Source organism: Cloacibacillus sp., assembly GCA_036655895.1.
GTDB lineage: Bacteria > Synergistota > Synergistia > Synergistales > Synergistaceae > JAVVPF01.
Genome location: JAVVPF010000026.1, coordinates 1 through 42,157 on the forward strand (window position 1 = coordinate 1; position 42,157 = coordinate 42,157).

32 protein-coding genes are annotated in these 42,157 nt (G+C 54.3%); 13 read left to right on the top strand and 19 right to left on the bottom strand.

Translation table 11 applies throughout. The annotated features are described in order from the left end of the window. A partial coding sequence (locus RRY12_09010) for a thiamine pyrophosphate-binding protein (GenBank protein ID MEG2184804.1) occupies positions 1-528 on the bottom strand: 528 nt, incomplete at its 3' end. A 234-nt stretch (positions 529-762) separates the two neighbouring features. Between RRY12_09010 and RRY12_09015 the strand changes: the two genes are divergently transcribed. Both RRY12_09015 and RRY12_09020 read left to right on the top strand, forming a co-directional pair. After that, complete coding sequence (locus RRY12_09015; GenBank protein ID MEG2184805.1) at positions 763-2,052, top strand: FAD-dependent oxidoreductase; 1,290 nt, start codon at positions 763-765, stop codon at positions 2,050-2,052. Positions 2,053-2,104: 52 nt separating this feature from the next. Further along, complete coding sequence (locus RRY12_09020; GenBank protein MEG2184806.1) at positions 2,105-3,481, top strand: hypothetical protein; 1,377 nt, start codon at positions 2,105-2,107, stop codon at positions 3,479-3,481. Between the two features lie 66 nt (positions 3,482-3,547). Here the strand turns inward: RRY12_09020 and RRY12_09025 are convergent, their stop codons facing one another. The 4 genes from RRY12_09025 to RRY12_09040 all read right to left on the bottom strand — a co-directional run bounded on the left by RRY12_09025 (position 3,548) and on the right by RRY12_09040 (position 10,260). Beyond that, entirely contained in the window at positions 3,548-6,226 is a 2,679-nt protein-coding gene (locus RRY12_09025) for a calcium-translocating P-type ATPase, PMCA-type (protein ID MEG2184807.1), read from the bottom strand. Between the two features lie 303 nt (positions 6,227-6,529). Next, positions 6,530-7,234: an FCD domain-containing protein gene (locus RRY12_09030; protein ID MEG2184808.1), complete on the bottom strand. Its 705-nt coding sequence runs from the start codon at positions 7,232-7,234 to the stop codon at positions 6,530-6,532. A 239-nt stretch (positions 7,235-7,473) separates the two neighbouring features. Next, positions 7,474-8,463 (bottom strand): RICIN domain-containing protein, encoded by a 990-nt coding sequence (locus RRY12_09035; GenBank protein ID MEG2184809.1) that lies wholly within the window; start codon positions 8,461-8,463, stop codon positions 7,474-7,476. Between the two features lie 81 nt (positions 8,464-8,544). After that, the gene (locus tag RRY12_09040) at positions 8,545-10,260 is read right to left on the bottom strand and encodes a GGDEF domain-containing protein (GenBank protein MEG2184810.1); all 1,716 of its coding nucleotides are present in this window, start codon (positions 10,258-10,260) and stop codon (positions 8,545-8,547) included. Positions 10,261-10,579: 319 nt separating this feature from the next. Here RRY12_09040 and RRY12_09045 point away from each other — a divergent pair, with 319 nt between their 5' ends. Together RRY12_09045 and RRY12_09050 are read left to right on the top strand one after the other, a co-directional pair. Next, positions 10,580-13,567, top strand: a complete 2,988-nt coding sequence (locus RRY12_09045; GenBank protein ID MEG2184811.1) for an EAL domain-containing protein — start codon at positions 10,580-10,582, stop codon at positions 13,565-13,567. A 179-nt stretch (positions 13,568-13,746) separates the two neighbouring features. Further along, entirely contained in the window at positions 13,747-14,385 is a 639-nt protein-coding gene (locus tag RRY12_09050; protein ID MEG2184812.1) for a hypothetical protein, read from the top strand. 22 nt (positions 14,386-14,407) lie between these two features. Here the strand turns inward: RRY12_09050 and RRY12_09055 are convergent, their stop codons facing one another. The 3 genes from RRY12_09055 to RRY12_09065 all read right to left on the bottom strand — a co-directional run bounded on the left by RRY12_09055 (position 14,408) and on the right by RRY12_09065 (position 17,857). Next, positions 14,408-14,953: an XRE family transcriptional regulator gene (locus RRY12_09055; GenBank protein ID MEG2184813.1), complete on the bottom strand. Its 546-nt coding sequence runs from the start codon at positions 14,951-14,953 to the stop codon at positions 14,408-14,410. A gap of 312 nt (positions 14,954-15,265) precedes the next feature. Beyond that, positions 15,266-16,450: a M20 family metallopeptidase gene (locus RRY12_09060; protein ID MEG2184814.1), complete on the bottom strand. Its 1,185-nt coding sequence runs from the start codon at positions 16,448-16,450 to the stop codon at positions 15,266-15,268. 12 nt (positions 16,451-16,462) lie between these two features. Then, positions 16,463-17,857: a YfcC family protein gene (locus tag RRY12_09065; GenBank protein ID MEG2184815.1), complete on the bottom strand. Its 1,395-nt coding sequence runs from the start codon at positions 17,855-17,857 to the stop codon at positions 16,463-16,465. A gap of 501 nt (positions 17,858-18,358) precedes the next feature. On the opposite strand from RRY12_09065, the gene RRY12_09070 reads away from it, so the two are divergent. Then, complete coding sequence (locus RRY12_09070) at positions 18,359-19,207, top strand: transporter substrate-binding domain-containing protein (GenBank protein MEG2184816.1); 849 nt, start codon at positions 18,359-18,361, stop codon at positions 19,205-19,207. Between the two features lie 2 nt (positions 19,208-19,209). Here the strand turns inward: RRY12_09070 and RRY12_09075 are convergent, their stop codons facing one another. After that, positions 19,210-20,232 carry a BMP family ABC transporter substrate-binding protein gene (locus RRY12_09075; protein MEG2184817.1) on the bottom strand — a complete coding sequence of 341 codons (1,023 nt, stop codon included), beginning with the start codon at positions 20,230-20,232 and terminating at the stop codon, positions 19,210-19,212. 222 nt (positions 20,233-20,454) lie between these two features. Between RRY12_09075 and RRY12_09080 the strand changes: the two genes are divergently transcribed. From RRY12_09080 to RRY12_09090, 3 genes are read left to right on the top strand one after another with little or no spacing between them, the layout of a single operon-like run. Further along, positions 20,455-20,685, top strand: a complete 231-nt coding sequence (locus RRY12_09080) for a FeoA family protein (GenBank protein ID MEG2184818.1) — start codon at positions 20,455-20,457, stop codon at positions 20,683-20,685. A gap of 35 nt (positions 20,686-20,720) precedes the next feature. Next, positions 20,721-22,502 carry a ferrous iron transporter B gene (locus tag RRY12_09085; GenBank protein ID MEG2184819.1) on the top strand — a complete coding sequence of 594 codons (1,782 nt, stop codon included), beginning with the start codon at positions 20,721-20,723 and terminating at the stop codon, positions 22,500-22,502. A gap of 17 nt (positions 22,503-22,519) precedes the next feature. Then, complete coding sequence (locus RRY12_09090) at positions 22,520-23,386, top strand: M23 family metallopeptidase (GenBank protein MEG2184820.1); 867 nt, start codon at positions 22,520-22,522, stop codon at positions 23,384-23,386. 148 nt (positions 23,387-23,534) lie between these two features. Here RRY12_09090 and RRY12_09095 read toward each other — a convergent pair whose 3' ends face one another. Continuing rightward, positions 23,535-24,743 (bottom strand): DUF3798 domain-containing protein, encoded by a 1,209-nt coding sequence (locus RRY12_09095; GenBank protein ID MEG2184821.1) that lies wholly within the window; start codon positions 24,741-24,743, stop codon positions 23,535-23,537. Positions 24,744-25,029: 286 nt separating this feature from the next. Between RRY12_09095 and RRY12_09100 the strand changes: the two genes are divergently transcribed. After that, entirely contained in the window at positions 25,030-25,794 is a 765-nt protein-coding gene (locus RRY12_09100; protein MEG2184822.1) for a gamma-glutamyl-gamma-aminobutyrate hydrolase family protein, read from the top strand. Between the two features lie 14 nt (positions 25,795-25,808). Here the strand turns inward: RRY12_09100 and RRY12_09105 are convergent, their stop codons facing one another. From RRY12_09105 to RRY12_09140, 8 genes are all read right to left on the bottom strand, one after another. Next, positions 25,809-27,062: an AMP-binding protein gene (locus tag RRY12_09105; protein ID MEG2184823.1), complete on the bottom strand. Its 1,254-nt coding sequence runs from the start codon at positions 27,060-27,062 to the stop codon at positions 25,809-25,811. A gap of 39 nt (positions 27,063-27,101) precedes the next feature. Continuing rightward, the gene (locus RRY12_09110; GenBank protein MEG2184824.1) at positions 27,102-27,716 is read right to left on the bottom strand and encodes a methyltransferase domain-containing protein; all 615 of its coding nucleotides are present in this window, start codon (positions 27,714-27,716) and stop codon (positions 27,102-27,104) included. A 33-nt stretch (positions 27,717-27,749) separates the two neighbouring features. Continuing rightward, on the bottom strand, positions 27,750-29,063 hold the full coding sequence (locus RRY12_09115; GenBank protein MEG2184825.1) for a radical SAM protein: 1,314 nt from the start codon (positions 29,061-29,063) through the stop codon (positions 27,750-27,752). Positions 29,064-29,069: 6 nt separating this feature from the next. Further along, the gene (locus tag RRY12_09120; protein MEG2184826.1) at positions 29,070-29,264 is read right to left on the bottom strand and encodes an LIM domain-containing protein; all 195 of its coding nucleotides are present in this window, start codon (positions 29,262-29,264) and stop codon (positions 29,070-29,072) included. Further along, complete coding sequence (locus RRY12_09125; GenBank protein MEG2184827.1) at positions 29,236-31,521, bottom strand: FAD-dependent oxidoreductase; 2,286 nt, start codon at positions 31,519-31,521, stop codon at positions 29,236-29,238. Before RRY12_09125 ends, RRY12_09120 begins: the two co-directional genes overlap by 29 nt. 4 nt (positions 31,522-31,525) lie before the next feature. Next, positions 31,526-31,933, bottom strand: coding sequence for a C-GCAxxG-C-C family protein (locus RRY12_09130; protein MEG2184828.1), 408 nt, complete (start codon positions 31,931-31,933; stop codon positions 31,526-31,528). 117 nt (positions 31,934-32,050) lie between these two features. Continuing rightward, the gene (locus RRY12_09135) at positions 32,051-34,972 is read right to left on the bottom strand and encodes a molybdopterin cofactor-binding domain-containing protein (GenBank protein MEG2184829.1); all 2,922 of its coding nucleotides are present in this window, start codon (positions 34,970-34,972) and stop codon (positions 32,051-32,053) included. 333 nt (positions 34,973-35,305) lie between these two features. Further along, positions 35,306-35,728 (bottom strand): hypothetical protein, encoded by a 423-nt coding sequence (locus tag RRY12_09140; protein MEG2184830.1) that lies wholly within the window; start codon positions 35,726-35,728, stop codon positions 35,306-35,308. Here RRY12_09140 and RRY12_09145 point away from each other — a divergent pair. Beyond that, a complete protein-coding gene (locus RRY12_09145) occupies positions 35,706-36,356 on the top strand; it encodes an ATP-binding protein (protein ID MEG2184831.1) in 651 nt (216 codons plus the stop codon). The genes RRY12_09140 and RRY12_09145 overlap by 23 nt on opposite strands. Before the next feature lie 678 nt (positions 36,357-37,034). Here RRY12_09145 and RRY12_09150 read toward each other — a convergent pair. Next, complete coding sequence (locus RRY12_09150) at positions 37,035-38,291, bottom strand: amidohydrolase family protein (GenBank protein MEG2184832.1); 1,257 nt, start codon at positions 38,289-38,291, stop codon at positions 37,035-37,037. Between the two features lie 369 nt (positions 38,292-38,660). Between RRY12_09150 and RRY12_09155 the strand changes: the two genes are divergently transcribed. The 3 genes from RRY12_09155 to RRY12_09165 all read left to right on the top strand — a co-directional run. Further along, positions 38,661-40,064, top strand: coding sequence for a sodium:solute symporter family protein (locus tag RRY12_09155; GenBank protein ID MEG2184833.1), 1,404 nt, complete (start codon positions 38,661-38,663; stop codon positions 40,062-40,064). A 17-nt stretch (positions 40,065-40,081) separates the two neighbouring features. Further along, positions 40,082-41,305, top strand: coding sequence for an amidohydrolase family protein (locus tag RRY12_09160; GenBank protein ID MEG2184834.1), 1,224 nt, complete (start codon positions 40,082-40,084; stop codon positions 41,303-41,305). Between the two features lie 142 nt (positions 41,306-41,447). Then, positions 41,448-42,157: GntR family transcriptional regulator (locus RRY12_09165; GenBank protein MEG2184835.1), on the top strand; the 710-nt coding region annotated here is incomplete at its 3' end.

Genomic DNA, 42,157 nt, shown 5'->3' on the forward strand with positions numbered 1-42,157 from the left:
GCGCGGCTGAGCGAATATCTCAGCGTCGGGCACTTCGCCTTCAAGCGTGTCCATCGGCACGCGGATGTGTACGGGGCCGGGACGTCCGGATGATGCCAGACGAAAGGCGCGGCGGATCAGAAAAGGGATTTCCGAGGCCTTGTTTATTGTAAACGAGTCTTTTGTTATGCTTTTGAAGAGCGCCGTCTGGTCGAAGCCGGTGAGCATGTTTTTCGGGCCTGTAGCAAGGTCTATGTCCGTCGTTATGACCAGCATAGGGACGCAGGACTGAAATGCTTCGACGACGCCGGGCACCATGTGCGTCGCGCCGACGCTCGGACCTTCACAGACGCCGACTTTGCCGGAGGATCTCGCGTAGGCGTCGGCCATGAAGACTGAGTTTCGTTCATCGCGCGTCAGATGGTAGTTTATCTCGGGATAATCCTCCCACGCGTCGTAGAGCGAGAGCGTCGTTTCGCCCGGCAGTCCGAAGACGTCGGTCACTTCGTATAATTTAAGCATTTCCAGCAGAGCCTTGTTCGCTTTCATAATTAATATCCTCCTAAAAAGTACGAGCCTAATATAGTTCATCATAAATGATTGATTAATCTCGCATAAGCATAGCTAATTTTTGCATTTCAGTCAATAGCCGCCGCTTTAAATAAAAAATATTGACATGATACGCGACAGCTTTTATAATGAGCATCACTTACTACTCTTCATTGATGAATGGAACAACGGACGAGCGTCTGAAATTATCAAAATCATAAGGAGGCATCTGTTATGAAAAAGATCAAAATCGTTGTAGCGGGAGGCGGCTGGGGAGGCTGCGCCGCAGCAATAGCTGCGGTAAAGGCGGGAGCTGATGCCGTGCTCCTTGAACGCGCGGATATGCTGCTTGGCACCGGACTGGTGGGAGGCATCTTCCGCAACAACGGCAGATACACCGCGGCTCAAGAGATGGAAGCGATGGGCGGAGGCGACCTTTTTCACGTCATGGACGAAAACTCCGGCCATAAAAACATCGAGTTCCCCGGCCACGCGCACGCAAGCCTTTATAACGTCTATACGATAGAGCCGGCCGTAAAAAAATATTTGCAGGATATGGGCGTGGAGGTGGCGACAAACGCCTCCGTTATGAAGATTGAAAAGAAGGACGGCAAAGTGGCCTCCGTTACGACGCGCGACGGCGCCGTTTATGAGGGCGACGCCTTTGTGGACGCAACGGGCACGTCGGCCAATCCCGCCAACTGCGTGAAATACGGCAACGGCTGCGCAATGTGCATCCTGCGCTGCCACACCTTCGCGCCGCGCGTCTCCATCTGCACGCTTGCGGGCATTGAGGAATGGAACGGGCGCAAGAAGGACGGTTCGCTTGGCGCGATGAGCGGCTCGTGCAAGCTCTTTAAGGAATCGCTTGGAGCAGAGATAGTGAAGGAGCTTAATGAAAAGGGCGTCTGCGTTGTGCCTATCCCGGCTGCTGCGAACATGAGCGAAAAGCTTGGAATGAAGGCCTGCCAGCAGTACGCGACGAAGGCTTTCGCGGAGAACATAATTCTGCTCGACACCGGCCCCGCAAAGCTTATGACGCCTTTCTTCCCTCTGGAAAAACTGCGCATGGTGCCGGGCTTTGAGAACGCGCGCTTTGAGGACCCCATCGGCGGCGGCAAGGGCAATTCGATGCGTTATTTCCAGTTCGCAAATTGCAGCCGCACCTTACAGGCGCAGGGAGAGGTGGACAACATCTTCTGCGCCGGCGAAAAGGGCGGCGCGATGGTGGGACACACTGAGGCGGTAGTGACGGGCACACTTGCCGGCAACAACGCGGTGCGTCTGGCGGCGGGCGAGGCTCTTCTTGAGCTGCCAAGCGCGCTTGCCGTGGGCGATTTCGTCAATCACGTCGTTGACGAGATGAAGGACGACGCAAAGCGCGGCACGAAATACACCTTCTCCGGCTCCGTTTATTTTGAGCGCATGAAGGAGCTCGGCCTCTACGACTGCGATCTCTCCTCAATAGAAGAAAAGGTGGCAAAGGCCGGCATGACCGACATCTTCGCCAAAAAAATAAAATAGCTCGCCCGCGCTCGGCATTTGCACGTTCCCTATTTGAAGGAGGCGTTTTTAGTTGGTTCCAGACCTTACAATAATCCACTATATTTATGTAGCCGTCGTTTTGATCTGCATCACGCTAATGCTCTGCCGCAAGGACATTGTAATCGCCTGCGTCATCGGCACGTTTTTGATAGGCGTCGTTTATAAAGGCTCCGTCATCGCCGCCATTCAGGTGCTTTTTACGGCGCTTATGGTGGCCGGCACCGACCTCTTTGGGATTATGCTGGTGATTTCGCTGATGGTGGCGATGCTCCGCGTGCTGAACAGGATGGGGGCGGACTACCTGATATTCCTGCCCTTTAAAAAGATAATCACAGGGCCGAATCAGGCCTATATATTCCTGGGCATCATCGCGTACATTTCCGCGTCGCTTTTCTGGCCGACGCCGGCTACCGCGCTTGTCGGAACGCTGCTCATCCCGGTCTGCATAAGGGCGGGGCTTACTCCGATGGCGGCCGCCGTCGCTGTGAACATTTTCGGCCACGGCATGGGGCTTTCGGGCGATTTAGTCATTCAGGGGGCGCTTAAGCTCTCATCGACTGCGGCAAACGTGACGGTGGACGACCTGTTTTTTAAGGTTGCCTTGCTTTCCGTGACGACGGGCATCGTTGCCGGCTTCGTCGCGTGGGTGATGCTGCGCAGGGAGCTGAAAACTTTCAAAGGCTCCGCGGAGTGGGAAAAATATGAAGAGACTGCCGAGCACCACGCGGAATATAAACCCTGCGCCATCTATTTCGCGGTGGGCGTGCCGCTGGTTTTCGCCGCGATAATCGGGTGTATGATCCGCTATGACATAAAGGGCGGGGACGCGACCGCTCTCATCGGCGGCACCGCGCTCATGCTGCTTACTATTGGGACTATCGTCAACGACAGGAGAAAGAGTTTTGACGATATGGTCGGCTTTCTTAAAGAGGGCTTTTTGTTTGGGATAAAAATTTTCGCGCCCGTCATCCCCATCGCCGCCTTTTTCTTCCTCGGCGCGAACTCCGTGACGGACATTTTAGGCAGCGGCGCGCCAAAGGCGCTCTTTGACGTAGGCCAATGGCTTGCCTTCCATCTTCCGATGGGCCGCGTTCCCGTCGCCTTCGGTAATCTCATCGTCGGCATGATAGCGGGCATCGAAGGCTCCGGCTTCACAGGGCTGCCGCTTACGGGAAGCCTCGCGCAGGCGATAGGCGGGCCTCTTGGCCTCAACGTCGCCTACATAGCCGCAGTCGGGCAGATGGGCTCTATATGGACGGGCGGCGGGTGCCTCGTGCCGTGGGCCTTCGGGCTTGCCGCGACCGCGGGCATCTCGGGAGTGAATCCAACGGAGCTTGCAAGAAGAAACTTTTTCCCTGTATGCTGCGGGCTTGTCGTCTCTACGGCGCTTGCAATCTTCCTTATGTAGCTGTCACAATTTTTCATAGAAAACGTCCTCCGCGCGGCACGGCTCGGAGGACGTTTTTTATTTGCTTTATATTTTAGAGAAAGCGCGCCGCGCGAGCTTCACGCATTCGGAGAGCAGCACCACGGAAAAGCCAAGCAGCACTATCTTGCCCCATATCGCGAACGAGAGCGGAACTGTGTCGAAGAGGCCTCCGCCGTACTGCGTTATCAGCGCCTGAAGCGCGAAGGTGAGCGAAAAGACGCCTATCATCAATTTGTTGCTCGCGAAGTTGCGAAAGACGCTGACGTTTGCAAGCGCACGGCTGTTGAAGGCGTTGAAGAGCTGGCAGACGACAAAGAGTGTGAAAAGCAGAGTCGGAAGCTGTTCTTTCGCGCCGCCTATGAAGTTCGTCCAGTGCTGGGCCATGAATATCGCCGTGATATAGAGCCCGTTTATGACGATGCTGCACATCATGCCTTTTGAAACTATGCCGTCGCTTCTTTTTATCGGAGGCTGGTCCATCAGGTCGCCGCGTATCGGCTCCAGTCCCAGCGTCAATGCTGGCGGCCCGTCCATTATGATATTTACCCAAAGTATTTGAAGCGCCGTGAAGGGCGCTGAAAACCCGGCCATGATCGAGATGAGTATGACAAGCACCGACGAGAGGTTGACCGTCAGCTGGAACTGTATGAAGCGCTGAAAGTTCCTGTATATGCCGCGCCCCCACTGCACAGCCTGAACGATGGTGGCAAATGAGTCGTCAAGCAGCACGATGTCGCTTGCCTCCTTTGAGACCTCTGTACCGGAGATGCCCATCGCTATACCCACGTCGGCGTTCTTTATGGCGGGCGCGTCGTTTATGCCGTCTCCCGTGACTGCGACGACGCTGCCAAGCGCCTTCAGCGTTTTTACGACGCGCATCTTTATTGCGGGCGTACTGCGCGCTATTACGCGAATGGACGGAAGTCTGAGCGCAAGCTCTTCGTCGGAGAGGCGTTCCAGTTCGCGCGCCTCCACGGCAAGATGTCCGTCGTCAAGAATCCCCAGCTCGTCCGCGATGGCGGAGGCTGTTACGAGGTTGTCCCCCGTGAGCATCTTGATCTCAATGCCGGCGCCGCGGCACCGCTCTACGGCGGAAAAGACCTCGGCGCGCAGCGGGTCCGCGATGGCGGCAAATCCGTCAAAAGTCATGCCGCTTTCGATTGTCGAACGCGCCGCGTCATAGTCCGCGCAGGGAGCTACGGCGCGGTGCGCGAAGGCGATGACGCGGCGCGCACGCGCCTGAAACTCGGCTATCTCACCTTCAGCCCTCCGCCTTTCCTCCGCGCTCATTGCGCAGGCGGAGAGTATTTTTTCTGGGCTGCCCTTGCTGTAGGCGACAAGCGACGCGCCGTCCGCGGCTATGGTCGTCATATTTTTCGTCTCAGACGAGAAGGGAAAAACGTGGACTATCTCGCTCTTTTCGCGGACGGCGCGGTAATCGCGGCCCGCTGCGTGCACGGCCGCAAGCAGAGCGCACTCCGTGGGGTTGCCTATGAAGGAGCCGCCGCAGTCATTGCGCACCTCAGCGGTGCTGTTCAGGCAGAAGTTGCCAATAAGCGCCTCGTCCGCCAAATCTTTTGGCGCAAGCCGCGCGCCGTTTGCTACCAGCTCTTTCACGGTCATGCGGTTTTCCGTAAGAGTGCCCGTCTTATCGGAGCATATAACGTTCACGCCGCCTATCGTCTCACAGGCGGCCATTTTTTTGACGAGCGCGTTGTGCTTCGACATTTTGATGACATTTATCGCAAGCGAGACGGCGACGATGGTGGGCAGCCCTTCCGGGACGGCCGCCACGATGAGCACGATGCTGGTGATGAAGGCTTCGGAGACCGTTTCAAGCGAGGCGGCGCCACGCGCGATGAACGAGGCGAGCTGGATAAAAAAGACGGCGGCCGCGGCGCCCGTTGCGGCAAACGCTATTTTTTTACCCATGCGCGCCATTTTTTCCTGAAGCGGCGTGCTCGATTTCTCAGACGAGGCAAGCTCCCCCGCTATCTTTCCAAACTCCGTGCCGTCGCCTACGCCCGTCACCACAGCCGTACCCGCGCCCGCCGTCGCAAAGCAGCCGGAATAGATCATATTAGCGCGCTCCGCAAGCGGCGTATCGCAGTCGCCGTATACCGCCTCCGCCTCCTTGCGCGCGGGAGAGCTTTCCCCAGTGAGCGCGGATTCGTCCGCCATCAGCGCCGAAGCTGTGAGGAGCCTTGCGTCCGCGGGGAATTTGTTTCCCGTCTCGACGTTCAAAATGTCGCCCACCACTACGTCGCACTGCGGGATAAGCTGCGGCAGCCCGCAGCGCACGACGCGCACCTTCGTCTCGTCTCCCATTCTTGAAAGCGCCTCAAAGGCCTTCGCGCTGCGCCCCTCCATGACGACCGTGATGACGGAAGAAAGCGCTATTGCCGCGATTATCCCGGCGCATTCGATAAAAACGGTCTCACGTCCGGTCATGCCGCGCGCCACGTTGACGCCTATCGTGATAAGCGCCGCCAAAATAAGCATCATGATCATCGGCTCGCGCGCTGAGGCTAGCAGCCGGCTAAACGTCGAGACCGGCTTCTGTTTTGTAAAGCTGTTTTTTCCAAAGCGCTTCCGGCTCGCCTTCACCGCGTCTGCGGAAAGCCCCACCGCCGCCTCCACGCCAAGACGCGCCAGCGTCTGTTCCGCGCTTTCCTGAAATGCCGCGCGCGCCGTTTCCTCATCTTTTCCAAACCGCATCTTCATCACACATCCTTTTTTGTCTTACAATAAAAAAATGACCCTGCATCAAGCTCCGCGAGCCGAAACAGGGTCATAAAAAAAGACTCCATGCAGCTCTACGCAGAGCAATACATGAGTCTCGTTATTTAAGACAAGCCAGACTTTTTACTGCCTAAAGCCAAGATGTTGACTTGCCACGCGTCAAACGCGCCACTACTCCCTCAAGGGTGTTTTAAATTGTCTGACTAAATTAACATCACAAATATTTTTTGTCAATAGGCGGCGCCTCCGCCACTTGCGCAAAAACGCGCGCGGCCTGTTTTCACCCTATTTTGAGAGCGCGTCTATCAGGTTTGAAAGGTGTCTTTTCATCGTCAGCTCGGCAAGCTCCGGGTCGCGCGCCTCTATCGCCTCGTAGATTTTTCTGTGCTCGCTGTTGTACAGGTGGCCCGCGTTGCGGCGTATTTTTTCAAAGGCCTTTGAGTATTCCTCTTTTTTGCGCAGAAGTTCCACTATCGCCTCAAGTATCTGATTGTGGCTCGCCGCGGCGAGCGTCCTGTGAAATTCCGTGTCGAGCGCGGAGACCGGCGCGCCGTTTTTAGCCTGCTTTTCCTGTTCGCGTACTATTTTGCAAAGAGCGTCGACCTCTTTCTGCGTGGCGTGCAGCGCCGCAAGGCGCGCGACGGCCGTCTCTACTGGCAGGCGCGCCGCGAGCAGGTCGAGCAGATAGTTTTTGTTTGTCGCGTCCACAACGTCAAGAAAGCCTTCCGTCCATTTGTCGTGCCAGCGCGCCTGTTCAAGCTCGCTAAATTTTTCCTCGCCCTTAGGCGCGATGGCGCGTCCCTGATTACTGCGCTTTTCCGTATATCCCGCGCAGTCCATGTCGCGCAGTATGCGCCCGACTGTGGCCTCGGCCTTCGCAAAGCCCTTGGTCTCCAGATAGCGCTGGATGGAGCCGGCGCCCGCGGGTTCGTCGGATTCTTTCAGGAACAAAAGTATGTTGTATATCATATCGTCACGAGACTGAAACATGCGGGACCCCTCCGGTCTGTTTTAGATGCGCTTGAATCATCATTAATGATTTAAGGATACCTAAAAGCTCCGTATAATGCAAGCCTTACGTTGCAAACAGACGCATAAATAAAAAACGCAAAGCCAGCGTTGCAGCCAGCTTTGCGTTTACCCATTAAAAACCAGTTACGCCACATAATGGACGGCGCGGCACAGGGCGTAACGCAAGCCTGTGCGCCCGTAAATAACGCGTTAGGGCCCTAGAACCCTTCCAGCGAATTTATCACCTGGGCGGTCTGGTCGTTGTCGTTGGTTACGGAGAGGATCATGAGGCTGCGCGTGCTGCGGTCTTCCGTCACTATTACCAAGGTTTTCACACCGCTTGTCGTCGTTTCGAAGGCCCAACTGTTTTCGTTGATTTTTTTGGGCTTTGTGCCGCCTATCTCGCGCGACATTTCTGATGCGGTCTGCGAGGCGCGTTCGTCGGTGTCGAAGCCCGTCATTATTGTGATGGCCGATTCGTCGCGCGGCGCGTAAAGTTCAAGCGACGCAGCCTCCGTCTTTGTGGCTGGCGTCTCCTGGTATCTCCAGCCGGCGGGCAGAGTCAGGCGCACACGCACGCCGCTGAAGGTCTTTTTTGTGCCGGAAAAGACGACGGGGGCTGACGGCGCCGGCGCGGCGTATGACGGGGCCGCGTAGGGGTCGGGCGCTGGCCGGTAGGATGAGGAGCCGCCAAGGCGCACGAGCGTGAAGCCCTGTGCGCGCGAGTTGTTTGGCTCATATCCCTGGTATCTGTTGCGCAGGGTGCGCCGGTCGCCGTCAAGGTCGAGCGCGAGGCCGGTCTGGACGTTGATGAAGACTGCGCCGTGCGGGCCGTTCTGTATGCGCCAGCGCTGGTTTGCACGGCCGTGCCACGGCCATAGCAGGATTTCGACGCCGTTTGCCCTTCGGCCGCCGGCAAGGTCGAGCGCAAGGTTTGTGTCGCGCCACATGACGCGGTATTCTCCGCCGGCAAGCGGCTCTATGCGCCAGTAGCGCCAGTTTTTGTTGTTTTCGTTCTGAAAGATTATGACAGGGCTGCCCTGGCCGTAGGTTTTGTTCGGCAGCCACGCGCCAGTCATCACAAGGCTGCTTTGGGCCTGCCGTATCATGTACCGGCCGGAAATGGCGGCCTCCGCGCGCGCGTTTCCCGCGCAGACGGCGATGGCCGCGGCAAGAAGCGTCATAAGAAATAGTTTGTTTATCTTCACCGTATCTCCCCCTAAAAATGCTTTTACATTCTTACAGGGGGCATCATAACATAAAGGGAGCGCCGGGGGCAACGCGCCGCGCTAGCTCAGGCAGACTCTGTCTTTTCCTTCGTGCTTTGCGCGATAGAGCGCTTCGTCGGCTCGTTTTAAGACGGCGTCCGGCTCTTCGTCGGCGAAGAAGGAGGTGACGCCTACGCTTGCTGAGATGGAGACGCGGCTTTCGCCGTTTTCAAAGGTGAGGGCGAGCGCCGCGCGGATCTGTTCGGCGAGCGCGCGTATCTCTTCGTCGGAAGAGCCGTGGGCCACTACGACAAATTCGTCTCCGCCAAGGCGCGCAAGCTGCCTTTTTGGGCCGGCCGCGTCACGCAGGGCGGCGGCCGCGGTGCGCAGCGCGTCGTCGCCTTCGAGGTGGCCGAGCGCGTCGTTTACATTTTTGAAGTTGTCCAGGTCGATGAAGAAGAGCCATTTCACTCCGTCTATACATTTGAAACGCTCTATGGCGTGAAGGATGCCTTCGCGGTTGTAGAGGCCGGTGAGCGGGTCGGTGCGCGAGGCGTGGCGGAGCCTGCGGTTTTCTTCAAACTGTCTGTATGAGTCGGTGATGTCGATGCGGCTGATGAGCACGATTTTATCGGCGCGGTCCAGGTAGGCGAAGGAGATGCGTTTGGTGCGCGGCGCGCCGTCCTCCATGACTGTGGCTATCAGGCTGTAGCGGCCGCTTTCTTCAAGGCGCGGGATGACGTTTTCCATGCTCATCATCTGCATGACGCGCTGATAATCTTCCGGCGCTACAGCCTCTTGGTTGTAGGCCGCGAGGGTGGAGCTGTAGCTTTCGCCGTGCGCGGGCGGCGCGAACGGTTCGTTTTCTTCTGAGCAGAATATTTTGTAGGTGTCGTTTTTAGCGTCCACGTAGGCCAGGTAGTCATACTCGTGGGCGACGACGGAGAGCATCTGCGACGATATTTTGCTGTCGTCTATGTTGTGGGTGACGGAAAAGCCCATGAGGTCACCTGTGATCGGGTCGGGCAGCAGTTTCACGCGCGTGTTTACCCAGATGAGCCCCTTCGTCTCATGCCTGTGACGGTACTGCTGCTCAAACTCGGAGATGCCGAAGCGGTGCGCGTTTACGAGCGTGCCTCGCGAGAAGCCGTCAAGCAGGCGTTCGCGCTCCCATTCGTCGGGCACATGGGTTGCGAAGTGAGCGAGGTATTCGTCGTAGCCGGTGCGGACGGGCAACGCGGCGAGCGTTCCTTTGAGCGATTCGCGGAGCACGACGCCCTTTGTGATGTTGAATTCAAGGCAGAAGGCGTCCGACGCTCCAAAAAGTTCTTCAAAGTAGGCGAGCTGGCTTTTGTGGCGTTCTTCGAGCGCGCGCCGCTCCGTTATGTCCGTCAGGACGAAGTAGACCGTCCCCGCGGCTTTGCCCTTTGCGACGCATTTGACCGAATGCCACGCCATCTTTCCATTTGCTTTTTTTATGAGCAGCTCGCCCTCCGCGGAATAATCGCCGCGGCGCGCGCAGTCGGTGATGCGGCGCGCCTCGTCCGCCGATTCCTGCGCTATTATGCCGCAGCGGATGAAGCTTTCAGGGACGTCATCTGCTGGAAAGACGGTGTAGGCGCCGTCCGCGCGCAGGATGATGCTTTCTTTTATGTTGAACTCGATGATGGTTATATCTGTGTTTTTAAGGGCGACAGAAAGGAGCGCCTTGTAGTTGCGGCGCATTGCGGCGGGCCGCTTTGATGCTGTTGTTTCTGCGGCGCCGCGTGCTATGGAATTATTTTCTTTTGCGCTCATGAATATCACCCGTTTGTTTTTAATGAGTTCATTATAGTCTATATCACAATAAAGTAAAGTTTTATGGGTACTTTTAGATTTTTATTAGTAATTATGGATTATTTTACGCAATTTGTTGCATAAAAGGTGCTTCGTGACGCGCAAGCCTCCATGCGTTTTTTGGATTTATACACCCTTTTGTCAAGTATTAAACCGGTAGTTTTATCTTCTTTTTTTACATATAATAGGTATAATAAGGGTGGTTTTTTATAGTTTGGAAGTTGCTAAGTTTGCTCTGCATACGAAAGCGAATCGTTGAAGGAGCTAAGATTTGACAGCGATGGATGATTTAAGGCAGGCCGACTGTGAGCCGGCAAAGAAAAAAATACTGATAGCCGACGATTCCGTCGTTGATCGTAAGATTTTGGCGGATCTTTTGTGCCGCGACTATACGGTGAACGAGGCGGACGACGGCGCGCAGGCGATAGAAAAGCTCGCGCGCGAGCCTGATACGGCGCTTGTGATTTTGGATCTCGTCATGCCGAAGCTTGACGGATGCGCCGTGCTTGAACGCTTGCAGGCGGACGAAAAGTTGCGGGACATCCCCGTGGTGGTGATAACGGGCAGCGACAGCGAGGAGAGCCAGATAAAGGTGCTTGATTTGGGCGCGGCCGACCTTGTGGCAAAACCTTTCAAACTGCGCCTCATAGAGCGGCGTATCCGCAATATAATGGATCGGCGCGAGGCGGCGGCGCTGCGCGAAAAAAACAGGCTTTACGAGCAGCACATCAACCAGCAGCGCACCTTCATGAAACGCTCCGAGACGGACGAACTGACCGGGCTTTACACGCGCGCGGCCTTCCTGCGCCACACTGAGGAGCTGCTGAGTTTCGACCCTTCCCACGACTACGTCATAGCTCGCTGGGACGTAGATCATTTTAAAGTTTTCAACGACATTTACGGAACAAAGATGGGAGACCGCTTCCTTGCGGATTTCGGCGCGATGCTTTCGGCCAACCATCTGAAAGGCTCCATAATCGGGCACTGGGACGCAGACCACTTCGTCGCCTGCGTCAGGGCCGAGGATTTCGACCCTGATGCGATGTCCTTGTGGCTTCGTTCTAACGTCGCAAAAGAACACATAGATTTTGAATTTATCTTCCGCATCGGCATCTACGCAATAAAAGACAAGAGCGTGGACGTCAGCATCATGTGCGACAGGGCGCACCTTGCGCTGCGTACGACTAAAAAGAGCTTCAATTGCCGCTACGCCTATTATGAGGAATCAATGCGCTCAATGCTCCTCGAGGAGCAGGAGATGATAAACGAGCTTACCATCGCCTTCGAGCAGAGGCAGTTCGTCATCTATCTCCAGCCGCAGTACGACTACGACAGAGACAGGCTCATAGGAGCTGAAGCTCTCGTGCGCTGGAACCACCCGCGCAAGGGGCTTATCCCTCCGATGAAGTTCATTCCGGTGCTCGAACGCAACGGCCTCATCATACAGCTTGACGAATATGTCTGGGAGGAGGCCTGCCGCCTGCTTCGCAAATGGCTTGACGCCGGCATCGACCCGCCCTCCCTTTCGGTCAACATCTCGCGCGTGGACGTCTATAATCCAAGGCTCTGCGACATAATAACGTCGCTTGCGGAAAAATATTCCATCGAGCCCCGCTATCTGCACCTTGAAATAACTGAGTCGGCCTACATGGAAAACCCCGACCAACTTATAAACGTCGTCGAAAAACTTCGCGCCCACAGCTTCACCGTCGAAATGGACGATTTCGGCAGCGGCTATTCGTCGCTGAACACCTTAAAGGACGTCCCCGTGGACATCCTGAAGCTCGACATGAAATTCTTAAGCCGCGGCAACTCGGCGCGCGGCGGGAGCATCTTGAGTTCCGTGGTGCGCATGGCGCACTGGCTGCGCCTTCCCATCATAGCGGAGGGTATAGAGACGCACGAGCAGGCGGACTATCTAAAAAGCATCGGCTGCACCTGTATGCAGGGCTATTATTTCGCGCGTCCGATGCCGGTGGCCGAGTTTGAGCCGCAGATATACAACCCGAAACAGTCGCCGCTCTCCGAACGCTACAAGGACGCGAAGGTACAGCGCGCGGAGGAGTTTCTGGACATCTCGGCGCAGACGGCGCTTCTTTTCAACAGCTTCGTAGGCGGTGCGGCCATCATTGAATATTCTCACGGGCGCGTTGAAGCGATGCGCATAAACGACAAATTCCTGGAGACGATCGGAGCCACCCGCACCGAATACCTCGCACAGCAGGCCAACATCATCGACCGTTTCTACCCAGAAAGCCGCATACACTTCGTGCACATGCTGAAGGCGGCGGCGGAAAGCGGCGAAGAGGCCTCATGCGAGGTGCACAGCACCCCGATAGAGGGCGGCGCGGACATCTGGACCTTCGTTCGCGCGAGGCAGCTTGCGCAGAGCGACCAAAACTACATCTATTACATCTCAATAGAAAACATTACGAAGCGCAAGAAGCTTGAGACCGAAAACACAAACCTCTCAGCGCAGATGGCGGGCTTAATAAACAACATACCGGGCGGCATCTTGACCTTCGACGAAAAACTGCGTTTCACCTACTCAAACGAGAACGCGGCTTCGATGTTCGGCTTCACGAAGGCCGAAATATGCGGGCTGTACTCGGTCTCTCCGTTCGCCGCGGTCTATCCCGACGACAAAGAGGCGGTGGCCTCTGCCATCGACGCGCTCTTCCATCAAAAGAACCGCACGGTCGCGGTCAAATATCGCCACGCGATAAAGGGCGGCGGCTGGATCTGGGTGCAGGCGACCGCAAACCTCATAAAATCGCCGGGCCGCAGACGCATGGCGAGCGTCGTCGTGCTTGACATCGACGAACAGGTGCGCAGCGACGAATTAAAGGCGGCACAGGCCCGTATGCTTGAAAAACAGCGCGCTCTTATACAGACCCTCTACGATTCAGCGCCCTTCGGCGTCATGCAGTATGAAATAAACGAAAAAGGCTTCGACCTCGTGGGCTACAACGAAGCCGCATGGCGCATATTCGGCTACACAGACGAGGCCGAATACGCAAACGACCTCCTCAGCGGCTCAAGGGTGAAAAACACCCATCCCGAAGACATGCCGCTCGTTCAAAAAAGCATCGCCCGCGCAGCCTCGATGGACGAAACCGCCGACTTCGACCACCGCATAGTAACGCGAAAAGGCGAAGTGCGCTGGGTGCACACCACTTTGAAAAAGACGCGCTGGTCCGAAACGGGCGAAATATTGCAGGCCGTCTTCAGCGACATCACAGACCAAAAAACTGGCGCCGGTTTATAAAAACGGCCGCGCAAAAAGGGCCCGCGCACAAATCCTGCACGCTTCGTCCCGCGCGTGCGCGGACAAATATTGCCGTGCGTATTTTCCCCGCCCTTCAATAAGCAAAGGAACGTTATCAAAAAGAGCGCCTTGTCGTTAAAATCATGGAAATAAAGCGTGATTTGAGCGGAGTGAGGCTTATGAAAAGGTTCGTAACGATACTGAATAAAAAGAGTGCGGCTTTTGCCGCGGCGCTTTTGCTGACCTGCGCCGCGCCGGCCTGTGCAGGCTTTGGCTTTTACGGCGGCGGATGGGGCCCGTCGTGGTGGAGCGCAGGCGGCTCGTGGGGGCCTGGGCCCGGCTGGGGCATGGGCTGGGGCGGCCCCTCCGCCGGATGGTGGGGGCCGTCGCCCTACTACAATTATTACAACGGCGTGCAGGACGGCGTAGGAGCGGGGCTGCTGCTAGGCGAGCTTGACAGGCTTCTTGGAACGCCCGCACCCGCGTCGACTGAAAACTACCAAACGGTGCTGGCGGAGATAAACGCGGCGGCGCAGACGATGGCCCAAAAAGAGGCGCAGCAGGCGGCGCAGCTTGTGACGGATTCAGGCGTTGAAGCCGCAATCAGCTCGCTGGAATCTTACTGGCGTCAGCAGACGATGCAGACTGAAGCCGTGACAAACGGCGGACAAAGCCGCCTCGGCGTTTCCGGCTTCACGCAGGGGCTGAAAATCCTATACATAATAGACCAGACGCAGTCTAACGTCACCGTCATCGTAGGCACGTCCCAGTTTCAGATACGTCAGACCGCGCAGGCTCCCTACACGCAACCGCAGTGACCGCGGCCGTGGCCGCGCACGGTCACATTATCGGAGGATCGCTGCTTACTATGATCTCGGCCTCGGCCTCGCCGTTGTTCTCCCATTTGTGGACGACGAAGCCGTCGTAATATATAAAGTCTCCGCTGTTCATCTGGCACGATGTTTCGCCGTAATGAAAAAGGACGGCGCCGCGCATGACGTAGAAAAATTCGTCGCAGGGGCGCGCTGCCTTCGGCATGACGGCAAAGCCTCCGGCCGGGATGTTGATGACGGCGGGCTGCATCTTCGCGCTGCGCTTTATTGTAAGATAGCGGATGGTGGCGCTCTCCGACAGCCCGGTGCGCATGACGAAGCCGTCGCCGCGTCTTACCGGGGATATCGGCTCCACCTCATCCGCGTGGGTGAGCGCAGTCATTGGCACGTCGTAGGCCGCGGCCAGCCTGCGCAGGCTTTCAAGGCTCGGGGATGACTTTCCCGTTTCAAGTTTTGAGAGCTGCGCGATGGAGATTTTTGTAGCGCCGGCAAGAAATTCGAGCGTCCAGCCTCTTTCCTTGCGATAGTTCCTCAATGTCTCTGAAAATTTCATTTTACCACCCTCTCGTCAGGGAAGCTCAAAAAGACAAACAGATCGGTTATAAAGACGTTGCGTCAGTTGCTGGCATTGATATGATTTTTCATATTATATCAATTCTCTTCAAATAATTAAATAGGTTATCAATAAATCGTGCAAACGTTCGGTACGCGCGAAAACGGCGGCGAGCGCCGGAGGCTCGGCTTAGGTGCGTTTTTATCGTTTTGATATGCTGGTGTTTGGAAAAGAAATCTTTTTGGCCGGGTCGAGGCGGCGTAATGCGTGACGCGCCGCCTCCGTCTCGTCCTCTCCGTCAGGCGGAGGGGATCAGTTGTTTTTAAGCAGCGCGAGCGCCCCCGAAGTCTGAAGCAGGATGCCGGTCTTTATACATTTTTCATCCGCCTCAAAACCCGCGCTGTGGAGCGGTGGATTTTCATCCCTCTCCGAAAAGCCGCAGCCGAGCTCGTAAAAGCACGAGGGGCGCGCCGCGGCGAAATAAGCAAAATCTTCCGTGCCCATAGTGGGCTTCTTTTTTATGACGACCTTTTCGTCTCCTATGGCGCCTCTTGCTGCGCTAACGAGCAAAGATACGGTATCGTCGTCGTTTATAAGCGCCGTGTAGCTGGGGCGCAGGATAAATCCGGCGCGCGCGCCAAGCGAGGCGGCCGTGTGTACGGCGGTCTCCTCTACACGGCGGCGGAGCAGTTTTCTTGTTTTTTCGTCAAGCGAGCGCATAATGCCGGTCACTTCGACGCTGTCCGCTATTATGTTCCCCTTCGTGCCGCCGTGTATCGAGCCTATCGTGACTACGCCCGGTTCAAGCGGAGAAAGCGCGCGGCTGACTACGTTCTGCACCGCCGTCACAAAGAGCGCGGCCGCGGCTATAGCGTCGCAGCCTTCGTCGGGATGGGCGCCGTGACAGCCGCGCCCTGTGAAGACTATCGTAAATTCGTCGGAGGCGGCGTGCATCTTGCCGTACATAAAGGAGGCGCGTCCAGCCTCAAGCGACGGGTCGACGTGCAGCCCGATGACGTGCGTCACGCGCGGAAACTCAAGCACGCCCGCACGTATCATGCGCTCCGCGCCGCCCGTCGTCTCCTCCGCCGGCTGAAACAATATCGTGACGCCGCCTTCAAGGTCGCGCTCCATCTCCTTCAGAGCAAACGCCGCGCCAAGCGCGCAGGCGGCGTGTATGTCGTGCCCGCAGGCGTGCATGACGCCGGGCCTGCGCGACGCAAAAGAAAGGCCGGTAGCCTCTGATACAGGCAGAGCGTCGATGTCGGCGCGAATGGCTACGGCGCGCGCAGCTCCGCGCCCTATCCGAACGCTGAGTGCCGTCCCGTCCAGCAGCCGTTCGTATCCTATGCCGCGCGCATCTAGCATTTCGGCAATTCTCGCACAGGTGGGCTGTTCGCGCCCCGAAAGGTCAGGCTCTTCGTGCATCCTGCGCCTGAAGGAGATGACCTCGGGCAAAAATTTATCTATAAGCTTCGTCAAATCGCTGTTATTCATCAAAAAGACCTCCTAAAAACCAAATATGACCGCGCCGGCCATAAATAGCATCATCATCACCCACATGATGCCAAAGAGCTTCAGAAAAAATTTCCACCATTTTGAAAGCGGGATGCCAGCTATGCCGCAGCCGGTAGCTATGCCGGAGGTGGGCCACAGAAGGTTTGAGAAGCCGTCGCCAAGCTGGAAGGCGAGCACCGTCACCTCGCGCGAAAGCCCGGCCACGTCTCCAAGCGGCGCCATGATGGGAACTATCGCCGCCGCCTGCCCGCTTCCTGAGGGAATGATGAAGTTTATCAGCGCCTGGATGAAGAGCATCCCCTCCGCCGCCAAGATTGGAGGCGCCCCCTGTATCATGCCCGCCATGCAGTTTATTATTGTGTCTATTATCTGGCCGTCGCGCATTACCACTAAGATGGCGCGCGCTACGCCTACGATGAGCGCGCCAAAGACGATAGCGCGCGCGCCGGCAAGCAGCTCCTCCGCTATTTTATCCGCGTTCCATCCGAAGATGAGAGCGACTACGATGCCCATCATCAAAAAGAGCGCCGTAAGCTCAATGTTGCCCCAGCCGCGGAAGAGGCAGCCCCAGAAGATGACGGCCATGACGCCGAAGATGACGCCAAAGGCGGCGTACTCGCGCGGACCCATTGAAAGCCGTTTCAGCTCCTCGCGGTCGTAGACAAAGAGCGAATCCTCCGGCGAGATGAGCGAAAGCGACCTGTCCCGCTTTATTTTGCCGCCGTAACGGAATATCCACCAGAGCGCCACCGCGGAGAAGGAAACAAAGATGGCGGCGCGTACGCCAAAGCCCGAATAAAGCGGGATGCCGGCAATAGACTGCGCTATAACTATCGTGTACGGATTTGTGAGGGCCGCGGCAAAGCCTACGCCGATGCCAAGCTGTATGATGGCGAAGCCGAACATCGCGTCATACCCCATCGCTATGCCCACGCCGACCATTATCGGTATCATGCCGTTGAAGTCGTTCCACATCCCAAAGAGGCTCGCGCCCAGAGCGAAGATCAGATAAAAGAGGACGACGATGACGTTCTCGCGCCCTTCGAGCTTGCGGAGCAGAGTGCCCAGCATCTTCTCAAAGGAGCCGGTCTTGATGACGATGGCGAATGCGGCGTTTACGATGAAGATGAGCGCCACAAGGTCAGCCACCTCGATGATGCCGCGCTGGAAGGAGCTGAAAAAGTCAAGCAGGCCCGCCGGACTCGACTGCGCAAGATACTGGAAGGAGCCGGGCACGACGAGCTTGCGGAGCGTTCCGTTGACGTCCACCTCATGGTACTGATACTGCCCCGCCGGGATGACCCACGTAAGAAGGCAGGCGGCTGCCACGATGTAAAAGAGCATCACATAGGTGTGCGGTATCCTAAGATTTTTCAAAGCTTTCATCAACAAATCTCTCCTGTTTTCCAAAAATGATATGACACGGCGGCCGCCCCGCAATAAAAAAATCCAGCCAAAACCATTCGCCCGAAGGCGTTAGTTTGGCTGGATCTTACAGATTATATCCCCGCGCTGGACGCGCGAGTCAACTGTCAAGGCAGTCGCTATTCAGTTTTATGAGCCGAAAAAAACGCGCAAGCGCCCCTTTCGTCTGAGAGATAGTCTATAGCCGATGCGGCCTTTTCGTCAACCCCCAATAAGCGGCCCTTTTTCGAACTTTTTTTCGCGCTTATACAGCGGCAAAACTACGGATAAGTTAATTGAATCCAGTGTGTACTATTAGAGAGGGAGATGATAGCGGAAGTGAGACCTTATGCTAAGAGATGCGTGGCCCTGTTTATATCGGCAGTTTTGCTGTGCGCGCCGCAAATAAACGGGCTGTTGTTTTATGGCTCCTCTTCGTGCGCCGCTCTTGAAAAAAATAAGCGGGCGCGCGCGGCAGCTCCGGTGTTTTCCGCAACAGAGAGAAAATTCATCAATGAGGGGCGCGTCATCACCATCGGCTACAGGGTCGACCAGGCGCCCGTCTCCTATATAACCGACGAGGCGACATTTGCCGGCGTCACGCGCGACATTTTCGACGACCTATCAAAGATAAGCGGCCTGCGCTTCGCCTACAGGCCATGCCCGCCCGGCGCGGCAAACCTTACATGGCTTGAAAACAACCACATCAGGGTAGTAACAGGCGTGCCGTTTGACAGAAAGAGCTGCCCGGAAAACAATCTGCTGCTGAGCAGGCCCTATTTCAACAACGAATACGTCTTTATGTGCAGAAAAAACACGGCCTACGACCCGCAGAAAAAGATGCGCGTCGCGGTAAAGGCGGGAATGCCGTGCCTCGAAAAAAAGCTCCGCGTCACCTACCCTAACTTCGTCGTCAAAACCTACACGAAGGCGGATCAGGCTTTCTGCGCCGCGGAGCTGGACGACGTGGATTACGTCGCCATCAACCGCTGGCGCGCGCAATCTTTCATCGCAAAGCCGCGCTTTGCGAACATGGAACTTTCCGTGCTCTCTCCCGTGGAATATCCCGTGGCGATCGGCGTGCTGCACTATTACGTGCCTCAGAAGGGCGTAGACGAATGGGACTCCGCCACCTTCATCTCAATAATGAACAAAGCAATCGCCGCGCTTGACGCAAAACGCGTGGCACAACAGGCGGCGGCGCCGCGCGAATGCGGCGTGGAAGAACACGGCCTCCTTGATTACGTTTACAGATGGCAGTATCCTATCTGCGCTCTTATGGCGCTTGGCGCCTGCGCCGCCGCCTGCTGTCTGGCGCGCAGAAAAAAATAGGCCTACTTCGGGTCGGGGTAGTTTACCTCTTTCATCACCAGCAGTTTTTTCGTGAGCTTCTCCTCTATCTCGTCAAGCTTCGCCTTCACGTCATCGGGGACGTTTAGCCTTGATTCGCGGCTCCATGTCGAAATGTCGATGCAGTCCTCCGCCATGCCGACGGAGAAATCATTTTCCGGCAGCGTGCCGCGTATAAAATGTTCAACTATTCCATAGGCTACGTGTCCGCTCAGTTTCACAACGCTTGCCAGCACAGCCTCCGGATATTTGCCCTCCATCTGCGTATCGACGCCGATGGCCCAGTAGCCGCCCTTCTCCGCCGATTCAATGGCGCCTATGGAGGCGGCTCCAGCCGCGCAGAATATGACGTCCACACCCTTCTGCCTCAGCCTGTGCGCGGCGGCGGCACCCTTTGCCGGGTCGCCGAAGTCGCCGGTATATTCGCAGAGCACCTGCACATTGGGGTCGATGTAACGCGCGCCCTGGATATAGCCCTTTTTGAAGCGGTCCATAGCCGGAGTCTTTTCGCCCATGATCATGCCTATCGTCTTGTCCGGGTTTATCCTAGCGCTCTTCGTCTCCGTCGTCATAAGAGCGGCAAGTGCGCCTCCCAGAAAGCCGCCCTCCTCCTCGCGGAAAAGCACCTTTTGCAGTCCATCGAAGGCGGCGGTCTCCGCGTCAAGCGCCACAAAACGCGCGGAGGGGTTTGCCGCGCGCGCCTCAGGGAAATATTTCAGATAGGCTGCGGAGGCTATGATGACAAAATCGGAAGAGGCCGCGCGAAGCATGTAGGGACGCAGCATATCCGCGTCACTTAACGCGTTCAGCGCGGAGACGGAGAGCTTTTTCGGGCCAAAACGCACCTGCGCGTTCCGCAGCCCGTCGGAAAGCAGCCTGTTGTAGCTGGTGGGCACGCTTGTGTCGGAGCCTTCAAGCAAAAGCGTCACCTTCTTTGGCGCGGCCTCCGCTCCGCGTGCCGCAAAAACTATAAGCGCGATGAAGAGAACAAACAGACTTTTTTTCATCTATTGACGTCCTTTCTTTACCAAATATCAAATGTGACGGCGCGTAAAACTATATGGCATATTATAGCCTATGACGCCCCTCTGCGGCCAGCAAAACGCGCGTTCACAGCGCGGGGGCCGTTTGCGTTGCCCAACTGTCGCCTTGACAATAGCTTCGCTTCCGTATTATTATGGTCTCGTCATAAGTTAGCATAAGTTAACGACATTTGGAGTTGAGCATAGATGAACCTTATTGAGATGAAAAGCGGAAGCCGCGCGATTATCACAAAGCTCCCCGAAGGCGAGGCCGAACAGCGCCTTGAGGCGCTCGGGCTGAGAAACGGCAAGGAGATAGAAAAAATATCCTGTATGCCCTTCGGAGGCCCGGTCACGGTAATGCTCGACGGACGCAATTTTGCGGTTTCGCACGGCATAGCGGAACAGATAGAATTAGAAGACGACGAAAATCAATAGAAGGCCGCGCCTGCGCGCGGAAGAAGGTTCTTTGAATGAGCTGTAAGAATTGCAGGCTGTGTTTTGAAAAAGATAAAGAGGTGCCGTGCGGGTCGGCCCGGATGCGCATACTTCTCATGGGCAACCCAAACGTCGGCAAAAGCGTATTCTTTTCGCGCCTCACCGGCGTACACGCGCTCTCTTCAAATTACCCAGGAACTACCGTCGGCTTCACCGAAGGGATAATAAAACACGGAGAGCTCTGCGCGGACCTGATAGACGTGCCCGGCGCCTACACGCTCGACCCGACGAACGAGGCCGAAGAGATAGCAAAACGCATCATCGACGAAGGCGCCTCAAAAATAATCCTCGTCATCGACGCGACGGCGCTTGAACGAAACCTCGTCATGGCGCTTCAGGTGCTCGCGCATCACATCCCCACGGTGGTCGCGCTGAACATGACCGACGAAGCGCGCCACAAAGGCATCCTGCTGAACGTCCCCAAGCTCGAAGAGGAGCTGGGAGTGCCAATATACCAGACGGTGGCCACCACTGGGCGCGGCATAAGCGACCTCGTGGCCAACCTCGACAAGGCGCGCGTAAGCGCCGTCCCGGAAATGACAAAAGAAGAACGCTGGCAGAGGATAGGGCAGATAATAGCCGCCGTCCAAGTGGTGACACACCGTCACCACACGCTGATGGACAGGATAGAAGACCTCTCCGCGCACCCGATAGTCGGAGGATTCATCGGGCTTGTCGTGCTCGGATGCAGCTTCGCGCTCATCCGCGTCGTGGGAGAGGGGCTTATAAGCTATATTTTCGACCCCATCTTTTCCAACTTCTGGCTCCCGATGCTGGACAAGCTAAACGCACTGCTCGGCGACGGCGTAGCGCGCTCGCTGCTCATCGGCAAACTGTTTGACGGCGCAATCGACCTCGAACAGAGCATGGGGATGCTTTCGACCGGCTTCTACGTCGAGTTCGGCATGGTACTGCCCTACATAATCGCCTTTTACGCCGTGCTCAGCTTCCTGGAGGACTTCGGATACCTGCCGCGGCTTGCCGTCGTCTTCGACGCTCTGATGCACCGCTTCGGCATCCACGGATACGCCATCATCCCGACGCTGCTCGGCTTTGGCTGCAACGTTCCCGGCATACTCGGCACGAGGGTGCTTGAATCCGAACGCGAACGCTTTATAACGGCGACGCTCATCTCAGTAGGAGTGCCATGCGTCTCTATACAGGCGATGCTCTCTTCGACGCTCGGCGTCTTCGGCCTGCGGTACGTTGGCGCGGTCTATCTGATACTGTTCATCGTCTGGCTCGTGCTGGGAAGGCTGATGCACCTGACGCTCTCAGGCTACAGCCCGGAGCTGATAGTAGAGATACCGCCCTACCGGCTGCCCTCGTTCAAAGCGTGGATGCAGAAATTATGGTTCCGCATAAAAGACTTCTTCTTTGAGGCGACGCCGCTCGTTTTGGGAGGCATCCTGCTCGTAAACATACTCGACATGATAGGCATTCTTGAACGCGTCGGGCACGCTCTCGCCCCGTTCTTCCACACAGTGCTCGGCCTGCCCGCCTCCGCCGCCGTCCCCGTAGTCATGGGGCTTTTTAGAAAAGACATCGCGATGGGGCTGCTCATCCCGCTCGAACTTACGGCGCATCAGATGCTCGTCGCCGTCATCGTGCTCTCCATGACCTTCCCCTGCATAGCCACCTTCGTAGTAATGTGGAAAGAGCTTGGAATGAAACGAATGCTCGAAAGCAGCGCGATAATGCTTGGCGCGGCGCTCATAACAGGCGCGCTGCTCAATCAGATACTGAATTTAATATAGGAACAGGCGATTTTACGATGATGAAAAAAAGACACCTCGCGGCGGCCCTCTGCGCCGCCCTTTTATTTACGCGCGGCGCGCAGGCGTCCGTGACGCTAGAAGCCCCCGCCGAAGCAAAGATAGGCCAGCCCTTCGTCGTGAACCTCCGCGTCGTGGACGAGAAATTATCCGACGTTAAAATTTTATGGCAGAAAAAAGAGGCGCGGCTCGCACCGGACGCCTCCGGCTCCTATTGCGCGCTGATAGGGACGGACTTCAAAAACGCAAAGGCCGGCGCCGCCCCGCTTGCGGTATCCTTTCGCTCTGACGCAAAAGAGGGCCGCACAGAGAGGATAGACCACACAGTAAAACTTACCTCATATAAATATCCGTCGGAAAACATCAGCGTCGAGCCGTCAAAAGTGAACCCGCCGAAAGAGCTTGCAGAACGCATCGCGCGCGAGGCAAAACTGGGGCGCGCCGCGCTGCAAAGCCAAAGCGGAGGCCGCGCGCCAGCGCTGCCTTTGGTGCGCCCCGTGCCAGGCCTCTTTACCTCCGTCTACGGCAAGAGCCGCTACTTCAACGGACAATTTCGGGGACGCCACGGCGGGGTGGACATGCGCGCAAAAGAGGGCACGCCCGTCAAGGCCGCAGCAGACGGCGCAGTGACGCTCGCCGCGAACTTCTGGTTTGCCGGCAACTGCGTCTACCTCGACCACGGAGCGGGCTTCGTCACCTTCTACTGCCACATGTCAAAATTAAAGGTCAAAACAGGCGACCGGATAAAAGCGGGCGACGCAATAGGCCTGTCCGGCCAAACCGGCCGCGTCACCGGCCCCCACCTCCACTTCAGCACAATCTGGCAGGGAGAGTTCTTCGACCCAGCCGCGATAATGGAAAAATAACCTGGCTTAGAAAGCCGCGGCAGCCTAGATGGCCGCAGCATAAGAGGCTCTTAGGACCCGTTGCTTCTGTCCTAAGAGCCTCTTGTGCACAGCAGATTTTTAAATCTCCGGCGATACTACTGGCGTTCTATTTGCTGCATACTGCCGTTTATTTTGATGTGCTGCTTTTTATCTTTTCAAACTTCGCTGGAATGACGACATCTGTGGTCTGCATGTAGCCTTTGCCAAAAATGTAGGTATCCTGATAGAGCATAATATATTTTTTATTCCTGATGCCGCTTGCAAGGTCAAGATACCTTTTGCCGTTCCACTTTGAACCGGGCGTATATTTTTCAAGGCAGGCCCTAAAATCGTTGATATTGCCAAGTTTCGCTTTTTTCTCCACGATTCGCTTGCCATATTCGACCAGTCCGCACGTCATGGTCCACGGCACGGAGCTGCTCCATGTTCCCATGCGTCCCTTGCCGCCAGCGGCTATGACGGTTTTTTCGATTTTCTTCATTATCGCAGGCCAGTTGCCAGATTCGCTCTTGAGGTCAATTCCAAAAGCTCCCGGATAACCTAAAATCGGCGACGGGTCATCTTGTTCGATGAAGAAGCCGCCATACTTTGCAATCTGTCTCAACAACGGCTCGGTCTGAGCGTCGTTTGTGCAGTAGAAAGCTGTGTTTTTGCCATATTTCTTAAGCCAGGCGGGCACTTTTTCTAGGATAAACTGCTGCGCCCCAGCGACGCCTACGTCACTGACAGGGTCTGGCGCAGTCTCAAAGTTAAACTTTATACCAAGTTCTTTACAGGCGGCTTCCATGATCGCGCGCTTGCGAGACTGAAGTTCGTAGCTCTGATGGCGCGGAAACGAGACCATGACAAAATTTTTCGCGCCAAGTTTTTTCGCGGTGCTGATTATGAGGTAGCCGCGTGATATGCTGTCGCCGACTGCGCTGAAATCTGAGATGGAGGAGATGACGTTGGGATCCTCATGCGGGGAACCGGAAAGACACAGAATGTCTTTACGTTTTTCTTTGATCCGGCGAAAAGCCTCTGTGGTGCCGGGAACAGCGTCGTTGACTACGATGACTTTTATTTTGGGATCGTCAGCGAGCCCAACTATCTGTGAAATCGTCGTTTCCATCTCCTGCATGAAATTATCCGGAATGGTGACGTGTTTGATCATGCCGCCCTTTGTGGCATCACCGTATTCTTTTACGATCCTCTCAGCTCCGCGGTAGGCGTCTTCAGCCTGTGAGACGGTAGGCGTCGCTACGCCTATCCTGAATGCCGGCGCAGCCCATGCCGCCCCCTCTACGAGGAGAGTAAGGCAACATAACGCCATTAAAAATACAGCTAACTTCTTCATTACAATCTCCACCTTTCAAAATATTGTCAACTCAGCGATTCGCATATAAATTAATATGTTATTGTAAACATTGACAAACGTTTATTATAATTAAGTTACATGCAGCCTATGTTTTCATAATATCACCGGAGGTATAACGTGTCAATATCGTAAAGGGTACACTATGTTAAAGTTTACAACGCGCGCTTCCACTATGTGTAAAAGTATGATTTGACTTACTGAAGCCGCAGGCTTTATTATATAAAAACTGTCATTTATTCATCACAGTACCGGAGGAGAAAAATAGATGAGACCTTTGATTGGCGTAGCTTCGTCTGCCTTTTATTATTCCCACGCAGATACATTATTTGACGACGTAAGCCGCGAGGTGATTGAAACGTGCTGGCAGCGGCTATGCCTGACTGGCAAAATGTGCGCGCATATAGAAAGTGCGGGCGGGACCGCCGTGCTTCTTTCTCTTAAAGAAGACGCCGACGTCATAGATACGATAGCTGAGAGATTTGACGGATTTCTCTTTGCAGGCGGAGCTGACATAACCCCAGCGCTTTATGGAGAAACGCCTGACGGAAGCGGTGAGACTGACGCGGCACGTGATAAATTTGAATACGCTCTGCTTAAAAAGGCATATCAAAAGGGTAAGACTGTTTTCGGTATATGCCGCGGCCAGCAGATGATGAATATCGTCTTCGGCGGAACTATCTTTCAAGACATCAACAGCATAGACCCAACGTGGAAGCTCCACCAGGGCCCATATCCGATGGAGGATTATATTCATAGCGTCAAGGCGCTCCGCCCGGAGTTTCTGCCGCGCGCTGACGGGACGTACGCAACAGCGCTTGATGTAAATTCCGCACATCATCAAGCCATAAAAAAACTCGCCCCCGGCTTTGTCGTTACAGCAGAGACTGATGACGGCCTTATAGAAGGCATCGCGTTGCCGGAGTACAAGAAAGGCCTGATAGGAGTGCAATGGCACCCAGAATCTCTTGCCGATAAAGACCCGGTGCAGCACGATTTTTTTCGAATGCTGGTTGAGTACGCAGGGAAATAAAAGGAAAATCAGCCTTATTCTACGGTCATTCGGCGTTTGTAGGGGAGCGGCTGCGGGCTCTTTTGTTCTTCTATCACCGCTGTGACTGAGGCGGGGAGGAGGGCGCTGAGGGCCTTTTTTATTTTTTCTTTTATTTGGGCGAAGGAGGCGCTTTCTGCTTGCAGAAAGAGGGTTTTTTTGCCGTGCGCCGTTTGCAGCGCGGCGGTGTATCCGTAGAGCTCCGGGATGGCGTAAAGCGCGTCGTCTATTTTTTCTATGCTCAGTTTTTTGCCGTCTATCTCAAAGATGTTTTTGAGCCGCCCGCGCACGCGTTCGAGGCGCGGCAGCAGGCTTCCGCATTCGCATTTTCCAACGGCAAGCGACGAGATGTCTCCCGTTCTGTAGCGAAAAAGCGGCGTCGCTTCGTTTGCGAAGGCTGTGACTACTATCTCGCCTACGCTGCCCGCGGGGAGAGGTTCGCCCGTCGCCGGGTCTATTATCTCAATGAGCAGCGAGTCGTGGCGTATGTGCTGCGCGCTTTCTTCCCCGCACTGGACGGCGCAGCCGAAGCAGGTCTCCGTCATGCCGTAGTGCGTGTAGACGCGGCACTGCCACAGATCTCTTATAGCGTCCGGGATAGGTTCCGGCACGTAGTCGGCGCTGAGCAGCAGGCTCTCGGGGCGCAGCCTCGGGTATTTGCGGCAGAGGCGTATTATCTGCGACGGGACGCCGACGATTGCGTCTCCGCTCTGCACGGCGGCGGCCGCCGCGTCCACGTCTGTGATGCCGCCGTATATGAGGGCGGGGACGCCGGTGCGTTCCACTCCCTCTTTAAGCAGGCTTGCGATGCTTCCCGGCGTAGCGTCGGACATCATGACGAGACATCTTTTGCCGCCGCCTATTATGGGCGTCATTCCAAGCTCAAAGAGCCTCGCCGTGCGAGCGAGGTCGGCCTCGGTGAATCTGAGGCGTTTTGGCGCGGCGGTGCTGCCGGAGGTGCGCAGCGATGTGACGCGGGAGATCTTTTTTTCCGGCACGCAGACAAAGGCGTCCGGCGCCTCCGTCAGCTCTTCCTGCGTCGTGAAGGGAACGCGCCGCATTGCCTGTTCGCAGTCGATTGAGGATATATCGACGGACTGAAGGCGCTTTGCGTAAAAGGCGCTTTGTTCCGCGGCGCGGCGCATCGCCTCTCTTATTTGGGCCATCTGCCAGACGGAGATAACTTCCGGCGTTATTGGCGCTTTTATGCCGGAGATTTCGGAGGTCATCACCTCTAGGCTTGAGAGCATCTTGATTCACCTTCTTTTTATGATTTTTTATTAGTTTTGTTAGTTTCCCGTCACTTTTTCCGCGATGAAAAGTCCGTAGGAAAGCTTTGCCGTAACGCCTGTCGTCTCTTTTCCCAGCGCGTCGTCAAGAAAGCCGCGCCCGAAGTCGAATATGAGCTGGCCGAAGAGCTGGCGCAGCGCTTTGGTATGGTCTTCAAAAAATGTAAGTTCAAAGCCCGCGGCGGCAAGGCGCGCGGCTATCGTCTCTTTAAATTCCACTCGGCCAAGGAGGCCTGAGAGCGTCGTCTCTTTTGCTCCGGCCTGCGCGTCGGCGTAGAAGTCGGTTATGACCAGCCTGCCTCGTTCTTTTAAGAGGCGGCGCGCCTCTAAGAGCGCTGTGGCCGGCGGCTCTATCTTTGAAAAGCTGCATTCAAAAAAAACTCCGTCAAAGGCGGCGGCGCAAAACGGAAGCGCAGCCGCGTCTGCAAGAAGGCAGCAGGCGCCTTCGGCAATCGCTTTTTCTATTGCCGCGCCCTCTGTGTCTACGCCTGTCATTTTAAAATCGGAGCAGCTGTTGACGTAGCGGACGGTCTGCCCCTCTCCGCATCCGATGTCGACAAGCGACGCTCCCGCCGAAAAACGGCAAAGCTGGAGCGCGCGCTTTGTCAGCTCCATTGCCCCGGGTCGCGGCAGTTGGCGGCAGTGCATCTATTTTTCACCCCACAGCGTCATGTAGTGGACGCAAAAGGGCACGAGGCGCCCCTCTTTTGCGACGTGAAGGCTGCACAGGCGAAGGCGTTCAAGGTCTATGTTGCCCGCGTCCTGAAAGGCCATCGAGGTGACTGTAAATCCGTGAGTGGAAAGCCGCAGGAGGAAGTTATCCATGTCGCCGATGTCGCACGCCTCCTCGCCGCAGCAGGCGGCGGGGGCTGCGCCGCGCTGCCAGCGTCTGCCTACGAATTCTCTGTTTTTATCGGCGGGGCTTTCTGCGCCGCAGCAGCAGGCGGGCGCGTCCTCTCTTTTTTTCGTGAGGGGGTAGAGCGTGCCGTCGTCTTTTACGATGAAATCGCCGTGAAAACCGCACATCGGATGGTCGCACTTCGACGGCTGGAGGTTTTCAGCTCGTATGAGGCCGCCGGACTGCTCTTCTATGCCGCATATAAGCTCGTCTAACGTAAACCGCGATTGGTCGTCTGGAATGTGCGGGATGCGCCCAAGGTGGGCCACTGGCTGAAAGTGGACGCCGCGCACGGCCGGCGCGCGCGTTATGGCGTAGCGCAGTATGTCGCCAAGCGCGCCGTCGTTTACGCCTGGCACGACGGTCGGCACGAGAGTGACGCCTATGTTGTGTTTCGCGCAGTTTGCGATCGCTTTTTCCTTTACCGCAAGAAGCGGGGCGCCGCGCAGTCTTTTATATATTTCGTCGTCCACTCCGTCAAACTGCATAAAGACAAATGAAAGCCCGGCCTCCGCCAGCCTTTTGACGTAGTTTTCGTCGCGCGCGAGGCGGATGCCGTTTGTGTTGAGCTGGACGTATTTACAGCCCAGCTCTTTTGCGGCGGCCGTTATCTCAGGCAGGTCGTCCCTCATGGCGGGCTCTCCTCCAGAAAGCTGGACCAGCGTCCGGCCCGGCTTGATGAAGCCCTCCATCTCGCGCAAGAGCGACGCAAGCGGAACGTCCGCGCCGTTTTTCTTATCGGCGAAGCAGTAGCGGCAGCGCAGATTGCAGCGCTCCGTCACTTCAAGCACGACGCAGCAGGTGTCGTTTTTGTGCGCGTCGCAGAGGCCGCCCGCGGCGCAGGCGGAGGGGCAGCCGCGCACCTCTTCTTTTGTAAGCTGCGGCGCGCCGCCGTACCACGCCATGAGATTTTTTTTGTTTTTCCACACCAGCGCGGAAAAACCGCCGTGCTCGGGACAATTTTTTTCAAGGAATGTCGCGCCGTTTCTTACGACAAGCACGGCTGAAAGCCTCCGCCCGCAGACGGGGCAGACGCTGAAGGTCTCTCTTATTATTTTTTCCATCGCAGCCTATTTGTCCTCTATTGAGATTTCGACCTGGGCCATCTTCCCCTTTGCCAGGCTTTCAGGGATGAAGACCTGCCCGCACTGCGGGCAGCGCATCACCTCTGTGTGAAAGGAGTGCTCAAGGTAGCTGAAATAGGCGCAGCGCGGTTCAAGCCCGACGCCGCATCTGCTACAGGTCAGTTTCGTGTTTTCTTCCATCCCACACCTCTTCAAGCTCTATCTTCATCCTGTGCGAGTAGGCGTTGTGGACGAAATAGCCGTCCTCGCGCGGCGTGTACTCCACCCAGCAGGTCATGTGCCCTATCTCGCGGTAGCCGACGGAGTGGCCGCCCTCGTCTTCGAGCTTGCGGCCAGTTCTCTCGCAGAAATTTATTACCTCTATTATATCGTCGTCGAGGATTTTTTCTCTGTTGAGCTTTTCTTCCGTCTCCTGCGACATAAAAAGCGCGGGGCGCTCTTTTGCCGGTTCTTCTTTGTTCAGCAGCTCTTTCATTAGGATCTCCTTCACAAGTTCCCTGTTTCTGCGGCGTTTTGAGTAGGAGGGCGCGCGGCGCTCCCAGTCCTTCGCTCCGATGAACACGTCTAAGATGTGTTTCACCGGCTTGCCCGCCTCGGCAAAGAGGTCGCGGCAGTTTGTGCAGTAGACGACGTAGGGCTGTTCGGAGTCTGAAACTCTTCTTTCCGTCAGCCACTTCGCGTATGGGGGATTTGCTATGGAAATTTGGCCGCCCCAGGAGCAGCATTTGGCCCTATCTTTTTCGTAGGCGAGCGGCGCAAGCTCAAAGCCGGCCTCTGTCAGCATCTTTCGCACGTTGGCCTGCGTCTCTTTAAAGTCGCGCGCGGCGCACGGGTCAAAGACGGAAATCAAGCCGCCCTCGTGGCACTGCGGAACCTTCACTCCAAGTTCGTAAAACAGATCGCTTATCATCTTGCCCTCTATGTCGGGCATTTTTTCGCGCGTCATTTTCATGCAGGTCGGGCAGCCGAAGATGACGACGGGCCTGCCCAGGCTCTCCCATTTTTCATGAAAATCGGAACAGATTTCGTCATAAACCGCCTGGTCGCCGGCCCAGAGTGCGGGCGCGCCGCAGCAGTCCACGAGGATGGCGGTCTCCGGCAGATGTTTTTTGATGATACGATAAGACTCCGTCACATAGGCTGGGTCGGAGGCTCCCATCTGGCAGCCGGGGAAGAATAAATATCGGCTTGCGCCCGAAGCGGGCGCGTGGAAAAATTTGGCGTCCGCCCCGCGGGAAAAGGCCATGTCGTTTAACCAGAACTCGTGAAAGGCCCACGGCATCGCGTTCTTCTCGCGCATCGCCCTGTGGCTTTCGCGCAAAAAGAGGCCTACGTTGATTTCCTGCGGGCAGACCTTTTCGCAGAGGCCGCACTGGTTGCAGGTGGAGATGAGGCGCGTGGCCACCGTGCCGTTTCCGTCAAGCGTGCCGGGAAATACGGTTATGTGCACCTCTTCTTCTATAAGCTTCGGAAATTTCTGAAAATATTCCATCATGTCGCAGGCGCGCACGCACGAATCGCATCTGCACCTAAGGCAGCGCGCCGCCTCACGCCGCGCCTCATCCTCCGTGTAGGAGGCATCAAGCGACGGGAGCACGGCTGCCGCGGCCGTCACTCCGTCAAGGTTCAGCTCTATCTTCGTCGCGGCGCGCGGCGCGGCCTCTTTCATGTTGCCAGTCTTTATATAGGCCTCTATCAGCGCCGCGGCCGAAAGCCCATGCGCTATCGCCTCCACGGAGGAGACGCCGGTTATCGAACCTCCGGCGAATATTCCCTTTTCCCGTGAAGCCGCCACCTCTTTTATATTTTCCAAGCCCTCCGCGCCGCAAAAAAGTCCGAATGCCGCGCCGCCCTTTCCTGTGGCGATGTAGACGGCGTCGTATTCTTTTTGCAACGCCTCAAGCGATGAGACCTCTTCGCCTGTGCGGAGGCTGTATTTTTCATTTGCGAACTGCTCTTCTATATCTTTTAGGAATATTTCGGAGGGTAGCCTCTCCCAGAGATGTCCGCCGATTTTTTCTTCTTTTTCATAGACGGTGACGTCGTATTTTTTGCTGGCAAGCCGCAGCGCGCAGGCGAGGCCGCTTATTCCGGCGCCGATTACTGCTATTTTTTCATTTTTGGGAGGAAGGTTGTAATTGTTCGGCGCTCTGCGCGAGGCGTACCGCACGGCGGCTTTTTCAAGCAGTTTTAAATCGACCGCGCCTCCGCTGTCGCGCCTTGGGCAGACGCTCTTGCAGCACTCGCCGCAAATCTCGCTGACAATACGCGGAAAGGCGACGGCGGTAGCGTAAAGGCGGTAGGCCAGGTTGAAGGCGCCGCGTTCCACGCGCGGGACAAACTCACGCACGTCAAGGCCGAACGGACAGGCCGACACGCAGGGGGCCGGCTCCTTTTCAAGGCAGCACTGGCGAATTTTCTCTTTCATTTCGTCCATAGGGTCACTCCGACGGCTCAATGTAGCCGAATTCAGTCAGCAGTTCTTTTGCGCGGATGTATGTCGCCTTCATCAGCTCCGGACATTTGACCGCCTTTTCGTAGGGGTCGCAGTGCGTGATGTCGCGGCAGTCCACGGAACCATACTTTCCGCAAAGGTCGTTCTGAAACCACTCCGCCATCTCTTTGGTCATCTCTGTGTTTCGGTCGTCAAAAAGGGCGAGCATACAGACCGCGCCGGTGAGCGCGCCGCAGGCGAGGCCGCACTGCATACCGTTGCACAGAGCGCGCGCCGCGCGAACGAGCTGGTCGTTCGACTCACCGCGGAGCCGCAGCCCCATCTCAAGGATGATGCTCGAACAGCAAAGCCCCTCGACTTTAAGCTGATACATTGTTTTAAGTTCGTCTTCCATTTGAGACCCCCCTGCTCGTATGATAAACACTCGAATATGATCAGCGGCTAAAGACGCCGGGCCGTTTAATATATTATACGGCCCGGCGTCTTTATGATTATAAGTTATATTGCGATTTTAGAAGAACTTCTCGCTGGGGCCGGAGCCGAGTGAACGGAAGAAGTCCTCTTCGCCGTTGAACTTGACGGGGTTGGCCTTTATGTCTTCCAGTTCGTCGTAAAGCTCGGAACCCAGGAAGTACTTCTGCGGCGCTTCCGGCTCTTTGCCGGCCGCTATCGCGTCAAGGCCGGCCTTGATCTTCGCGGGCGTTGCGGGGATCTCGTGGATCCTAACTCCGCAGGCGTTGTTTATCGCGTTGAGCACCGCCATGTGGCCGGAGGACTGGAACGCCTCTGATGCGCCGGATGAACCGAACGGTCCGACTTCGTCGGGGCGCTCGTAGTGGATGACGTCGATATCGTCCGGGATGTCTTTGATGTACGGCACGCCGCAGGAGGCGATGTTTCCGTGCTTCTTCACATCCTCATAGATTTCGCTGAGCGCAAAACCGATGCTGTGCGAGATTCCGCCGTAGGCCTGTCCGTTGACCGCGGCGATGTTGCCCACCTTGCCTACGTCGTCGACGCAGGTGAAGCGTATTACGGTCGTCTTGCCGGTCGCGGTGTCTACTTCGACTTCGGCCAGGTTCAGGCAGTAGGTGTATGACGGGCTCGGGTCGCCTACGCCGGTGTTCGGGTCGAGGCGGCAGAGGCCGGCCACGCTTGTGCAGGACCACTGACCGACATATTTCGTCGGGATGCCTTCGGCCTTCATTTCGTCATAGGTGCGGAAGGTGCCGTCGGGCTTGCGCATCGCGTTGATGAGCTGGTCGGCCGCAGCCATCGTCGCTTTGCCGCTCATGTAGTGAGTGCGGCTTGCGCCGGACATTCCGCTGTCGGGGCAGAGCTTCGTATCGTTCTGCACGAGGCGTATCATCTCAGGCGTCACGCCGAGGGGCTTCAGCGCTTCGAGCGTCAGCATCAGCGAGCCGATGTCTCCGCCCTGTCCAAGTTCCTGATAGGTGTCGTACTTCGTGAATGTTCCGTCGGGATTGAGTTCAATGGCCGCCGCTGCTTTGTCGGTGCCGCCTTCGGTGACGTTGAATCCGCCCCACGCAAGGCCCACGCCGCGGCGCTTTTCCGGAGTGTCGGCCGCTTTAGCTTCGGCCACGGCCTTCTCGTAGATAGGCTTCATCAGGTTCATCATCTCTTCCATCGGGTACTGGCGGAAGGGATAGCTGTTTATATTTGTCTCGCCCGGACGGCCGATGTTGCGCCAGCGGAACTCAAACGGGTCGATGCCGGCCTTCTCGGCGAGCATGTCCATAAGGGCTTCGCTGAGAGTGTAGGCCTGCGGCGAGCCGTAGCTGCGGTAGGCCGTGCCGAAGTTGTGGTTTGTGTTGGCGACGCGGCAGAGGCCCGCCACGTTCGGTATCACATAGGGGAAGAACGCAAAGCGCGCCTGCTTCGTGAAGCAGTCGTCGCCGCCCCATGAGTATGCGCCGTGGTCGAGGCCGAAATCAAATTCGGCGGCAACCAGCTTGCCGTTCTCATCGCAGGAAAGGCGTCCGTTTGAGTAGCAGGGGCAGCGTTTGCCTGAGAAGTGCTGGTGCTCCTCGTAGCTCATGGAGAGCGCCACGGGGCCGTTCATTACGACGGCGGCCGCGCCCGCGAGGCAGAGGTCGCCCGCGTTGGTGGACCAGCCGAAGCTTGCGCCAGTCGGGTTCATCATGACGCGCAGTCTCGATGTGGGCAGACCGAGGCAGGTGCCTATTCTGCTGATCGAGGAGTAGACGCCCTGAGATTTGCACTGGAAGGTGAGCATCCCGTCTTCGTCAAAATAGGCCTGCACGGCGTCGCCTTCTATTGAAAGATGCGGCTCGCGTGATGAATAGAAGCTGCCGCCTACGCTGTACGGAGACTCTTCGATGATAGACGCGACCTTGGCCGGCTCTTCAAGCCCCGCGCCCTTGAGCACGGGCTGCTTGCAGAAAATATTCGGCGTGTCTTCGTGGATGTTCTGAGCGTCAGGCATCGCGGCTTCAAGGAAGCTCAGGTATTCAGGCAGCTTTTCTATCTCCACCTTTACCTTCGCGGCAGCGGCGCGCGCCTGTTCTTTCGTATCGGCCACGACGAGCGCAACTACGTCGCCATAGCGGTAGATTATATTCTCGCAGAGCACTTCTCGGCTTGGGAGCCTTACCGTGCTGCGCTCGTGGAAGTTGGCTTCGGCTATGATGTTCGTGCCGCCTGCCGCCTTCAGGTCCTTCGCCGTGATGACCATAGATACGCCGGGCATCTTCATGGCCTCTTCGGAATCTATCTTCAATATCTTAGCGTGGTGCGCCAGCTTCGGCTGAACTATCGCCACGTGATAGGCGTCGGGCATCTTCAGCTCCTGGTCGTCGCCGTAGTCGGCAAGGCCGCAGACCTTGGCAAGCGACGTGGGACGCACAAGGGGCTTTCCGTAGTATTCGCCGTCGGTCGGAAGTTTGACTGTGATGTCGTCTATCGTGGCTTCGCCGCGAACGACCTTCGCCGCGTCCATCACCGCGTTTACTATCTGCTTGTAGCCGGTGCAGCGGCAGACGTTCTTATGTTTCTGGAACCACTCGCGGACCTCCGCGCGCGTAGGATCATTGTTTTGCAGAAGCAGCGCGTAGGCGGAGACGATAAATCCGGGCGTGCAGAAACCGCACTGCACCGCGCCGCAGTTCATGAAAGCGACCTGAACGGGGTGGAGGTTATTAGGCGTACCGATTCCCTCAACCGTGACCACTTTGCTGTATTCTTCGATTTTTCCCATCTTGCGCGTGCATGAACGAACCAGCTCGCCGTTGAGCAACACCGTGCAGGAGCCGCAAACTCCTATGCCGCACCCGACCTTGACGCTGGTAAGCCCGAGGCGCCTCAGTACGTCAGCAAGCGAATCCTTCACAGGATCACACATGAACATACGGTTTGCACCATTGATATTAAGCCACATTTTCTTAAACGCCATTTCCCCAACTCCTCCTCAATTTGAACTGTAAAGCAGCAGAGCCTTCTCGCAGAAATACCGAATTGTTGAAACTTCGTTGCGTGTTTGTGGATATATATTTATTATTTATACATCTAGTTTAATATATAGCAAATATAAACAAAGATAAAGCTTGAGTTTATTTTTGTTTAGTTAAAGTCATTAACTTTTCTTTAAGTGCATATATTGAACTAAATACGGTCGGCGAAAGAGGCGGCAGTAAAACAATAAAATCGTCCGCTCCTAAAAGAGAGCCGTATTAGGACCGGACGATTTGTATGGCCGTACAAAAATTATTCGATTATGCTAATGGGACTATCTCCAGTAGGCTTCGTCAAAGAAGCAGAACTCAGTGCCGAGGCCTTTTTCTACCGCGCGGTCGTAGAGCGTTTTGCCCCACGCCACATCGTGCAGAGGCATTCCGCCCGTGACGAACATGATGATCTCATCGTCGCTGGTGCGTCCCTTGTCCAGACCGTTTACAACGTCGCCCAAGTTGCGGATGTTTTTCTGGTCGTATTTACCGGCCTCGATCGCTTTGAGAAGGTGGAAAGAGGGCGCCACGACTGCAACCGCGTCAAGTCCGTCGGGATGCTCTTCGCCGTCGGCGAAGAATGCCTGGTGCATCTTCCAGTTGTCTGCGAATACTGTGTTCGTTGAGAAGGCTTCGGCGTCCATATCCGCGTCTCCGGTGAAGGTGACAAGCACGCCCGGCTTGAGCCATTCAGTCTCTATCAATCTCACGCTGGCAGAAGAAAAGACCCGCCGGGCTATAGCGGCAAAGCTTCACGACAGCATAGGCTACTCCATGGTATCAATGCTCCACATCCTGCGAAACCTGCACGAGGCGCAAAGCGCGCCTGAAGATAAAAAAAATGTTTCGTCCGCGATAGAAGAGATGGAAAAGCTAATTCAGGAGACGCGCTCCTTTACCTTTGACATCAGCCCGCCTATTTTGTATGAAGTCGGGCTTTCCGCCGCCATCGAAGCCAGATGCGAGCATATGCAGGCCAATCACGGCATAAAGTGTTCGTTCAAATCTGAAGGTAAAGAATCAAACGTAGGTGAAGAAAAAAAGGTCTTGTTGTATCAAATGATCCATGAGCTTCTGGTAAATGTCATAAAACACGCTGAAGCTGCAAATGTACTTGTCATCGTTAGGTGGGGGATGAAAAAAATCCAAATCATCGTAGAGGATGACGGAAAAGGCTTCAGCCACCCCAATGTCAGGACATCCAACACGGGAATGGGATTATTCAGCATCCGAGAGAGATTAAGATCTGTCTGCGGTGAGATGAAAATCGTCTCCGTTCCTCTGAAAGGAACCACAATAAGCCTGGTCGCGCCAATTTCCATTCACATATAGCCGATAGCCACTTATTGTACAAAACAAAAGGAGTCCATCAAAGAAACCCAAATCACAAACCGCGGCGAGCTTAAGACAACGCCCCCCCCCCGTGACCACAAATCAGAGTTTGAGCCTGAACTTGCAAAGAAATAATTGACCCAGCGCAGAAAACATCAAAGACAAGAGAGTTTTTCCATTTACAGAAAGTGAATGGACACTTCAGATATCTCTTTTATCTTCAAATCCTCCGCCCAGGCCATAAAGGGCACTTATACAAGGAATGCATAGAACGTCTGAATTCAACCTATAGGTAGCTCAACAGTGAGAAGTGTATATTTCCCAGTGCAGGATAGTTTTTAAAGGCCTTGTATATGTAATCTTTGAAGCAACCAAGAAATGGAGCACCATTTCTCAGCTGGCTAAGTATGCTTAGATAGTTGACCGCAATACACGGGGAACGGATGCCAGAATAGCTCTCATTATACAAAAGACGCCCAGTGTCAATGAAGACACAGGGCGCTACCTTAGCTAATAATTCTCTTTAGACTGAGGATTAACGTTCGCCCAGATTATCTTGGATTTTTCGCAGAACGTTTCTATTCACTGCGTTTTCTTCAGAGGGTCTGTTTAAATAATAGATCTAGCGTTAACCTCTAACGACTTTGCGCAATATACACGACCGAGACGATCACCATCCTATACCCTACATTCTGGGCTGTATACCTTGCCGTCCTTCATTACAAAGCAGCAATCTCTAAGAGCATCTGGATCTTTTAATAAATCGCGTTTCCATGCTGCGATGTCAGCAAGCTTCCCCTTCTCTATTGTCCCCACAAGATGGTCTATCTCGCATATTTCGGCATTGTTTTTTGTCGCAGCCCTGAGCGCCCTAAAAGGATCCATACCGCTATTAAGCCAAGCGTTATATTCCCATCCGCTTTCATAATTCTGATGGACAGCAACCATATCCGTTCCATAACCAAGTTTAATTTTGCTATCTTTTATTATTTCTCTGCCACGCCGAAGTTGTTCCTGATATTTTTCAAGTTTCTTTTTAAATGACGGGCTTTTCTGGGACATACTTTCTATGTCTCCATGAATGGCATCGTCATAGGGGACGAAGGTCGGAACAAGATACGTTCCACTTTCTTCAAACATCCTAGCAGTTTCTTCATCCATAAGCGATCCGTGTTCTATCCCTGTAATACCAAAGTTTATGAGCTTCTTCATAAGCCTCGGACCATATGCATGAGCAGTAACAGATATTTTGACCTCTTTTGCCGTGTCAAAGATGGCTTTAAATTCAGCGTCATTGAGTTGAATGTCATCTGGATCATCATTTGGCGTAGCGAAACCTCCCGTGGCCATTATCTTAAGGAAGTCAAAACCCATCTTTTTTTCACGTCTAACAGCACCAGTAAAAAAATCTGCACCATTGCCGCAAGTAGGATAGTTGAGCATCATATAATCTGAGAGATAGGGATTATTTCTAACTGCTTGTGTCATATCACCATGACTGCCAGGAGTACATAGAAAATGGGAGGAAACAATAAGACGTGAACCATCCATATAACCGGCATTTATTACCCGTTTAGCATCCAATTCATAGGCTTCGCGGAACCAACCTAATGAGCGTATTGTGGTAAAGCCTCCTAAGAGAGTTTTATGAGCTGTTGCCGCTGTTGCCAGAGCCCGATACCCATCCGAATTATATACGGTATCGGTGTATATATCATTCCAATCGAAAAATTCTGGATGGACATGAGCATCAATCATTCCTGGGGTTACCGTGCTATCACTTAAATCAATACATTTACAATATTCCGGCACGGACACATTATGACCAACCTCTTCAATTTTGTTATCCTTAACTAGAATATCCATCTTTTCCTGCAATATATCCGTCACTCCATCGTAAAGCTTTCCACATTTAATTTTTACATAATTTTCCATCTTATTAGCTCCTCTTTTCAACTATTTTTTATTTTATATATTGACATCAAAAATTTCTTGATATATATTATATATAATATATAATATTTGGCAAGTGGCCGCGAAGCCAACACCGTTTTGTACTTGACGATATTATTTTTTACAATTTAGAAAATAACAACAAATATTTTAAAAATTACTAGCAACGAGATCTGTGCGATAACCTGGGTTTTTTATTGCACCGGTGTTTGCATGTCTATTTTTTCAAGGCTACTAAATGGTTTGAAGTTTAACAAAGCATACATAAAGGAGGCTATAGACACGAGGAGATATGGTGGTTATGTGGTGTGTAACGGGAAGTAAATCTAACTTAAGTCTGGAGGGAATTTTATGAATCAAGCTTTAGCTGGTCCTGAATATGCAATGGCAATTGTTGTTTACCTAGTTGTTATGGTTGCGGTAGGGTGCTATTTCGGCAAAAAGGCTCGTGACGATAAAGACGGTTTCCTACTCGCTGGACGTGAACTGCCCAGAATAGTATTAGTTGGCACGTTGTTGGCAACCTGGTTTGGGGGAGGCACCGTGGTCGGCGGAGCAGATTTTGTCTATAAAACAGGGCCGTGGGCAGGCGTTTTCTTTTTTATAGGAGCTCCTATGGGCGCATTGGTTCTTATGGGGCTTGCCCCCAAGATTCGCGAGTTAGCAAAATATACTGTGCCTGAAATTTTAGAACAGACTTACGGCCCGAAAACAAGATTGGTAGCCTCAATCTGCGTTCTATTAGCCTACACTGGAATTGTTTCTTATAATTTTACAGGAGCAGCGTATATCGTAAACCTTGTAACTGGGTTCGACCAATCTTATTCGGTACTTATTGCGGCAGTTATTATGGTGTTTCTAGCTGTCACAGCTGGAATGAATTCTGTCGCCTGGACAGACGCATTAAGCGCAGCCTTGATCTTCTTTGGAATGGGGTTTGGCCTTTACTTTGCCGCCACATCTGCCGGGGGTTATGCCGCTACCTATGCAGCATTAACGCCTGCCCAGGCAAGTATAACCGGCGGTCTTTCCTGGACCCAGCTGGCTGGCTATAGCCTCCCGCTCTTCTTTCTTTACATGGGAGATCAAAATCAGTTACAGCGCTATGCCTGCGCAAAAACTCCAGCTGAAGCTAAAAAATCTGCTCAGATGTTGTTTTGGGCAATGTGCGTGGTAATATTCCTTGTACTGAGCTACTGCATGTTTGCAGTTAAACTCATGCCTAATATTAACGGCGACACAGCTATAATGCGCATGGCCATCCACTATGTTCCATATATCTTTGGCGCGCCCATACTTTGTGCCTGTGTTGCTTTCCTTGTAACCACGGGAGACTCTTTTATCCTCTCTGCTGCAACAAATTTAATGATAGATATCGGTCAAAAGTATTTCAAACCTGACATGACAGACAAAGAGTTGGTAAAGGGAACTCGTATCGCCATAGTTGGGGTCGGTATATTCTCGTATGTTATGGCGGTATTCTTTCCAAGCGTACTTAAGATGCAGATGTATTCTTATTCCATCTATGGCGCAGGTGTAACTGTACCGTTGCTGGGAGCTTTCCTTTGGAAAAAAGCAAGCCCCGCTGGTGGAATGGCATCAGTTCTTACAGGCGGTGTGGCAATCCTTACGTGGGATATGTTTCTTAACCGTCCAATGGGTTTGAATGGCATTTTAGTCGCCGTTCCACTTGCAGTATTCGCGTTGGTTCTTTTCAGTCTGGCGCTTCCTAAGAAATATGATCCCAATATATAAGGCAGAAGAATACCACAATGCTTACGATTTATAAAAATGCGTTCCTACTGGATTGCACGGGAAACGAGCCGGTGGAGAATGGTTGGCTGGCAGCAGAGGACGGCATAATAGTGGAGACGGGAAGCGGCACTCCCGGAAAATTTAACAATGCAGATGTGGTGGACTGTAAAGGAAACACACTAATGCCAGGCCTCATCGACGCCCATATTCATCTTAATCTCTTTGATGACAACTTGGCAGAGATCCCCCGTAGAGATTATCCGGCCATGCATTTTGTCAAATGTTTGAATATACTAAAAGATACGGGTGCACAAGGATTTACAACGGTTCGCGACGCTGGTGGCGCTGATGCGGGCTTTAGAGTCGCAGTTGAAAAAGGACTTGTTCCAGGACCTAAAATCTCTGTTTCCGGCACGTCTATTTGTCAAACAGGAGGACACTCGGATGTAAGGTTGTCCACAGAATTTGCACCGCCCATGATCTCCCCCATCCCTATAGGCTGCGTGGCAGATGGGGTCGCCGAGGTACAAAAAGCGGCACGAGAACAATTGCGACGTGGGGTAGACCACCTTAAGGTGATGGCAGGGGGTGGGTGCGGAAGTCCGGCGGACGAGCCTGACACAACACAGTATTCTCTTGAAGAGCTAAAAACAGTAGTTGCAGAAGCAAACGCGGTCAAAAGGGTTGTACTTGCACATACATATTCAAATAGCAGCATGCGCCTTTGCGCTGAAGCTGGAATATACAGTATGGAGCACGGTAATTATCTTGATAAAGCTACAGCCAATGTATTAAAAGAAAAGGGCTGTTGGCTTGTCCCGACACTTTCTACCTACTTCTATATGTCGGATCATGGAGATGAACTCGGCATTCCGGCATATTTCTTAAGAAAAATGAAACAAGTCAGAGAGTCGGCTTTAGAGGCGGTGGCTAATGCCGTTGAAGCTGGGGTAAAAATAGGTTCAGGAACTGACATGGTTGGCTCTGGGCAACCTTACAAAGCAATGGAACTGGAACTGAAAGCAAAGGTCATGGGGCCGCTCAAGGCTATTCTCTGTGCCACCAGGGAAAACGCCAAGCTGTTAAAAAAAGAGAAAAGCATAGGAACTCTTGAAGCTGGCAAATGTGCGGATATACTACTTGTGAATGGAAATCCCATCAAAGATATTTCACTTTTCCAAAACAGAGACAATCTTCTAGTAATAATGCAAGACGGGCGCTTTGTTAAGAAAAAAATATAGACAATACAGTGAAAATGTTGGGCAAAGGAAGTTGGTATGAAATAAATACGGGTGGTTTAATAAAATATCCTTGGCAAAAGGGGAGAATGATGCAAAAATAGAATTGTTTTCTTAAATTATCAGCATGAGGACGTGAAGCCGGATGGCAAAACCAAAGACTTTGACTGAAGTGGCATATGAAAATATAAAGCAGTGGATAATGGAAGGGCAGATAGCGCCCGGTTGTAAGATAAGTCTTGAGGAAACGGCTTCACGTTTAGAAGTAAGCATGACTCCAATTAGAGAAGCACTTACGAAACTTCAGCAGGATGGACTTGTGGAATATATTCCACGTTCCGGCTGGAGAGCGGCAAGACTTTCAAAAAAAACCTACTTTAAATATAGGGAATTACAGCTTCTGCTAGAACTTAACCTTACAGAGCTGGCTTTCCCCTACGTTACTGATGAGGCTATCGAGGCAATGAAAGAGGCCAACGAACGGCTGCGCCACGACCTTGATAGCCTTCCTAAAAAAGAGCTTCCCAGAGCAATTCTTAAAGAAAATGATACAATTCACATGACGTTGTTTTCCTGTTACGGCAATGAAGTTATGACAAATATGCTGCAAAATGTCTGGGATTCCATGAGTTATTACAGAATGGTCATGTTTAGCACCAACTATTACCGCGAGATTGGCTACAAGGACCACGAGCATATAATTGAGGCGATCAAAAGAAATGACGCCCAAGCTGTCCGGTACGCAATGGAGCACCATTTGGTCAATGGTCCTATATGCCTTGAAGAAAGCTTTGACAATCAAAAAATGTGGGAAGCCCTAAGAGTTGTTGGGATGGAAGATAAAATCCGCAGCTT

Excerpts from the sequence above, each read along its gene's own strand:
- RRY12_09015 (MEG2184805.1), top strand. The coding sequence starts at position 763 with ATGAAAAAGATCAAAATCGTTGTAGCGGGAGGCGGCTGGGGAGGCTGC.
- RRY12_09025 (MEG2184807.1), bottom strand. The coding sequence starts at position 6,226 with ATGAAGATGCGGTTTGGAAAAGATGAGGAAACGGCGCGCGCGGCATTT.
- RRY12_09030 (MEG2184808.1), bottom strand. The coding sequence starts at position 7,234 with ATGTTTCAGTCTCGTGACGATATGATATACAACATACTTTTGTTCCTG.
- RRY12_09040 (MEG2184810.1), bottom strand. The coding sequence starts at position 10,260 with ATGAGCGCAAAAGAAAATAATTCCATAGCACGCGGCGCCGCAGAAACA.
- RRY12_09045 (MEG2184811.1), top strand. The coding sequence starts at position 10,580 with ATGGATGATTTAAGGCAGGCCGACTGTGAGCCGGCAAAGAAAAAAATA.
- RRY12_09050 (MEG2184812.1), top strand. The coding sequence starts at position 13,747 with ATGAAAAGGTTCGTAACGATACTGAATAAAAAGAGTGCGGCTTTTGCC.
- RRY12_09055 (MEG2184813.1), bottom strand. The coding sequence starts at position 14,953 with ATGAAATTTTCAGAGACATTGAGGAACTATCGCAAGGAAAGAGGCTGG.
- RRY12_09060 (MEG2184814.1), bottom strand. The coding sequence starts at position 16,450 with ATGAATAACAGCGATTTGACGAAGCTTATAGATAAATTTTTGCCCGAG.
- RRY12_09065 (MEG2184815.1), bottom strand. The coding sequence starts at position 17,857 with ATGAAAGCTTTGAAAAATCTTAGGATACCGCACACCTATGTGATGCTC.
- RRY12_09075 (MEG2184817.1), bottom strand. The coding sequence starts at position 20,232 with ATGAAAAAAAGTCTGTTTGTTCTCTTCATCGCGCTTATAGTTTTTGCG.
- RRY12_09080 (MEG2184818.1), top strand. The coding sequence starts at position 20,455 with ATGAACCTTATTGAGATGAAAAGCGGAAGCCGCGCGATTATCACAAAG.
- RRY12_09085 (MEG2184819.1), top strand. The coding sequence starts at position 20,721 with ATGAGCTGTAAGAATTGCAGGCTGTGTTTTGAAAAAGATAAAGAGGTG.
- RRY12_09090 (MEG2184820.1), top strand. The coding sequence starts at position 22,520 with ATGATGAAAAAAAGACACCTCGCGGCGGCCCTCTGCGCCGCCCTTTTA.
- RRY12_09095 (MEG2184821.1), bottom strand. The coding sequence starts at position 24,743 with ATGAAGAAGTTAGCTGTATTTTTAATGGCGTTATGTTGCCTTACTCTC.
- RRY12_09100 (MEG2184822.1), top strand. The coding sequence starts at position 25,030 with ATGAGACCTTTGATTGGCGTAGCTTCGTCTGCCTTTTATTATTCCCAC.
- RRY12_09105 (MEG2184823.1), bottom strand. The coding sequence starts at position 27,062 with ATGCTCTCAAGCCTAGAGGTGATGACCTCCGAAATCTCCGGCATAAAA.
- RRY12_09110 (MEG2184824.1), bottom strand. The coding sequence starts at position 27,716 with ATGGAGCTGACAAAGCGCGCGCTCCAGCTTTGCCGTTTTTCGGCGGGA.
- RRY12_09115 (MEG2184825.1), bottom strand. The coding sequence starts at position 29,063 with ATGGAAAAAATAATAAGAGAGACCTTCAGCGTCTGCCCCGTCTGCGGG.
- RRY12_09120 (MEG2184826.1), bottom strand. The coding sequence starts at position 29,264 with ATGGAAGAAAACACGAAACTGACCTGTAGCAGATGCGGCGTCGGGCTT.
- RRY12_09125 (MEG2184827.1), bottom strand. The coding sequence starts at position 31,521 with ATGGACGAAATGAAAGAGAAAATTCGCCAGTGCTGCCTTGAAAAGGAG.
- RRY12_09130 (MEG2184828.1), bottom strand. The coding sequence starts at position 31,933 with ATGGAAGACGAACTTAAAACAATGTATCAGCTTAAAGTCGAGGGGCTT.
- RRY12_09135 (MEG2184829.1), bottom strand. The coding sequence starts at position 34,972 with ATGGCGTTTAAGAAAATGTGGCTTAATATCAATGGTGCAAACCGTATG.
- RRY12_09150 (MEG2184832.1), bottom strand. The coding sequence starts at position 38,291 with ATGGAAAATTATGTAAAAATTAAATGTGGAAAGCTTTACGATGGAGTG.
- RRY12_09155 (MEG2184833.1), top strand. The coding sequence starts at position 38,661 with ATGAATCAAGCTTTAGCTGGTCCTGAATATGCAATGGCAATTGTTGTT.
- RRY12_09160 (MEG2184834.1), top strand. The coding sequence starts at position 40,082 with ATGCTTACGATTTATAAAAATGCGTTCCTACTGGATTGCACGGGAAAC.